The following is a 42,593-nucleotide window of genomic DNA, read 5'->3' as shown; positions in this document are numbered from 1 at the left end:
CAATCCGACACCGAACGCCGAACCGCCCTACCAGCCTGGCTCCACTTCTACAATCACCACCGAGCACACTCCGCCATCGGAGGCCAACCACCTATCACCCGGCTAACCAACCTCCCTGAACACCACATCTAGGGACACGCGGGACCGATGGCGGAGGTGCCCCCGCGCCGGGAGCACCTCCGCCGGCTCACCGGGTCAGCAGGTACCGCAGCCACACCTCGGGCGGCGACAACGCACGGTCGAGGAACATCAGGTCGTCCATCCGGCAGTCGCACGGGTTGGCCTCGCCGGTGTTCTGCGGGAAGCTGCCGCCGATCTTGATGCCGGCCGGGTCGCTCGCCGTGGTCAGGTCCGGCTCAGGCGCGCCGTCGACGGCCCACGGATCGCCGGGCACGGTGTAGAACCCGTCGAGCGGTCTGCCGTTCCGGTACAGGGCCAGCTCGCCGGTGTCGAAGTCGAACGTCGCCGCGAGGTGGACCCACCGGCCGCGCGGCAGGATCTCCCGCCAGTCGGCGTTCGCCGCGAACGTCTGCGAGCGGGCGCCGTCGACCCGGCGGCCGAGGGCGACCACGCGCGGTTCGCCGTCGACGTCGATGACCTCCAGCAGCGCGCGGACCGCGTGGCCGTCGGAGTCGCCGGACAGCACGCCGGCCAGGCCGACCGCGTTGTACCGGTCGTCCGGGTCGGGGGTGTTGGTGTTCGGCGCCGGCAGGTCGCCGGTGACCTTGAACCAGCCCATCACCGTGACCTCGCGGGCGGCGTTGAACGCGTGCAGCGAGCGCACCCCGGTCGCGGAGTACACGCCGGCCTTCCAGTCGTCGTCGGCGCCCGGCTCCTGCCGGGTCACCAGCACGTGCCCGCCCCGGTCGGGGACCCGCATCGCGGCGCCGCCGTTGACCAGCGCCAGATCCGTGCCGGAGACCCCGAGATCCCGTTCCAGGTTTCCCGCCACGGGGTGCTCGAAGTCGTAGTACGCCACGACGTCCGGGCCGTGCGGGGCCCACCGGGTGCCGGTGACCTTCCAGACCTTCCCGTTGGCCTTGGCCAGCAGGTACAGCTCGCCCTCGGCGTCGCGACCGAACCGCAGGTCGACCCGCTCGTCGCCGGCCAACTCCCGGAACGTCGTGCGTTCGCCGTCGGCGGTGTAGACGGCCAGCTGGTGGATGTCGGCCATCGGGTGACCGCGGCGCATCTCGCGGGACTCGGTGGCGAAGACGCGGCCGTCGACCAGGTCGGTGAACAGGTACTTGCCGCGCAGCCCCGGCACGTCCCGACCGCGGTAGACGAAGCCGCCGCTGATCGCGTGCCCGGAGTCGGAGCACAGCGGGTGGCCGGGCGGCGGGTTGTGGTCGAACGCGGCGACCGGGTACGTGTAGCCGTACCGTTCGTCGTCCTCGGGCAGCGGGTAGACGCCGCAGTCGGGGTCGCCGCGCCGGAACACGAACGGGCCCTCGCGCTCGCTCCAACCGAAGTTGTCGCCGGGGCGCACCTCGTACACCGACTCGATCCGGTGCTCACCGATGTGGCCGAGGTACATCCGCCGGGTGGCGGTGTCCCAGCTGAAGCGGTGCGGGTCGCGCATGCCGAGCGCGTAGATCTCGCCGAGCACACCCTCGTCGCCGGCGAACGGGTTGTCGCGCGGGATGCCGTAGGTGCCGCCGGGGCCGTTGCCGCCCAACGGATCGATGCGCAGGAGCTTGCCGTACGGAGTGGTGGTGTCCTGCGGGTCCGTGGTGGACGCGCCGAGGCCGCCGTCGCCCGCCGCGAGGTAGAGCACGCCGTACTCGCGGCTGCCCCGGCGGGCGGTCGGGTTGAAGTCGATCTGCTGGAAGCCGTGGATCTGGGTGCGGAAGCCCAGGCGCATCACCTGGCGGTGGGTGCCGCTGAACGTGTCCGCGTCCGGGTCGTCGGCGGTCCACTCGGTGATCACGCCGTGGAACGCGGCGTTCGGCTGCTCCGGGTAGGTGGTCGGCTCGTCGAGACCGGCGCCCCACTCGGTGTGCACGGTGTAGAGCTTGCCGTTGCGCTCGAAGTCCGGGTGGAAGGTGACGAAGCCGGAGCCGGACCCGAGACCGCGACCGGAGATGAACTCCGGGGCGAACTCCGCGCCGACGTCGAGGTAGAGGTTCGGCTCGCCGTCGTCGCCGACGAGGTACACCTTGCCGTTGAGGTCCGGGACGTACATCCGCTCGGAGCCGTCCGGGATCTCACCGAGGTGGTTGATCCGCGCGTGCCGCATCAGGCGCCCGTCGGTGGGCGGCGGCACCGGCTCGGTCTTGGGGAACTGGGCGAACTCCTCGACCACGATGCCGAGTGCGGACGGCGTCGGGTCCGGTAACGGGTCCTGGATGGGTTCGTCGGCCTGGGCTACCGCCGTCGGAGCGGTCAGCGTGGCGACGAGGACGGCGACAAGGGCAGGGCCGGCGAGAGCCGCCGGCCACTTTCGGGGGTTCGACATGTGCCCACCACCTCGTGGGGTCGGGACCGGTCGGGAAAGCGCTTTCCGGCAAGCGCTTTCCCGACCCTACCCACCGTGTCCGCGTGACCGCAAGAGGTCAGAAGTCCTCGTCCAGGTCGACGGTCCCGGACACCGCGACCTGGTAGGCCGACACCCGCCGTTCGAAGAAGTTCGTCAGCTCCTGGACGTCCTGCAACTCCATGAACGCGAACGGGTTCCGCGTTCCGTACCGCGCGGGCAGACCGAGCCGGACCAACCGCTGGTCGGCCACGTAACGCAGGTAGTCGTGCATGTCCTTCGCGTTCATCCCGGGCAGGCCAGGTCCGCAGACGTCCCTGGCGAACTGCAGCTCGCACTCGACGGCCTCGTCGAGCATGGTGCCGACCTGCTCGGTGAGCTCGTCGTCGAACAGGTCGGGTTCCTCGCGGCGGACGGTGTCCACGACGCTGAACGCGAACGCCATGTGCATCGACTCGTCCCGGAACACCCAGTTCGTGCCGGTCGCCAGGCCGTCGAGCAGGCCGCGGTCGCGCAGCCAGTAGACGTAGGCGAATGCGCCGTAGAAGAACAGGCCCTCGATGCACGCGGCGAAGCAGATCAGGTTGAGCAGGAACTTCCGTCGGTCGTCGCGGGTGCGCAGCTGGTCGAGCGAGTCGATCGAGTCGATCCAGCGGAAGCAGAACTCGCCCTTCTCCCGGATCGACGGGATGTGCTCGATCGCGGCGAACGCCTTGGCCCGCTCGTCCGGATCGGGCAGGTAGGTGTCCAGCAGCGTCAGGTAGAACTGGACGTGCACAGCCTCCTCGAACAGCTGGCGGGACAGGTAGAGCCTGGCCTCCGGTGCGTTGACGTGCTTGTACAGGTTGAGCACGAGGTTGTTCGCCACGATCGAGTCGCCGGTGGCGAAGAACGCGACCAGCCGGTGCACCAGGTGGTGCTCGTCCGGAGTGAGCTTGGCCAGGTCGGCCACGTCCGAGGCCAGGTCCACCTCCTCGACGGTCCAGGTGTTGCGGATCGCGGCGCGGTACTGCTCGTAGAAGTCGGGGTAGCGCATCGGGCGCAGGGTCAGGTCCATACCGGGGTCGAGCAACATCACTGGCACGCCTCGCAGGTCTCGGGGTTCTCCAGGTCGCAGGTCTGTCCTGCTTGGACGGTGGCGAGCGCGATCCGCGTCGCGGGACGGGATCGCAGGTAGTACGTCGTCTTGAGGCCGGCCCGCCAGGCGTAGGCGTACATCGACGACAGCTTGCCGATGGTCGGGCTGGCCATGAACAGGTTGAGGCTCTGGCTCTGGTCGACGTACGGCTGGCGAGCGGCGGCGAGGTCGATCAGCGCCTTCTGCGGCAGCTCCCACGCGGTCCGGTACAGGGCCCGCAGATCGGCCGGCAGCCAGGTGAGGTGCTGGACCGAGCCGTCGCCCTGCTTGATGGCGTCGCGGGTGGCCCGGTCCCAGCGGCCCAGCCGCTTGAGGTCGGCGACCAGGTACGGGTTGAGCTGGAGGAACTCGCCGGACAGGGTCTCGCGCTTGAAGGCGTTGGACACCACCGGTTCGATGCACTCCGCACAGCCGGCGATGGACGCGATCGTGGCCGTGGGGGCGATCGCGACCAGCAGCGAGTTGCGCAGGCCGTGCTCGGCGACGCCGGCGCGGACCGCGGCCCAGCGGTCCGGATGCCGTGGGGTGACCGGGAAGTGGTCGGGGTGCAGCTGCCCGCGCGCGGCCCGGGTGTCCGGGAACGCCGGGTGCGGGCCGTGTTCGCGGGCCAGCTCGACCGAGGTCTCGTAGGCGGCGAGCGCGATCTCCTCGGCGATCCTGGTGGACAGCGCCAGCGCCTCTGGCGAGTCGAACGGCAGGCGGAGCCGGAAGAACACGTCCGCGAGGCCCATCACGCCGAGCCCGACCGGGCGCCATCGCCGGTTGCTCCGCGCGGCGGGGTCGGTCGGGTAGTAGCCGCGGTCGATGGTGCGGTCGAGGAACCGCACCGCCGTGCGCACGGTCGAGGCGAGCCGCGGCCAGTCCAGGTCGGGCCCGTCGAGGTGGGCGGCGAGGTTGACCGAGCCGAGGTTGCAGACCGCGGTGACGTCGTCGCCGGTGACCTCCAGGATCTCGGTGCACAGGTTCGACAGGTGCACCACGTTCTCCGGCAACGCGGTCTGGTTGCACGCCCGGTTGGCCGCGTCCTTGAACGTCATCCAGCCGTTGCCGGTCTGCGCGAGCGTGCGCATCATCCGGCCGTAGAGCTGGCGCGCCGGCACGGTCCTGGTGGCGAGGCCCGCGTCCTCGGCGGCGCGGTAGGCGGCGTCGAACCGGTCGCCCCACAGGTCGGTCAGCTCGGGCACCGCCTTGGGGTCGAACAGCGACCAGGTGCCGTCGGCCTCGACGCGGCGCATCAGCTCGTCGGGGACCCACAGCGCCAGGTTGAGGTTGTGCGTGCGGCGGGCGTCGTCGCCGGTGGAGTCGCGCAGCTCCAGGAACTCCTCGACGTCGGCGTGCCACGGCTCCAGGTAGACGCAGGCCGCGCCCTTGCGCCGGCCGCCCTGGTTCACCGCGGCCACCGAGGCGTCGAGGGTGCGCAGCCACGGGACGATGCCGTTGGAGCTGCCGTTGGTACCGCGGATCAGCGAGCCCCGGGCGCGCACCCGGGTGAACGAGACTCCGATGCCGCCGGCGTACTTGGACAGCATCGCGATCTCGGTGTAGCGCTGGTAGATCGACTCCAGCTCGTCGCGCGGCGAGTCGAGCAGGAAGCACGAGGACAGCTGCGGGCGCCGGGTGCCGGCGTTGAACAGGGTCGGTGAGCTGGGCAGGTAGGCCAGGGCGGACAGCAGCCGGTACAGCTCGGCGGCGTCGGCGACGGTGTCGGACAGTCCACACGCGACCCGGAGCCAGAAGTGCTGCGGTGACTCCAGGACGCGCCTGGTCACCGGGTGGCGCAACAGGTAGCGGTCGTAGACGGTGCGCAGGCCGAAGTACTCGAACCGGTCGTCGCCGGCCGGGTCGACGACGGCGGCCAGTTCGGCGGCGTGCGCGGCGACGAACGCGGCGGTGTCGTCGGCGACCAGGCCTTCGGCGTGCGCGGCGGCGACCGAGGCCGGGAAGTCAGGCGGGGCCTCGGCGCGGATGCCGCCGGCGAGCAGGCGCGCCGCCAGCTTCGAGTACCGGGGCTCCTCGCCGATCAGCGCGGCGGCGGCGCGAACGGCGAGGTCACGCAGTTCGGCCGGGCCGGCGTCGGCGGTGCGGCCGCGGTCGACGGCGGCCAGCACCCTGGCCGGGTCCACGTCGGGCAGGTCGGCCGCGTGCGCGGCCACCTCGGCGGTCAGATCGTCCACTGCGGACAGTGGGGCGGTGACGGTCAACGGGCTCTCTCCTCGCGAGCTCAGTTCACGCCGACGGCCGGCGGACGCGCGAGGGCACCACAGACGGGCACCGCCCGGCCCACCCGCGAGGCCGTCGGACTCCGCGCACCAGGCGGCACACGGACCAGTGGCAGGTCTTCGGACTCGCGGGCACCACCAGAACCCTGGCGACCTACTGACCGTCGCTTCCCAGACAAAAAACGTCCAGTGCACCTGACGGCGGTCGTTCCCACTCACCGCTGCGGGGCAGTCCCGGAATCACACCGGGTTCCCTCTTGCCTCACCCCGAGCGGGGTGAACCACCAGCGCGACGAAGACTACATGTTGGGGTTCGGCGCTCCGCGCACCCCAACATGGGCGCGCGTGTCGGCAACGGTTTACTGTCGTCCCCGTGTTCGCGGCAGAACGACGGCAGCGCATCCTCGAACTGGTGCGCTCGAGCGGCGCCATCTCCCTGCGGGAACTCGCCCGCCAGGTGCAGACCTCGGAGGTGACCGTCCGCCGCGACCTGCGCGCGCTGGAGGCCCAGGGGCTGCTCGACCGCCGGCACGGCGGCGCGGTGCTACCCGGCTCGCTGTCACACGAGCCGTCGTACTCGGAGAAGGCGCTGGTCGCCGCCGACGCGAAGTCCGCGATCGCCAAGCTCGCGGCCGGGCTGGTCAGCGACGGCGACGCGATCGTGGTCGGCGCCGGCACCACCACCCAGGCGTTCGCCGCGCAGCTGACCAGGCAGGCCGAGCTGACCGTGGTGACGAACTCGCTGCTGGTCGCCGACGCGCTGGCCGGCGCGGGCGGGGTGGACGTGATCGTCACCGGCGGCTCGCTGCGCGGGTCGATCCGCGCGCTCGTCGGCGGCACCACCGAACACGCGCTGGCGACCGTGCAGGGCACCGCCGCGTTCATCTCCGGCAACGGGCTCACCGCGGCGCGCGGGCTGTCCACGCCGAACCTGTCCGTCGCCGGGGTCGACCGGGCGCTCGCCGCGGCCGCCGCCGAGGTCGTGGTGCTCGCCGACCACACGAAGATCGGTACCGACGCGCTTCTGCAGACCGTTGCCGCCGAGGACATCCGGCACCTGGTGACCGACGACCAGGCCGACCCGGCGGAGCTGGACGCCCTGCGTGAGCTGGGCGTTCAGGTGCACGTGGCCGACGTTCCCCCGAAGTCCACGCGCCGGTCCGGCTGACCGGCTTTTGTTCACGCTCTGATCGAAGCTGTGCGAAATTGCCGGAGTGTCTTGACAGATAACTTTCGGATGTGACTGAATTTGATCGGCGAGGTTGCCATCAGGGGTGCGACCTCCGTGATCGGCCAGGAGTAAAGCCAATGGTGGCCTTCCGTTCCCTTCGCCCCGTCCGCCTCGCCGGCGCCGCAGCGCTCTGCGCGACGCTCGCGCTGAGCGCGTGCACCAAATCCGAGGACACCGGCGGCGGCGGCGGTTCCACGCCGGGCACCGGTGGCGCCCAGGTGGCGCAGACCGGCGCCGCCGACGGACCGACGTGCGACCTCGAGCAGTACGGCGCCGAGGAGCTGGACCTGTCCAACGCGGTCGTCGGCTTCTCCCAGTCGGAGAAGGAGGCGAACCCGTTCCGGATCGCCGAGACCGAGTCGATCAAGGCGGAGGCGGCGGCGGTCGGCGTCAAGAACCTGCTGACCACGAACGCGAACTCCCAGCTGAACAAGCAGATCTCCGACATCCAGGACATGATCAACAAGGGTGCGCAGGCGCTGATCGTGGCCCCGCTGAACTCCGACGGCCTCGAGCCGGCGCTGGATGCCGCGCGGGCCAAGAACATCCCGGTGATCACCGTCGACCGCAAGCTGAACGCCGAGCCCTGCCAGGACTACGTGTCGTTCCTCGGGTCGGACTTCGTCGAGCAGGGCAAGCGCGCGGCCCAGGAGATGGCCGAGGCGCTGGGCAACAAGGGCAAGGTCGCGATCCTGCTCGGCACCTCCGGCAACAACGTGACCACCGACCGCACCAACGGTTTCGTCGACGAGATGGCGAAGATCGCGCCGGACGTCGAGATCATCGCGCAGCAGACCGGCGAGTTCGCCCGGGACAAGGGCCAGCAGGTGATGGAGCAGATCATCCAGGCCCAGCCGGACATCAACGGCGTCTACGCGGAGAACGACGAGATGGCGCTGGGCGCGCTGGTGGCGCTGCGCAGCGCCGGCAAGGTGCCCGGCCAGGACGTCCAGGTGGTCTCGGTCGACGGCACCCGGGGCGCCGTGCAGAAGGTCGTCGACGGCGAGATGTACGCGGTGGTCGAGTCCAACCCGCGGTTCGGTCCGCTGGCGTTCGAGACGCTGCAGACGTTCCTGTCCGGTGAGCCGGTGCAGCAGGACATCGTGATCAGCGACAAGCTCTACACCAAGGAGAACGCGGCGGACGAGGTCGGTAACGCCTACTGACGCCAGAAGGACGGCGGGCACTGATGGAAGCAGTACTGGCCGCCACCTCGATCGGCAAACGCTTTCCCGGCGTCGTCGCGCTGTCCGATGTGGACCTGACGCTGCGCGCCGGTGAGGTGCACGCGCTGGTCGGGGAGAACGGCGCCGGCAAGTCGACCCTGATCAAGGTGTTGACCGGGGTCTACACGCCGGATGACGGGACGTTGGAGTACCTGGGTGAGCGGAAGCGGTTCGCCCGCCCGCTGGACGCGCAGGCGGCCGGCATCAGCACGGTGTACCAGGAGGTCAACCTGGTGCCCCTGCAGTCGGTGGCGAGCAACGTGTTCCTCGGCCGCGAGCCGCGCAACCGGTTCGGGCTGCTGGACTTCCGGGCGATGAACGCGCAGGCGACCCAGCTGCTCGACTCCTACGGCATCCGCGTCGACGTCACCCGGCCACTGCGCACGCTCGGCATGGGCGTGCAGCAGATGGTCGCGGTGGCGCGCGCGGCGGCGACGGAGGCACGCGTGGTCATCCTCGACGAGCCGACCTCGTCGCTGGAACCGCGCGAGGTGGACACGCTGTTCGCGATCATCGAACGGCTGCGCGCGGACGGCGTCGCGGTGCTGTACGTCAGTCACCGGCTGGACGAGCTGTACCGGATCTGCGACCGCGTCACCGTGCTCCGCGACGGCCGGCTGGTACACAGTGGAGCGATGGCCGACCTGCCGAGGCTGAAGCTGGTGGCCATGATGCTCGGCCGGGACCTGGAGGAGGTCCAGCGCGAGGGCGCGACGAAGTTCGAGGGCGAGCACGCCGCCGGGCAGGCGCCGGTGCTGGCGGCCAGCGGCCTGAGCGCCAAGCACCGCCTGGACGACGTCGACGTCACGGTCCGGCCGGGCGAGATCGTCGGCCTCGGCGGGCTGCTCGGTGCCGGGCGCAGCGAGACCGTGATGGCCATCGCGGGCGCGCTGCCGCTGGACTCCGGCGAGGTCAACGTGGACGGCAAGCGTTTGCGCACCGGCTCGGTGGCCGCGGCGATGCGGGCCGGCGTGGTGATGCTGCCCGAGGACCGCAAGGCCGACGGCATCCTGCCGGACCTGTCGGTGCGGGAGAACATCGCGCTGGCCGCGCTCCCCCGGTTGTCGGCGGCCGGCCTGGTGTCCCGCCGCCGCCAGGACTCCATCGTGGACACGTTCATGAAGCGGCTGCGAATCAAGGCCGCGAGCCCGGACCAGCGGGTCGGCGAGCTGTCCGGCGGCAACCAGCAGAAGGTGCTGCTGGCCCGGTTGCTGTGCATGCAGCCGAAGGTGCTCCTGCTCGACGAGCCGACCCGGGGCATCGACGTCGGCGCGAAGGCAGAGGTGCAGGCGCTGATCGACGAACTGGCCAAGGACGGGCTCGGCGTCGTGCTGATCTCCTCGGAGTTCGACGAGGTGGTCGAGGGTTCGGACGCGATCGTGGTGCTGCGCGAGGGAAAGGTGGTCACCCGCCTTGAGGGCGACAACGTGAACGAGGCGGCGCTGCTGGCCGCCCTGGCCGAGGACAGCCGCGATGACTGAGGTGGTGGCGGCGCCGAGGGCGAACGCGGGTACCCGTGCGTGGTTGCGGGACAACGGGGTCTACGCGGCGATCGTGGTGCTGGTCGCGTACAACCTGATCTTCACCGAGAACTTCGCCACCATGGCGAACCTGAGCACGCAGCTCGTGCAGGTGGCGCCGGTGCTGATCGTCGCGCTGGGGATGGCGCTGGTGATCGGCACCGAGGGCGTGGACCTGTCGGTCGGCTCGGTGATGGCCATCGCGGCCGCGATCCTGCCGCTGTACCTGGGTTACGGCGTGCTGCCGGCGGTCCTGCTCGCGCTCGTCGCGGGCGGGCTCTGCGGCGCGCTGAACGGCACCCTGGTCGCCGTCGTCGGGATCCAGCCGATCGTGGCCACGCTGGCCCTGCTGGTCGGCGGGCGCGGCCTCGCGCTGGTGTTCGCCGACGGGCAGATGACCGTGATCCAGAACGACTCGCTGCTCGGCCTCGGCACCGGTGAGCTGCTCGGCCTCCCGGTCATCGTGTGGCTGGCCGCCGCGCTCGCCGCGCTGGTGTGGCTGCTCGTCCGGTACACGACGTTCGGCCGGCAGCTGGTGGCGATCGGCGGCAACCGGTCGGCGAGCGCGCTGGCCGGGCTGCCGGTGCGCCGGGTGCTGATGACGACCTACGTGATCAGCGGCGTGCTGGCCGCGGTCGCCGGCATCGTCGCCACCGCGCGGCTCACCGCGTCCGACCCGTCGGCGATCGGCAACCTGTACGAGCTGTCCGCGATCACCGCGGTCGTGGTCGGCGGCACGCCGCTGTCCGGCGGCCGGGTGCGCATCCTCGGCACGGTCGCCGGTGCGGTGCTCATGCAGATGATCACCGCGACCCTGATCAAGCACAACCTGCCGGACTCGACCGCGCAGATGGTCCAGGCGGCGATCATCGTGCTCGCCGTGTACCTGCAGCGATCCCGCGCCGGGGGTGGCCAGTGACCACGACCCAACAGCCGACGACACTGGACCCGGACGAGTCCGTCTCCAGCAACACGATGACCAGGGCCGAGCGCCTCGCGGGGCTCGTGCAGCGGCGCGGCTCGATCGTGGTGCTCGCGCTGGTCGTGCTGATCGCGTCGGTCTCGTTCGACGCCTTCCCCACGATCGACAACGCGCAGAACATCGCCATCCAGAGCTCGTTCCTCGCGATCGTCGCGCTCGGCATGACGTTCGTGATCATCTCCGGTGGCATCGACCTGTCCGTCGGCTCGGTGTACGCGCTCGGCGGGGTGCTCGCCGCCTATGGCATCCAGTTCGGCTCGCTGGTCGGACTTCTGCTGCCGCTGGTGGTCTGCGGGGCGATCGGGCTGCTCAACGGGGTCCTGGTGGCCTACGGGCGGCTGGCGCCGTTCATCGTCACGCTGGCCACCCTGCTCGGCGCGCGCGGGCTGCTGCTCGCGATCACCGACGAGGGCTCCACCACCCGCCTGATGGACCGGGAGGACTGGCTGACCCAGCTCGGCCAGGGCACGTTCCTCGGCCTCGGCATCCCGGTGTGGATCACGATCGGCCTGTTCGCGGTCGGCGTGGTCGTGCTGCAGCGCACCCGCTTCGGCCACTCGACGCTCGCGATCGGCGGCAGCCGGGAGGCGGCGGCGCTGATGGGCCTGCCGGTCGCCAGGAACACGATGCTGCTCTACGTGGGCAGCGGCATGCTCGCCGGCCTCGCCGGAGCGCTGGCCGCCGCGTACTCGGCCTCCGGCGTGACGATCGTCGGCGAGGGCCTCGAACTGGACGCGATCGCCGCGGTGGTCATCGGCGGCACCCTGCTCACCGGCGGCGCCGGCACGGTCGGCGGCACGCTGGCCGGGGTCCTGCTGCTGCGCGTCATCCAGAACGTGATCAACCAGGTCGGCACCCTCTCCTCGCACTACCAGTCGGTGGTCAGCGGCGCGTTCCTCGCCGTCGTGGTGGCCGTCCAGTCCTACCTGAGCCGCGCGCACCTGCGCGGCGGAAAGCGGTAGCTCTCCCCTCGAGTTCGCCCCGTTAGAGGAGGTTGACCCTGCCCATGAGGACGACCGTTCGAAGAAGGGTGCTCGGTGCCGTCGCGGCTAGTGTGACAGCTGTGGCCCTGATACCCGGAGTGTCCGTGACCGCGTCCGCCGACCCCGAATGGAAGCCGAAGACCCCGCCGCTGTCCACGCCGTGGACCGACCAGGTGGGGCCGGACAACGCGCTGCCCGAGTACCCGAGACCCCAGCTCACCCGCGACGAGTGGCGCAACCTCAACGGCGTCTGGGAGTTCGCCGGCGCCGACTCGCTCGACACCCCGCCCGTCGGCGAGACGCTCGACGAGCGGATCCTGGTGCCCTACCCGGTCGAGTCGGCGCTGTCCGGGATTCAGCGGACCGAGGACCGGATGTGGTACCGCCGCACGTTCGAGGTGCCGCGCGGCTGGGACGTCGGTGACGGCCGGCGCGACGACCGGCTGATGCTCCACTTCGGCGCGGTCGACTACGACTCCCAGGTGTGGGTCAACGGCAAGCTCATGGCCGTGCACCGGGGCGGGTTCGACAAGTTCAGTGTGGACGTCACCGACGCGCTGAACCGGCGCGGCCCGCAGGAGATCCTGGTCGGCGTCGAGGACCTGACCGACGCCACCTGGCAGGCGGTCGGCAAGCAGCGCCGGACCCCGGACCGCGGCATCTTCTACACCGGCTCGTCCGGCATCTGGCAGACGGTGTGGATGGAGCCGGTGGCGCCCAAGCACATCACCGAGCTGGAGATGGCGCCGGACCTGGCCGACGGCAGCCTCAAGCTCAACGTCGAGTCCGCCGGCGGGGAGGCGACCGTCGAGGCCATCGCCTACGACGGCCGGCGCGAGGTGGGCCGGGTGCGCGGCCCGGCGAACTCCGACCTGCGGCTGCCGGTGCCGGACGCCAAGCTGTGGTCCCCGGACGACCCGTTCCTCTACGACCTCAAGGTGCGGCTCTACGACCGGGGCCGGCACGCGGTCGACCAGGCGGAGTCGTACTTCGGCATGCGCGAGATCGGCATGAAGCCGGGCGCGGACGGCAAGCTGCGGATGACGCTGAACGGCGAGATCGTCTTCCACATGTCCACACTGGACCAGGGCTACTGGCCGGACGGCATCTACACCGCGCCGACCGACGAGGCGCTCGCGTTCGACCTGGAGCAGCACAAGCGGTTGGGCTTCAACACGGTCCGCAAGCACATCAAGGTGGAGCCGGACCGCTGGTTCTACCACGCCGACCGGCTCGGTCTGCTGGTGTGGCAGGACATGCCGTCGATGAAGGCCGACCCGAACAACCCGCCGGTGTACGCCCAGAAGCAGTGGGAGTCCGAGCTGCACCGCATGGTCGAGGAGCACGACCACTGGACCTCGGTCGTGGTGTGGGTGCCGTTCAACGAGGGCTGGGGCGAGTGGGACCGCGAGGCCACCGGCCGGATCGCGGACGAGATCAAGGCCCAGGACCCGAGCCGCCTGGTGAACGCCCACTCCGGCGTGAACTGCTGTGACTCCAAGGGCGACTCCGGCAAGGGCGACATGATCGACCACCACGCCTACGTCGGCCCGGCCCAGCCGGCGCCGGACGAGAACCGGGTGTCGGCGGACGGCGAGCACGGCGGCTTCGGCCTCGAGGTCGAGGGCCACATGTGGTTCGGCGAGGGCCACGCCTACGAGATGACCGACAGCAAGGAGGCGCTGACCCGCCGGTACGTGGAGAACCAGCGCGAGGTGCTGGCCTCCGCGCAGAGCTGCGGCATCTCCGGCGCGGTCTACACGCAGATCACCGACGTCGAGCACGAGGTCAACGGCTTCTTCACCTACGACCGCCAGGTGGAGAAGATGGACTTCGACCAGGTGCGGGCGATCAACGAGGAGATCATCGCCGAGGCCGACGGCTCCGGTACCGGCACCGAGCCGCCCGGACCCGGCACGCCGGGCGCGGACGGGATCCACTACTACCCGTTCAGCGAGGGCAGCGGCACGACCACCGCGGACGAGGTCGGCGACGCGGACGGCACGTTCGTCGGCAACCCGACCTGGACCGAGGGCCGCGAGGGCTCCGGCCTCCAGTTCGACGGGAGCTCGTCGGTCGACACCGGCGCGTCCCTGCTGGACACCACGGGGAACTACTCCGTGGCCGCCTGGGTCAAGCTGGACAGCCGAGGCGGGTTCGCCACCGCGGTCAGCCAGGACGGCTCCTCGGACAGCGGGTTCTTCCTGCAGTACTCCGGGGCGGACGACCGGTTCGCGTTCAGCTTCGTCGGGATCCGGGCGACCGCGCCGGAGCCGCCGGAGACCGGCCGCTGGTACCACCTGGTGGGCGTGCGGGACGTGGTGTCCGGGACGCTGAAGCTGTACGTGGACGGCCAGGAGGTCGCCTCCCGGACCGCCTGCACCGGCAGCGACGCGCAGGGCAACACGGTGATCGGCCGGGCGAAGTTCGGCGGCAACCCCGTCGACCACTGGCGCGGCGGGATCGACCAGGTGCACGTGTTCGACCGGGCGCTGCCCGCGGACGAGGTGGCCGCCCTGCACCAATCGGGTAGGTGAGCCGTGCGCCGCATCGCCATCGCGGTGACGGCGGCGCTGGTGACGACGGTCGTGCCGGTCGTGACGCCCTCGGGTGTCGCGGCCGGCACGGCCGTTTCGCCATACCCGCACGTCGGCCGCGGCACCGAGTTCCTGGACCACGACGAGCTGCTCGGCGGGCTGGCCGAGCCGGAGTGGTACGAGGCGAACATCCCGTTCCTGGACGTGCCGGACGAGACCGTCGAGGACGTCTACTACTACCGCTGGAGCACGTACAAGCGGCACCTGCGCTACGCCGACCAGGAGTCGGGGTACGTGATCACCGAGTTCCACAACCCGCCCGGCTACTCGGCCCCGCTCGGCGGGATCGTCGCGGCCGCCGGTCACCACATCGCGGAGGGCCGCTGGCTGCGCGACCGCCAGCCGGTCGACGACTACCTGCGGTACTGGCTCCAGGGCCCGGGCGCCGGCCCGAAGCCGATGGAGGACTACGTCAACTCCGACACCGACGACTGGGCGCACCAGTACGCGTTCTGGGCGGCGACCGCGGCCTACCAGCGCTACCTGGTGACCGGCGACCGGGCGTCGGTGGTGGACCTGCTGCCGGACCTGGTGCGCCAGTACGACAAGTGGGGCCACCAGTTCAACCCTCGGCTCGGCCTGTACTGGTCGGTGCCGGTGTGGGACGCGATGGAGTACACGGCGTCGTCCTACGAGACCGATCCGGCGGACCCGTACCACGGTGGGCACGGCTACCGGCCGACACTCAACGCCTACCAGTACGGCGATGCCCGGGCCATCGCGTCGATCGCCCGGTTAGCCGGCCGGTGGGGCCTGGCGCGGAAGTTCGACCGCCGCGCCGACGCCCTGCGCGACGCGGTGCACCGCTGGCTGTGGGACGACGAGCGGAAGTTCTTCTACCACAAGGCACGTGCTGACCTCGACCCGTCCGAGGGTCTGGTGTCGGCGCGCGAGCAGATCGGCTACGTGCCGTGGATGTTCGACCTGCCGAAGCCGGGGACCGAGGTGGCGTGGGAGCAGCTGACCGATCCGTCCGGGTTCGCGGCGCCGTACGGGCCGACGACGGTGGAACGCCGGTCGCCGTGGTTCATGCACGAGGCGCTGGACGGGTGCTGCCGGTGGAACGGGCCGAGCTGGCCGTACTCGACCTCGCAGACGCTGACCGCGATGGCGAACCTGCTCAACGACTACGACCAGTCCGTGGTGTCCACTTCGGACTACTACGAGCTGCTGCGGACGTACGCGCGGACGCAGTACAAGGACGGTTCACCGTACGTCGCGGAGGCGCACCACCCGGACGAGGACCGCTGGATCTACGACGGGCGCGGGCACAGCGAGCACTACAACCACTCGACGTTCACCGATCTGGTGATCAGCGGGCTGGTCGGCCTGCGGCCCGGCGTCGACCGGTTGACGGTGAACCCGCTGGTGCCGTCCGCCTGGGACCACTTCGCGCTGGAGAACGTGCCGTACCGGGGGCACAACGTGACCGTGCTGTGGGACCGGGACGGTTCGCGGTACGGACAGGGCGCGGGTCTGCGGGTGTACGTGGACGGTCGGTTGGCTTCGCAGCGGGCCACGCTCGGTGCGGTGTCGCTGCGGGTCGGCACGCGGCCGGTGTCGGAGCCGTACCGGGTGAACGACGCCGCGAACCCGCACGGTTCGGGCTATCCGCGCCCGTTCGCGTCGTTCACCGGGTCGATCGACAGTACGTGGGACGCGGTCGACGGCCGGATCTACTACGACGACGTCCCGCACAGCCGGTGGACGAACTACGGGTCGCCGAACTCGTCGGATCACCTCGGGGTCGACTTCGGCGTGCCGACGCCGGTGAGCGACGTGCGGCTGCACCTGTACGACGACGGCGGCGGGGTGCGAACACCGGCGTCGTTCCGCCTGGAGTACTGGACGGGTTCGGCGTGGCGTTCGCTGGCGACGCGGACGTCGCCGGTGGGGAACGCGCTGAACCAGGTGGCGTTCCCGACGGTGGTGACGAGCCGGATCCGGGTGGTGTTCACGAACCAGCCCGGGACGGGGGTCGGGGTGACCGAGCTGAGCGCGTGGTCGACCCCGGCGGGACGGGTCACGCTGGAGTCGTCCAGGACGACGTTCGTCAACGACACCGGGCGGCCGGTGCGGGACGTGCGGAACACGCTGGCGGTGCCGCCGGGCTGGACGGCGCGTCCGATGACTCCCGCCACGCGCCGGTGGGTGCCGCCGGGCGGGCGGTTCAGTACGAAGTGGATGGTCACGCCGCCGGCGGAGGTCCGGCCGGATCGGTATGCGCTGCGCGCGTTCACGACCTTCGCCGGCGGGCGGACGGCGAGCCCGTACGAGTGGCGGGAGGTGCCGCTGGACCTGGCCGGGTACCCGTCGGTGGACGTGTCCGGGTTCGGCGGGGAGTTCCGGCCGAACCAACCGGAAGCGGGTGAGCGGTTGCCGTCGATCACGGTCGACGGGTCGTATGCGGCGACGTCACCGGATCCGTTCTTCACGGTGGTGTCGGGCCCGGCGGCGCCGTCGTCGCCTGACGCGGTCAGCGTGGTGACCGTGGAGTCGTTCGCCGGAACGGGTGCGCCGGAGGACAGCGTGTTCGTCGGCTGGGTGCTGGACGGGAGGAACTACGTCACCGCCTGGTACAACCACACGCGGAAGCAGTCCGGGATCAACGTGCGGGTGGACGGCCGGTTCCTCGACACGTCCGGAGACGCGGCGGTCGAGCTGGGGCCGGGTGACCGGCTGGCGCTGACATTCGACGACGGCACGATCACGTCGCACGCGCTGGTGGACGGTTCGTGGCGGCGGTTGCGCAGCAACGAGGTTGGTGACGTGCTGACGCCCGAGCACCGCTACGGCTTCGGCCTGCGCGGCACGACCGGGACGATCACGCTCGCCGGTTTCGAGGGAAGGTCCCGCTAGCCCAACCGGTCGATCAGCAAAGCCCAACGGCCCGGTGCGAACGCCAGCACCGGGCCGCCGGCGTTCTTGCTGTCCCGCACTCCCACGATGCCGTCCCCGTGCGCGATCTCCAGGCAGTTGATCTCATCGCTGAAACTGCTCTTGCGCCAAGCTGTGTGGAACTCGATGGGCGCGGGCATGACGCTACCTCGCTCTCTCCAAGTCCTCAGCGATGGTGAGCAGCAACTCCTGCGACTCCTGCCCGGCCAACGCGACGTCGATCGACCTCTCCACGGCCAGTCTATGCTCCTCGACCTCCATGGGATCGTCCGGAAACATCGCCGACCCTCGGCTTTCGATGAAGACGACGGACGGCTCGCTGTCGAACTCCAACCACACGAAGGCGCCGCGCAGCGCCGGATGCGCAACGATCCCGGCCGGGATGATGCGCACGGAGATGTGGTCCTTCTCGGCCTTGGCTGCGATGTGTCGCAGCTGGCGGCTCATCACGCCCGGCCCGCCGATCGGCTGCCGCAGGGACAGCTCACACAGAACACAGACCAACTCGGGCGGCTCCCACCGATCCAGCAACTCCTGTCGGTGCAGGCGACGCGCGATGCGCCCGGTGATCTGTGACGTGTCCACGCCGAAGGCCATGAACAGCGCGAACATGTACTCCGGTGTCTGCAACAGCCCCGGCACGAGCAACGGCTCCAAGTCGACGATCCGGCTGGCGCGCTTCTCGAAGCCGAGGTAGGTGCGGGCCTGGTCGCTCAGGTTGGCATCGTGGCTCTCCCACCAACCCTGATCGCCGAAACCGAACGCCATCTGCATCGTGCGGTCACGATCCGGTCCGACGACTCCCATGATCGCCAGGAGCGCGGACACCTCGTCGGGTGTCGTGTCCGGCCGAAGACCGCGCTCCATGCGGCTCATGGTGTTGGAAGACCAGCCGAGCACCGCACCCGCCCGATCCAGGTTCAGACCGGCCTTCTCCCGATGCCGCCGCAACTCCATGCCCAGACCGCGCGCACTTACTCCCGCCTTCCGCGTCATGTCACGTTTCCCCAATTCTCTGTCATGCCTTGATACGAAGTTCACTGAATGTGTCGGTTGAGCCGACCGGAATTCACCCCACGGGACATTCACGTTCGACTCGAGTTGGTGCCAACCTAACCCACACACCCCGGTCCCACCTCTCCGAAGAAGGCCCGATGACTCACGCCCTGTCCCCAGCAGCTCGCCGCTGGTCGATACGCGGATGGATCCCGGACACCGACTGGAAATGCACGTCGACCCTGGACCTCGCCCCATCCACCGAACACGTACTGGTCCACCTCGCCGGAACCTCGCGAATGGAGGTAACCATCCACCGGTCCGGCGTCGAAAAGCTACTGACCGCGGCACGAGCCGGAAATGCCTGCGCCATCCCCGCCCACCACACCATTCACGGCGAACGCCTCCTGTGCCTACGCCCAGAAGAACGCCCCGGCGAGCCACTGTGGACCGACGCCACGGTCCCTTTCCGCGGCCGCATGGTCCTCTACCTGATCCTGCCCGACGAGAACACCATGATCCTCTTCGATCAGGAACAGCTGATGAGCCTGGCCGTGGTCCTGGCCGAGATCCTCGTCGAGGTGACCCCCGTTGCGCGCTAGGCAAATACTGCTGACGCTGCTCGGAACGGCAGCCCTGACCGCCTGCGGGCCACCCGAACCCAGTATCGAAATCATCGACCACATCCCCGTCGACGAGCTGACCACCACCGGGGGAAACGAGATCGCCGAGAACAACCTGGTGCTCACAGTGTCGTCGCAAGGATCCACATCGATGGCACACCAGGTCGCCGATCACGCCAGGAAAGCCCTCGGCGTGCCCGACAGGAAATCACCCAACGTACAGTGGCTCCGAATCTACGGCCATTACGTGATCGAAAGCGTCTACGCCGGAGCCTGTCATCTCGTGGTGGACGTGAGCGCGCCCAGTCCGATCGATATCTGGGTTCACCAGGAGGACCAGGACACGGGCAAGGCCGCGAACACCCTCTGCCCGGCCGCGCGGCGCGTCGCATTGGATCTGCTCCGGCATCGACCATTCGGGTGATGCTGCCGTCGGAGTGACTGAGCTTGTCCAACCCACCACCGACCGTGACCCTCCTGCGTTACGCTACCTGGTCGGGAGCGCGGCCACGTTGGCGCGCGAGGGAGGGACAGCCGTGCAGACAGACCCCGATGCCGAAGCCCCGGCCGAGCAACTCCGCCTGGTCGTACCACCGGACAAGCTCCTCCAGCTCAAACACGGCATCGAGGAAGAACGCGACCGCATGGCCACCTGGCTGTACGAGAACCGCCGAGCTCTGAGCGACATCCCGCCGCCGGCGAACGATCCGTGCAGCATCGACACCATGCGCTTGATGAGCCAGAACGGCCAACAGGCGGTCGACGCCGTGGACGCATACATCAACCGGCTCACCACCATGGCTGAGAAGCTGCACCGAACCGCCGAGTCCTACGGGCTGATCGAGGACGACATCGCGGGCACGTTCCAGCGAGGTCCCGTATGACCGGCGTCACTCGATTCGCCTGCGGCGTGGTGGTGCTCCTGTTCGCCGCCATCGCGGCCGGCTGTACCAGCACCTCGGCGGGCGCGCCCAAGCCCGCCGTGACAGCGGCCGAGTCGACCGGGGACGAGCCGACGCGCCCCCGGGAGATCAGGCTCGACGATGTCGACCCCTGCACGCTGCTCCCGGAGGCCGAATACGAGGACTACTACCTCGACGAACCCGGCAAACCCGAGGAGAGCGACAGGGGCGAGGACCAGTGCGTCTGGTACGGCGACGCCGGCTACATGGGCGTCTCGCTGGTGACGTACGACGGTGTCGACGCTCGGAAAGGTCGATACGGCCAGATGGAGCCCACCGATCCGGTCGAGGGCTTCCCCGCCTACACGATCACCCTCCCCGGCGACGAGGACAACGCGTGCTTCGTCCTGGTCGACACCGCGGACGGGCAGTACCTCGATGTCCAGGTGGGGTTGTACGACACGTCAAGGGACGTTCCGGCGCCGTGTGAGTACGCGCACCAGTTCGCCAGTTCGGTGATGAGCACGCTGCTGACGTCGTGATTGGGGGATCGTGATGGCTGAGATCGGCGTAGGAGCCTTTGGCTACCGCTGGGAGAGCTACTCGCACGAGGAGCTCTACGACATGATCAAGACCGGTGCCGTCGGCGCGTCGGTGGTCGCCGAGGCGGACCCGGCGCTGACGAACCTGATCACTCGGATGCACGAGTCCCGGGAAACCCTTCAGCAGGTGCTTCGGGAGGCCGGCTCGTCCTGGGAGGGACAGGCCGCCAACTCCATGGCCGACGGTGTCTCGCCCATCGTCCGGTGGGCCGACGAGGCGGCGGCCGCCGGCGAGCAGTCCAGTACGAGTCTGCACCAGATCGCCGACGGGTACTCCCGCGCGTCGAACTCGATGCCCGAGCCGGTGCCGGTGCCGTCGAAGATGAGTCAGGAGATGCCCACCGACTTCACCGGGCTGCTCGCCGGTCAGACCGACGAGGACGCCGCCGACCTCCAGGCCCAGCAGGCCCACATGCAGGCGGTCGAGCTGATGAACACCTACACCGCCAGCAACCAGAACTCGACCGACCTGTCCGGCACGTTCAGCGAGCCCCCGGACTTCGGGATCGGTGCCGACGATGGCGGCGGCTCGGCCGGTCGCGCCGGCACCTACATCGACAGTTCCAGCTTCGGCGGCACCGGCGGCACCGGTGGCCCGGGAGGATCGGGCGGGCCACGCGGTGGTGGAGGAACGTACAGCCCGTCCAACTACTCCGGCAGCGAGTCGCCCGTCGGTGGGTACGGCGGCACCCCGCCGCCGTCCGGCGACACCGAGCACCAGTCGGCCACCAACCCGTCCCACGTCGCTCCGCCGCCGGCGCCTACTCCGCCGCCGGTCACGGCCCCGCCGCCGTCCAACACGCCGTCGAATCCGTTCACGCCGGTCACGGGCGTGTTGACCGATCCGACGACCGGACGCCCCTACAGCACCGGCCGGGGTGGCGGGCGCGGTCCCGGCGCCGTGCCGGGCGTGCCCGGCGGCGGTTCCGGTGGGGGTGGCGGGCGCGGTCCCGGTGCCGTGCCGGGCGGTTCCGGTGGGGTTGCCGGACGCGGTGGCGCGGTCGGCGGTGTACCGGGCGGTTCGGGTGGCCCCGGTGGCGTCGCCGGGCGCGGTGGGGGTGTCGGCGTCGGGCCGTTGGCCGCCGAGCAGGCCGGGGCTCGGGGCGCGGCGGCCGCCGGCGCCCGGGGCGGTGCCCACCCCGGCGGGTTCGGGCCGATGGGTGCCGGCGCGCGCAACGAGGAGGACAAGGAGCGCACCTCGCCGGAGTACCTGCGCGACTACAACGACGAGTTCTGGGACGACACCCCGCCGGTCGCGCCGCCCGTCATCGGCGACGAAGACGACTGAGGCCGGCGGTGGGGGAAAGAATCACGCTCAGCTCGCTCGAGTACGACGTGCTGTGGGAACACCTGGAACTCGGCCCGTTCCGGCCCGTCATCGCCGTCCGCACGCCCGGGGCCACCCGCGCCGAGCGGGCTGAGCTGCGGGACAAGGCCTGGTCGTCGCTCGCTGGTCGGGGTCTCGGGCGGCGGCACGCCGTCGACGAGCGGCTCGCGCACCTGCTCGGCCGGCTCGCCCGGCCCGAACGGGAGCTCGACGTCCGGTTCCGGCTCCGGTCACCCGCCCGGCGCTCCGCCGCGCTGATCGGACGTGCCGGACGCGGCGCCACCGTCGCCGTGCTCGTCGAGGACACGCTGGAGCTCTGGAACGTCCGGCCCGACCAGGTCGTCGGCGAGGCGGTGCGGTTGCTGCCCGCGCACCCGGCCGGCACCGGCGGTTCGATCACGCTGCCGGCCGCCACCCTCGACCGCGCCGCCGCCAAGGCCGGTGCCGACGCCGACCGGTTCGCGCGGGCGCTGTCCAGGCAGGGGCTGGGCCGGTCCGAGGCACGCAAGCTCGCCGAGGTGCTCGGCGGGGTGGTCGGGCTCGGCCACTTCGGCGCCGCCAGCACCGCCGGCGGCGAGCGGCGGCGCGCGACACACGTCGTCAGCGTCTACGACAGCCACGCCGGCCGGTACCTGTTCACCAGGAAGAACGAGTGGGTCACGCTGCTCCCCGGCACCGAGCAGGCCGTCGCCCGCCAGCTCGACGAACTGCTCGACGAGGTCGACCGGGCATAGGGTGGGCGGCATGCTGCTGGTGGTCATGGGTGTAACCGGGTCGGGCAAGTCGACGGTGGGCGAGCTGGTCGCGGAGCGGCTCGGCGTGCCGTACGCGGACGCCGACGACTTCCACAGCGAGGCCAACAAGAAGAAGATGGGCGCAGGCCACGCGCTCACCGACGACGACCGGTGGCCGTGGCTGCGCGCCATCGGCGACTGGCTGGTCGAGCACCGCGACTCCGGCGCCGTCGCCACCTGCTCGGCCCTACGCCGCGTCTACCGCGACACCCTGCGCGAACGGGCGCCCGACGCGTTCTTCGTCCACCTCCACGGCGACCGCGAGACCGCCCGCGCCCGCGTCTCCGGCCGCCGAGGCCACTTCATGCCCGAGTCCCTGGTCGACTCCCAGTTCGACACCCTGGAGCCACTCGCCGACGACGAACGCGGCGTCGTACTCGACATGTCCAGGACGATCGACGAGCTGGTCGAGGACACCGTCCGGACGTCGAAACCCGCCCGATGACCGTCGGCTAGCGTTGTCCCCGATGAGGACGATGATCGACTTCCACGAGGCCCGCACGTTCGCGATCCCGATGACCGACCGTTTCCGCGGCCTGAACGTGCGGGAAGGCATGCTCATCGAGGGCCCGGCTGGCTGGGGCGAGTTCGGCCCCTTCGCCGAGTACGACGACCGCGAGTCGGCCCCGTGGCTGACCGCCGCCGTCGAGGCCTGCACCGTCGGCTGGCCCGACCCGGTCCGCGGCCGGATCCCGATCAACGTCACCGTCCCCGCGGTGGACCCCGACCGCGCCCAGGAGATCGTCCGCGCCTCCGGCTGCCGCACCGCCAAGGTCAAGGTGGCCGACGGCTCGCTCCCCGAGGACCTCGAGCGCCTCGCCGCCGTCCGCGACGCGCTCGGCCCGTCGGGCGGGGTCCGCTGTGACGCCAACGGTTTCTGGGACGTCGACACCGCCGTGTCGGTGATCCCCCAACTGGACCGCGCCGCCGGCGGCCTGGAGTACGTCGAACAACCGTGCCGCACGGTCGAGGAACTGGCGCGGGTCCGCCGCCGGGTCGACGTCCGGATCGCCGCCGACGAGTCCATCCGCCGAGCCGAGGACCCGATCCGGGTCGCCGTCGCCGAGGCAGCCGACGTGGCCGTGATCAAGTGCGCTCCCCTGGGCGGCGTCCGCCGGGCGCTTCGGGTGGCGGAAGCCTGCGGCCTGCCGTGCGTGGTGTCCTCGGCCCTGGAAACCAGCGTCGGGCTGGCAGCGGGCCTCGCCCTGGCCGGCGCCCTCCCGACCCTGGACTACGCCTGCGGCCTGGGCACCCTGTCCCTCCTGACCGACGACGTGGTCGCCCCTGCCCGCTCCCTACGCCCGGTCGACGGCTACCTCCCGGTCGCCCCCGTCCCCCCGACCCCGGACCCGGCCGTCCTGAACCGCCACCCGGTGGACCCCGCCCGCGCCGCCTGGTGGCACGACCGCCTCACCCGTCTGGTGGAGCGGGAGCGCGCGATGCGCTGAAGGCGGCCCTCATGGCATCGCCTGGGTGCGGGTGGGGAGGCCGGACTGGGCGCCCCAGCGGGTGGTGGAGATGCCGGCGACGCGGACCGCCCACGCGGTGGCGTCCTCGAGGGAGTCGCCGCGGGCCAGGCCGTCGGCGAGGGCGCCGCAGAAGGCGTCGCCGGCGCCGGTGGCGTCCACGGCGTCCACCGGGAGTGCGGGGACGTGGGTGGTGCGGCCGTCCCGGACGACCAGGGCGCCGTCGGCGCCCAGGGTGACCACGACCGCGCCCGGGCCGGAGAGGGCCGCGGCCTGGGCGGCGGCCTCGTCCGGAGTGGACGGTTCGGGGTTGCCGGTGAGGTAGGCCAGTTCCGTGCGGTTCGGCACCAGGACGTCCACTTCGGACAGCAGCTCCGGCGGAAGGGAGCGGGCCGGCGCCGGGTTCAGCACGACCGTGCCGCGCGCCGCCCGGACCGCGGCGGTGACCACCTCGGGAGCGATCTCCAACTGCACCACCGTGACCGCGGCGTCGGCGAGCAGGGAACCGGCCGCCTCGACGTCCGGCACCCCGAGGCGGGCGTTCGCGCCGGGGCTGACCGCGATCGTGTTCTCACCACCGTCGGCGACCGTGATCAGGGCGATGCCACTGGGCGTGCCGGGGACTTCGCGGAGCCAGGACAGGTCCACGCCCGCGTCGCCGAGGGCGGTACGGATCGTGTCGGCCAGTTCGTCGTCGCCGACGCAGCCGACGAAGGCGACCTCGCTGTCCAGGCGCGCGGCGGCCACCGACTGGTTGGCGCCCTTGCCCCCGGGCGTGCGCAGGTGGTCGCCACCGAGCACGGTCTCCCCCGCGGCCGGCAGCGCGGCCACGGGGATGACGAAGTCGACGTTGCAGCTGCCCACTACCGCGATCATCGCGCGCTTGACCTGGCCCACAGGTTGATCCCGCTCTCCTCCGCGTGCCGGTCGATCTCGGCCAGCTCGTCGTCGGTGAACGCCAGGCTGTCCAACGCGGCCAGGTTGTCGTCGAGCTGCCGCACGCTGGACGCGCCGATCAGCGTCGAGGTCATCCGGGGATCGCGCAGCGTCCACGCGAGCGCCAGCTGGGCGAGGGTCTGGCCCCGGCCCTTGGCGATCTCGTTCAGCGCCCGCACCCGCGCGATGTTCTCCTCCGACAGCATCGACCGGGACAGCGAACCCTCGCGGCTCGCCCGCGAACCCTCGGGGACACCGTCCAGGTAGCGGTCGGTCAGCAGGCCCTGCGCCAGCGGGGAGAAACCGATGCAGCCGACCCCGAGGTCACCGAGCGTGTCCAGCAGCTCCGGCTCGATCCACCGGTTCAGCATCGAGTACGACGGCTGGTGGATCAGCAGGCGCACCCCCATACCGGCGAGCAGCGCGTGCGCCTCGCGGGTCCTGGCCGGCGAGTACGACGAGATGCCGACGTAGAGGGCCTTGCCCTGCTGGACGGCGGACGCCAGCGCGCCCATCGTCTCCTCCAGCGGGGTGTCCGGGTCGAACCGGTGCGAGTAGAAGATGTCGACGTAGTCCAGGCCCATCCGGTCGAGGCTCTGGTCGAGGCTCGCCAGCAGGTACTTGCGCGATCCGCCGCCCTGCCCGTACGGGCCGGGCCACATGTCGTAGCCGGCCTTGGTGGAGATCACCAGCTCGTCGCGGTACGGGCGGAAGTCCGACGCCATGATCCGCCCGAAGTTCGACTCCGCGGAGCCGTAGGGCGGGCCGTAGTTGTTGGCCAGGTCGAAGTGGGTCACGCCGCGGTCGAACGCGCGGCGCAGGATCCGCCGGCAGTGCTCCAGCGGGACCTCGGTGCCGAAGTTCTGCCACAGGCCGAGCGAGATCGCCGGAAGCTGGAGGCCGCTGTCGCCGGTGCGGCGGTACGACATCGCCTCGTAGCGGTCCTCGGCGGCGCCGTAGGACATGCTCACCCCTCCTGCAGGTCGGCCAGGGCGGCCTTGACCTTGGTCAGCTCGGCCTCGAGCTCGGCGAGGCGCGTCTGGTGCTGCTGGCGGGCGGCGTCGAGCACGGACTCGATGGCCTTGGAGATGTCCTCGTGCAGTTCGGCGGCGGCGCGGGAGACGGCGGCGGCCGGCACGGACAGGCCCTGCACGACCCGGCTGCCCGACTGGGTCAGCTCGGCCTGCCACTCGCCGTCCAGCGTGCCGGTGACCGTGAGGGTCAGTTCGACGGTGCGGGTCTTGCGGGCGCCGCTGCCGGGCTTGCGACCGCGCTTCTTCGGCGGCTCGGCCGGGGCCTCCACCGGCTGGGCCGCCGTCTCGGGGGCGGTCTCCGGGGTGGGCTCGCTCGTTGGGGTCGTCACCCTCACTGCTCCTTCGTCGACACATGCTGCGGGCGGCAACATTAGAACACGCGTTCGCCACGCGCATCCGTTCCGGTCGAGGGGAACGGTAGCGGAACGGGCCGCGTCCACTACTGTGCCGCCCGGGGGAAGGAGTTGTCACAGTGAGTCGAACCGTCCTGGCCTGTCTCGTCGCTCTGGTGTTGACCGGATGCTCAACCGGTGTTGCCGGCAGCCCGGCCGGCGAGCAACGCGCGTCGGGCCCGCTCACCGCCGAGAACGCCTTCGGTGACCTGCGCAGGATCGACCCGTGCAGCCTCACCGGTCCGTTCGCGTTCGAGGAGCACGGCGAGGCCCGGATGCCGGCCAAGGTGACCATGGACGAGTGCCTGGTGACCGTGGACGTGGACGGCGACGAGGTCGTGGTGGAGCTCGGCCTGCTCCAGCACGTCGACGCCCTGCCGTCCGGCCGCGAGGAGGTGGCCGCGCTCGACGGCAACGCCTCGATCGTCCGGGTGCCGACCCAGGTGACCAGCAACTGCGTGATGGCGCTCGTGTTCGCCGACGACGTCGCGGTGTCCACCACCGCCGAGCCGGAGCTGGTCGACACGGTGCCGAAGGAGACCCTGTGCGCGCTGGCCAGGGCCGGTGCCGAGGGCATCGCCGAGGCGGCCAGGACGAACCTGGTGCGGCACTGGGAGCCGCCGACCAACTCGCTGGCGCGGGTGTCGGCGTGTGGCCTGCTGCCACCCGATCAGGTGGCGAACCTGCTGGGCATCGAACCGGAACGGGTGAACCTGTACCCGTCCGAGCACCAGTGCCGCTGGGGCGTTCCCGGCGGCTCGACCCCGACGGCCAAGCTGGACTTCGAGGTCGGCGCGGACCCGGGCAAGGTGGGGGTGGCCCACCGGACGCCCGCCGAGGACATCGCCGGGCGCGGCACCTGGCTGGTTCCGACGGACACCAGCAACATCACGGTGTGCACGGTGGTCACCGAGCACATCCCGTTCGCGCTGCAGGAGGGCGAGCGGGAGTACGCGGTGATCCGGGTCGCCGCCCCGACGACGACCGGCGCGGACGCCTGCGGCATCGGCCGCGAGCTGGCGACGGTGGCCTGGACGAAGCTTCCGGCCGCAGGGTGACCGGCTAGCGGCTTGCCCGAAGTACGGCTCTGGCCAGTTCGGCGGGCGTGCCCGTGGTGCTGTCGACGACCATGTCGTAGGTGGTGCCGTGATCGTGAACCAGGTCGTAGTGACCTCGTGCGAGCCCGCGCGGGTTGCGCCGGTCGCGTTCCCGTCGTTCCGCGACCGGCAGTGGGCACGTGACGCATACCAGCAGCACGTCCAGGCCAGACAACGCGTCCAGCCAGGCCGGCAGCAGATCCGGGGTCAGCAGCAACTCGTCGATGACCAGGTCATCACCCCGGTGGGCGAACGCGGCGGCCGCGACCTGAGCTGACCGCAGCATCCGACGTCCAACTTCGCCGTAACGGATGACCACCGACGGGTGCCCGTCCGCGTCGCCGGTCCGGTCGTACCAGAAGCCGTCACGGCTGAGCGGACCGTCGCGTCCTCCGCCCCAGTTCGGCGGCACCAGACTGAACAGCGTGTCGACGCCCCAGTAGACGAACGGGGTGTCTTTCGTCCTGGACGGCCCTGGCCAGGGTGGTTTTGCCCGCGCTCGACGTCCCGTTGAGGAAGATCACCCGGCTGGGGCGATCACCGCTCCGCATTCGGTCACGGTAGCCGAAAACTCAGGCGGCGCTCTTGTCGAGGAAGTGCCTGCGGCAGCCCGGGCAGCAGAACGCGTAGGTGACGCCGTCCCGTTCGGCGGTCACGGCGTCCGGGCCGTCGAGGGGCACCGTCGCTCCGCAGACCGGGTCGAGGGCCATCCCGGGCGGCACCTCGGAGGTGCCCGAGTTGGCCTGGCTGATCAGGTCGCCCATCGAGGACTCGCCGACCACGCGCCCGAACGCGCCGTAGCCGCCGTCGGGGACGCCGAGGACGTGCACCTCGGCGTGCGGCTCGCGGCGCAGCCGGTCCGGGTCGGGGTCGGACTCGGCCAGCACGCGGGTGACCTGCTCGACGATGCTCTCGCTCAGCGACTTGCGCCACGGCCCCGGCACGTGCACCCGGACGACGTAGCGGGGCGGTTCGTCGGCGCCGAGGCGCCTGCCGCCGGCGACCCAGACGTCGACCTCGTGCACCACGACGTGCGTGATGCTCTCCAGGAAGTCGAGCACGCCGGGGTCCGCGCCCTCCTCGCCGTGCAGGCCGCGGAGGGTGAGCCGTTCGGCGAGCCGGGCGCGCTCATCCTCGCGGAGCGCTCCTTTCGGCACGAAAACCTCGGTGAACATCATGCGTCCATCGTAGGTGTACAACGTACGCTGTCAAGGCGGTCAGTCCCGGCGACCCGTCATCGCGAGGCTCGCACCGAGCCCGATCATCATCAGCCCGCCCGCGCCGCCGACCAGTTCCAGCCGGCGGGGCGACCGGGCGAACCAGGTCCGCGCGGTGGCCGCCGCGTAGGCCCACACACTGTCCAGGACCAGCGCCACCAGCGGGAACAACGCGCCGAGCAGGAGCATCTGCAGCGGTACGTTGCCGGCCTCCGGCGCGGTGAACTGGGGCAGCGCGACCACGAAGAACACGATCGACTTCGGGTTCAGCAGCCCCACCACGAACCCGTCCCGCAGCGACCGGCCGGCCGGGTGCGCCGGCGTCTCCCCCAGCGCCGCACTCATCCGCCGCCGGTGCCGCAGCGCCCGCACCCCGAGGTACACCAGGTACCCGGCGCCGGCGAGCTTGATCACCGTGAACACGGCGGCCGACCGCTCCACCACGACCCCGACGCCGAACGCCACCGCGACCACCTGGACGTACACCCCGGCCGCGTTCCCGACGACGGTCAGCAACGCCTCCCGCCGCCCGACGGTCAGCGCCCGACCGATCGTGAACAGCACGCTCGGCCCCGGCACCGCGACCAGCACCAGGGTGAGCACCGCGAACGCCAGTACCTGGCTCATCGGCATCATGCCGGCGGAGCCTAGGCCGCCACGCCGGCCAGTTCCTCCGATTTCACCGGGCGCACCAGCACCCCGAGCACCACCACGACGACCGACGCCACCGCGGTGAACGCGATCGCCCGCTCCACCAGCCCGAGCGGCACGAACCGCCACCACGGCCCGCCGCCCATGGACATCCGCACCACGCCGACCAGGATCAGCCCGAAGAAGCCGAGCGACGCCACGCCGAGGCCCCGCGCCGCGAACCGCCACCCTGGCGCGCCGGGGAACACGGCCCGCGCCACCGACAGCACCGCCAGCGGCAGCGACACGAACGCCACCACGCTCGCGTACCGGTGGATCGTCCCGCTCAGCGACGGCCCGATCGACCAGTCGGTCTTGGTGAAGTAAACGATCACCAGCAGGCTCACGATCCACAGTGCCCCGAAGAACATCCCCGCCGACAACGGCCGCACCATCCCGTGCCGTGCCAGCGCGTAGAACGCGAGCCCCGAGCCGAGCGCGACCAGCAGCACCGACGCGTCGAAGACCCACTTGCTCGGCCCAAGCGCGTACTCGCTGAGCGTGCGGCGGACCGCACTGATCTCACTGGTCGGCGGCACCACGTGCAGGGCGAGCATCAGCACGACGCCGAGCAGCAGCGTGGCGAGGCTCGCCGCGGCGAGTCTGGGGAGGGACACCCGTTCGACACTAATCGCGGAACGTATGAGCGGAGTAAGAAGACAATTCAGACATCGCGTGACGCCATCAGCGCCTCGAAACCGTCCAGCAGCCGCGCGATGCCGAACACGAAGTCGTAGTCGGGCAGCTCTTCCTCCTCCTCGAACACCCGTGCCGCGATGACCTCGTGCAGTGCCGGGAACTCCTCGGGGGTGGTGACGGCCGCGAGCACGTCGCCGTACCGGTCCATCGGAACCAGCGTCCCGTTGCTCGACATGGCCTCGTTGACCTGCATGCTCACCGACGCCCACGATCGGACGTAGCTGGTGAGGGTGAGCATCACCGACATCTTCTCGCCCGGGCTCAGCGGCGTGCCGGCCAGGCAGCGCAGGCCCTGTTCGAGGAACGCGATGTTCCTCGGCGTGACCGGCGGTCCGGGGATCGGCACCTGGAGGATCCACGGGTTGCGGCGATAGGCGTCGAGCTCGGCCCACGCCCACCGTTCCAGTTCGGTGCGCCATCCGCCGTCGCCCACCTCGAACGTGCCGGCCTCGCCGAGACCCTCGTCGACGATGAGCTGCATCAGCTCGTCCTTGGACGCCACGTACCGGTACAGCGCCATCGCCGACGTGCCGAGTTCCTTGGCCACCCGGCTCATCGACAGTGCCCCGACGCCCTCGGCCTTCGCCACGGTCACCCCCGCCCGGACGATCTGCTCCAGGCTCAGCCCGCGCTTCGGCCCCTTCGTCGGGCGGTCCCGGACCCCCCAGGCCACCTCGAAGCTGGCCGGCAGGCCGGTGCCGCGGTCCTCGTCCATGACCCTGAGTCCACCCCTGATCCGGCATCAGGGAAATACCCCGATGTACTGTTTACGCCCTAAGCAGTAATGTTTACCGCATACGCAGTAAGTTCCGGTTCACCACAAACGGGGGTACCCCTATGCCTGACGAACCCGCGATCGAGGCTACCGGCCTCGAGAAGTCCTACGGCGACGTGTCCGTGCTCGGCGGCGTCGACCTCACCGTCGCCCGCGGCAGCGTGTTCTCGCTGCTCGGCCCGAACGGCGCCGGCAAGACCACGACCGTCCGCATCCTGTCCACGCTGCTGCCGGCCGACGCCGGCACCGCGCGGGTCGCCGGCTACGACGTCCGCCGCGAGCGGTCCCAGGTCCGCCGCAGCATCAGCCTGACCGGCCAGGACACCGCGATCGACGAGCTGCAGACCGGCGCGGAGAACCTGCGGATGATGGCCCGGCTGTGCCGGCTGCCCCGCAGGCGCGCGGCCGCCCGCGCCGACGAGCTGCTGGAGCGGTTCGACCTGGTCGAGGCCGGTTCGCGGCGGGTCGGCACGTACTCCGGGGGCATGCGCAGGCGCCTGGACCTGGCCGCGAGCCTGATCGCCCGGCCGGAGGTGATCTTCCTGGACGAGCCGACCACGGGCCTCGACCCGCGCAGCCGGCAGCAGGTGTGGGAGGTGGTCACCGGCCTGACCCGCGACGGCGTGACGATCTTCCTCACCACCCAGTACCTGGAGGAGGCCGACAAGCTCGCCGACCGGATCGCCGTGGTCGACGGCGGCCGGATCGTCGCCGAGGGCACGGCGGCGCAGCTCAAGGCGCAGGTCGCCGGGCACCGCCTGGACCTGGTCGCGGTCGACGCGCTGGCGTTCGACGAGCTGGCCCGCCGGCTCGGTCGCCGGGTCGCCGGGTCCGAGCCGGAGCGGCTGACCCTGTCGGTCGCCACCGACGGGCAGGCGGGCCACGTGCGTGCCCTGTTGGACGAGGTCGACCCGACCCGCCGGGCGGTGCACCGGTTCACCGTGCACGGCGCCACCCTCGACGACGTGTTCCTCACCCTGACCGGCCACACCACCGAGACCACGAAGGAGACCGCCGGTGTCTGACCTCGCCCTGCGTCCCGCCTCGCTGCCGGGCGACAGCCTGGTCATGCTCGGCCGGTCGGTCCGGCTGTCCATCCGGAACATGGACGCGCTGTTCACCGCGCTGCTGCTGCCGATCATGCTGATGCTGCTGTTCGTGTACCTGTTCGGCGGCGCGATCCAGACCGGCACCGAGTACGTCACCTACGTGGTGCCGGGCGTGATCGTGCTGTGCGCCGGGTTCGGGTCCTCGCTCACCGCGGTGGCGGTCACCCAGGACATGAACGGCGGGATCATGGACCGCTTCCGCTCGATGGACATCAGCGCCGGCGCGGTGCTCGGCGGACACGTGGTCGCGTCGATCGCGCGGAACCTGCTGTCCACCGTGCTGGTGCTGGCGGTCGGGTTCCTCATCGGGTTCCGGCCGGAGGCGGGAGCGCTGGACTTCCTGGCCGCGTTCGGAGTGCTGTTCCTGTACGTGCTCGCGTTCTCCTGGGTGGCCGCCGCGGTCGGCGTGCTCACCCGGTCGGCGGAGGCGGCGAACGGGTTCACGTTCTTCGTCATGTTCCTGCCGTACCCGTCGAGCGCCTTCGTCCCGGTGGAGACGATGCCGACCTGGATCCACGGCTTCGCCGAGAACCAGCCGATGACCCCGATCATCGAGTCGATGCGTGCCCTGCTGCTCGGCACCCCGATGGGCAACAGCGCCTGGCTCGCCGCGGCCTGGTGCGCCGGCATCCTGGTCGCCGCCGTCGCCACCGCGACCTTCCTGTTCCGCCGCCGGATCTCCTAGCCGGACAGCCGGAGCAGGGTCGGCTCGCCGTCCACGTGCACCAGGAGCGAACCGTAGACCCAGCCGAGGCGCATCGCGTCGGGAGCGAGGACGAGGTCCGCGGTGTGCAGCTCCTTCGGTTCCCCGCCCGGTTCGGCCACCACGGTGACCGTGCCGGGCGGTTCCACGTAGGCGAGGGCGTGCCCGCCCGGCGACCAGGCCGGGTACGCCACCGCCCCGTCGGCCACCGGCACCGGATCGCCGCCGCCGGTCGGCACCGCGGTGGCCAGGCCCCGGTCGGGCGCCTCCCGCTGGGAGTACGGGGTGATCGAGTCCACCAGCAGCCACTCGCCGTCCGGCGAGAACGACAGGGACATCCGGTCCTCGTCCTCGGCGCCGGGCAGCACCCGCTCGGGATCGCCGCCGTCCAGGCCGGCGAGCCACACCTCGGGTTCGTCCATCCCGCACGTCCACGCCACCCGGTCCGCGGACCACGCGAGCGCGACGAGGTCATGCGGGCCGCAGTCGATCTCGCGGACCGTGGACACCTCACCGCCGTCCGCGCCGACCGACACCAGCTCCACCGACTCACGCTCCGGAACGCCCCGGGCGAAGCGCACCGCCGAGCCGTCCGGGGACCACGACGGCAGCAGGTCGATCCGCGCGGCCCGGTCCGGGTCGCCGATCTTGTAGTCGTCCACCCCGTCGTCGGTCAGGTTGGTCAGCTCCCCGCCGACCACGTCGAACACCCAGACGTCCGGCTCGTCGAACCTGCGCCAGTAGTCGTTGGTGAACACGATCTTCGTGCTGTCCGGCGACCACCACGCCCTCGGCAGGTCCACCGAGACACCGTCCCGCTCCACACACCGCTCACCGGTGCCGTCGACAGCGGTGACGCAGGGCTCGGTCATCCGGAGCACCCGCGTGCCGTCCGGGGACAACCTGCTCGGCCCCTCGGACCGCACCGGTTCGGTGCCGGTCACCTTCAGGGACGCCACGTCGGGTCCGGCGCCCGCGAACACCTGCCTGCCCCAGTCCGACGACGAGGAACAGCCGGCCAGCAGCACACCGGCGAACACGAGAACCGCGCTCCGCCTAATCGAACGTCACCTCCAAGGTCCCGTCGCCGCGCACGTCGGCCCGGACCTCGACCCCGCGGGTCGTCCCGACCGTCCGGTAGGCGATCACTCGACCGTTGTACCTCACCTCGGCCGGCCGGGTCCCGGCGGGAAGGACGGCGCCGACGGTGAGGTCGGCCCGCACGCGGTGCAGGTCGGTGGACACCGCGAGGCCGGCACCGGTGCGGCGGACCGACACGTCGACGGTGCCCCGGCCGACGCGGATGTGCCGGCCGGCGATCCGCTCCCGGTCCTCCGCCAGGTGCGGGACCACCGACAGCCGCCCGTTGCCGAGGTCGGGCGCGACGCCGAGGTGCTGGTGCACCACCGGCCACAGCACGCCGTACGCGCCCCACGCCTGCAACGACATCGAGCGGTCGTGGAACGGCCGGTCGATGTTCGCCACGAAGTCCGGCGACGGCGCCACCTCGGGCATCGCGCCCGGGGTCTCCCACACCGACGGGTCGAGCTGGATCCGGGCGTTGCCCCTGGTGTAGTGCCGCTGCTGCGCCAGGCGGCCGAAGTTGCCCTCGGCCACGGCCATCACCGCGGTGTTCAGCGAGTACGTCGAGCGCTCGCCGGGCACGGTCGACACCACGGTGTCGCACGACGGGCCCGGGTTGCCCTCCGGCGCGGAGGTCGGGCCCGAGCCGGTGTGGTACAGGCCGAACTCGCCCGTGTAGCAGTCCTGCTCCCGCCGCGCCAACGCCGTCGCGCCGTGCGCGGTCGAGGCCAGCGGGGCGCCGTCGGGCAGCTCGATCTCCATCGGCGCCACACCGGTCCAGTGCCGCTGGAACACCGGGCGGTTGTCGTTGGCCGGGTCTTCCGGGTCGTCGATGGACTCCGCGTAGGCGTCCGCGTCGCCACCGGCCCACCAGGTGTCCTCGAACCGCGCCAACAGACCGGCGGCGCGGTCGGACGCCCAGTTCGCCGTGGCGGTGTCGCCCTTGCTGGCGGCCAGGTCCGCGAGGTCGAGCAGGCCGCGCACGAAGTACGCGGCGCTGTCCAGCTTCTCCTCGCCCATGCCCGGCCGCTCGACGTTGCCGAGCCCCTCCGGCCAGCCGTCGCCGTCGGCGTCGAGGTGCTCGTCGACGTAGCGCAGGTTCCGGACCGCGAAGTCGTACAGGTCGTCGCGGAAGCGGTCGTCGCCGGTCCACCGCCACACCAGGGCGACAGCGCTCGGGAACTTCACCGTCTCGTCGGTGTTGCCCTGGTCGTCGTTCGCTCCGAAGTAGACGTCACCTGTGGACACCACTTCGTGCACCACCTTGCCGCTGCCGTCGTTGACGACCTCGGACACGTCGCGCAGCGCCCGCAGGTGCGCCTTGATCGGCTCGAACTGGCCGGCCGCCACGGCGGCGAACGCGGTGTACTCCCCGTCCGTGCCGAACAGCCACGGGTAGTCGGGGAACCCGGCGCCGAACCAGGTCGCCGACTCCAGCGTGCCGGCGGCCGGCGGATAGGCGCCGCCCTCGTCGGTGTCGCGCAGCTCCAGGTCGTGCGCGCGCTGCACCGAGTCGGCGAGGTTCTGCTTGCTCCACGCGACACTGCGCTGGAGCAGCCGGTCGCCCGGCAGGTCGACGACGGTGTTGCGCGCGACCCGGAGCCGGTCGGCGACCTTGGCGGCCAGCGCCTCGGCGGGGTGCCGGGACGCCCTGGCGTACTCCGCGCGTGCCTCGGCAAGCCCCTGGTCGGAGCCGGCGACGGTGAACCACACGGTGGTGGCCCGCCCCGGGCGCACCGGGATCGCGAAGTCCAGCCGGCCGCCGGTGCCGCGGCCGAACACCGAGTCGTCGCAGCGCGGCGGGGCGTCGCCGTCGGCCGGGCAGACCACGGCCGGGTCCTGCGGTCCCCGGTGGTCGTCGCCGAGCGCGTGCCCGACCGGGCGCGCGGAGGAGCCGACCACCGCGGCGTAGTCGTGCGCGCCGGTTCCGGGCGAGGTGCCGCGCTCGCGGAACGTGAGCCGGCCGTCGGCGTAGGAACCGGTGTCCGGCAGGTTGACCTCGGCGGCGCCGGGCGTGGTCCACCCCCACGGGTAGGCCGGCATCAGCTCGGAGTGCGCGTCCATGGCCAGCCGGACGGTGCGGCGGGTGTCCGCGCGCAGGGTCAGGCCGATGACCGTGGCCCGCGCGTCGTCCGGGGCGAAGTCGACCCGGTCGACCCGCACGCCGCCGGCCTCGCCGTAGTCGAACCGGTGGTAGCCCCAGCCGGCGGTGTACCGGTCGGCCGGGCGGTCGGCGCCGAGCCACCGGCCGTCGACGGCGAACCAGATCCCGTCGAGCAGCTTCACCGGCGGCGTCCACAGCCCGCCCATCTCGCCGCGGACGTGCCAGCCGGTGGCCGGGTAGAGCCCGTTCGCGTCGCCCATGGCGATCGTGCGCTCGCCGGTGACCAGCGCTCGCCGGTCACCCAGCCGGCTGGTCTCCGACAGCTCCGCCGCCCGTACCCGGTCCGGCCCGGCCGGCTCGGCGACCACCGGCGCGGTGAGCGTGCTCGTGGCGGCGGCGAGCACCGCCACGAGCACAGCAACCAGCACAGCGGCCCGGCGCACTACTTGACCCCGCCCGCGGTGAGCCCGGCGATGATCCGGCGCTGGAAGATCAGCACCACGATCACCAGCGGCACGGTCACGATCACCCCGGCGGCCATCTTCGTGCCGAACGGGCTGTCGAAGCCGGTGATGCCGGTGAACCGGGAGATCGCCACGGTGGCGGTCTGCATCTTCTCGTCGTTCACCATGGACAGGGCGATGATGAACTCGTTCCACGCCGCGATGAACGTGATGATCGCGGTGGTGAACATGCCCGGCGCGGCCAGCGGCAGGATCACCCGCCGGAAGGCCTGGCCCCTGGTCAGCCCGTCCACCATCGCGGCCTCCTCCAGCTCCTTGGGCATCTGCCGGAAGAAGGTGGCGAGCGTCCACACCGCCAGCGGCAGCGCGAACGAGAGGCTGGGCAGGACCATCGCCTGGTAGGTGTTGATCCAGCCGATCTCGGTGAACAGCTTCAGCAGCGGCACGATCAGCGAGATGCCGGGGAACATCGAGGTGGCGATGATGATCCCGGCCGCCGCGTTCTTGAACCGGAAGTTCAACCTGGCCAGCGTGTACGCGGCGAACGTGCCGACGATCAGCGTCAGCACGGTGGTGGTGCCGGCCACGACGAGGCTGTTCAGCAGCGACCGCCCGAACCCGACGTCCGGCCCGAACACGGCCTCGAAGTTCTCCAGCGACCACGTGCTGGGCAGCCAGCTGTTCTCGCCCTGCTCGTTGGGCCTGCGGAACGCCGAGACGACCATCCAGTAGAACGGCGCCAGGCAGTAGACGACGATGATCACGATGCCGAGCTGCAGCAGCCACCGCCGCCCGCGCGGGGTTCCCGTCCTGCTCATGCCGGCACCGCCTCCTTCCGGCGCTTCGTCTCCTTGCTCCGCACCCTCGCCTCACCGATCAGGTCCGCGCCGAGCAGCTTGACGAACGTGTACGCGATGATCGCTACGTAGAGGAACAACACCGTCGCGTAGGCGGCGGCTGGCCCGTATCTGACCTGGTTCGCCTCCTCGAAGGCCAGCATGGACAGCGTCTCCACCGACTCCTTGCGCGATCCGATCAGCACGTAGGGCAGGTCGAAGATCCGCAGCACGTCCATCACCCGGAACAGCACCGCCACCAGCAGCGCTGGCCGCACCAGCGGCAGCGTGATGCGCCAGAACTGGCGCCAGCCGGTGGCGCCGTCGACCTTGGCCGCCTCGTAGACGTCGTTCGGGATGACCTGCAGGCCGGCGAGCACCAGCAGGCCGACGAACGGCGCGGTCTTCCAGGTGTCGGCGATCAGCACCGCGAGCTTCGCCTGGAAGCCCTCGGTGGTCCACAGGATCTGGGTGTTGAGGATCTCGTTGGCGATCCCGTCCGCCTGGAAGATCCACTGCCAGAGGATGGCGGACATCGCGGTCGGCACCGCCCAGGGCACCAGGATGCTGGCCCGGACGAAGCCGCGGCCGCGCAGGGCGTGGTGCATCACCAGCGCCATCGCGATGCCGATCACCGTGGCGATGCCGACACCGACCACGGTGAAGAAGGTGGTGTTGAAGAAGGCGTTCCAGAACCGGCCGGCGGCGTCGCCGGTGAACATCTCCGTGTAGTTGTCGATGCCGACGAAGCGGTCACCCTCGACGACGAAGCCGCTCTCGTCGAGTCCGTCCTCTCTTCGGTACATCGACTCGCGCAGCGCGGAGATCAGCGGGTACAGGATGATCAGGGCCAGCACGATGAACGTGGGCGAGAGCAGCGCGGCGGCGAGCCTGCCGTGCCGCTGCGGACTGCTGGTCGCGTTGCCGCCGACTGCGGGCGGAAGTGTGGGCGCGGTCACGAGAACTCCGTTGTCCCAGGGGCGGACCAGGCCGGACGCACGCGCCCGGCCCGGTCGTGCTCGCCCCTTACTCCGCCGTCAGCTCTTCGAGCTCGGTCTGCAGGGTCGCGAGCGCGTCGTCGGTGGTCGTCTCACCGGTGATGGCGCCGTACGCGGCCTCCTGGATGGCGGCCGTCACGTCGCCGTAGCGCACGACCCTCGGCCGCGGCTCGGCGTTCTCGATCGACGCGAGCAGCGTCGGCAGGTACGGGAACTGGTCGACCAGCTCCTGCTCCTCGTACAGGGCCTGGCGCGTCGGCGCCTGCGAGGTGGCGAGCAGGTTGGAGCGCTGGGCCTCCTCGGAGGCGAAGAACTTGATGAAGTCCAGCGCGGTGGCCTTGTTCGGCGCGAACGAGGAGATCGCGAAGTTGTGCCCGCCCAGGGTGGACACGCCGGGGCCGTCCTTGCCGGGCAGCGGGGCCACGCCGAACTTGCCGGCCACCTTGGAGGAGCCGTCGGTGGCGCCGGCCAGCGCGTACACGTACGGCCAGTTGCGGAGGAAGACCAGCTGGCCGTCCTGGAACGCGCGGCGGCTCTCCTCCTCCTTGTAGGTGATGGCGGCCTGCGGGATCTGGCCGTTCTTGTGCGCGTCGACCAGGAAGTTCAGGCCGTCCTTGGCCTCCTGGGAGTCGACCGTCGGCTTGCCGCTCTCGTCGACGACGTGCCCGCCCGCGGACTGCACGGCCTCGGAGAAGTTGACCGTGAGGCCTTCGTACTTGTCGAACTGGCCCGAGTAGCAGCCCATGTTCTTGCCCTCGGGGAGCTTCTGCACCGCCTCGCACGCGGCGAGCATGTCGGCCCAGGTCTCCGGGGGCTCGACGCCCGCCTTCTCCAGCAGGTCCTGGCGGTAGTACAGCAGGCCGCCGTCGGAGTACACCGGCATGGCGTACATCCGGTCGCGGTACATCCCGGTCTCGACGGCCGGCTCGAGGAACTGGTCGAGCTCGAACTCCTCCTGGGGCAGCTCGACGATCCACCGGTTCGCCGCGAACTCGGCGGTCCAGATGACGTCGAGGTTGAGCACGGTGTAGGCGTCGGACTCGACCTGCGCGTTCTGGATCATCTGGTTGCGCTGGTCGTCGGCGGACTCCGGCAGCTCGGTGATCGTCACCTTCTCGTCCGGGTGGTCGGCGTTCCACTCGTCGACGAGCTTCTGCATGTTGCCCGAGGTGTCCTTGCCGGTCGCGAACGTGATCGGACCGCGACCCTCCAGAGCGGGCGCCGCACCACCGCCGCCTCCACCGCCGCCACCGTCACCGCCGTCGTCGCCACCGCACCCGGCGAGGGCGACCGCCGCGACGGCAAGGAGGGCAACGGTGCGCACCCTTGCTCCAGCACTCATCTCTGCTACTCCTGTCAATCCGTAACTGACCGCACCGCACCCGACACCTTTCGCGGACCCCCGTGGAAAGCAGGTGCTCAGTCAAGGTTTCCGCAAAAACGCGCGCGAAGATATCGCGACGCGAGCCGCACACGGGCGAACGCCGGCCAGCTGGCGGGTCCACCGTTGAGTCATCCTCGACTCCTCCAACCCGGTCCATTTCGGACCGGACATGTCGTTGCGGCTGCACAAAAACCGGTGGCACGAGGCCGCTTGATCGGTTAATGGCGGATTAGCCTGGACCAGCTCCAGCTTTGAAGTCAAGCCCCGTCCCGGGTCGTCGGCCAGAAGAGGAGCCGCGGGGGGACCGAACAGCCCACGGACACCGCCGAACGGCTCACCGGCACCGGTTCCGGGTGGACCCGCGACGGCCGTTTTCCCACCTGAACCGGTACGGGTCGCAGTTCGGCAACAATGCCGCGGCCGGTGGCAGGAAGCTGCCTCACGGCACCTCAAACCGGGCCACGGCGTGCTCGTTGAGGCTGCCGAGGTGCACGGTCCCGTCGACCTCGCGGACGCCGGTGACCATGTGGAAGTCAGGGCGGGTGCCGTGGAAGTCGTGCACCGTGCGGCCGGTGGTGCCGTCGACCGCCCGCACCCACACCACCCGCTTCTCCCGGAGCTGCAGCCGGTCCGGCAGTGCCCAGACGGCCTTGCGCACGGCCGGGTGCAGGCGGCTCACCAGGTCGAAGGCGGCGAGCCGCGCGCTGACCATGGCGATCCAGACCAGCCCGTCGGAGCCGGTGGCGATGTTGTCCGGGAAGCCGGGCAGCCCGTCGACCAGCGGCTCGGCCCGGCCCTGCCGCTCCCCGGTCAGCGGCACCCGGTCCAGCCGGTAGGCGCCGGTCTGGGCGACGACCACGGCGGACTCGTCGGGGACGAGCGCGACGCCGTTGGCGAAGTGGAGGCCGTCGAGGACCAGGTCGACGGTGCCGTCCGGGTCGCGGCGCAGCAGCCGGCCGGTGCCGCGGTGCTCCAGCAGGTCGGCCTTCCAGTGCACGAGGTCGAACCGGCTGGTGGAGTCGGTGAAGTACACGGTGCCGTCGGCGGCCACCGCGGCGTTGTTGCACACCCGCAGGCCGGGCCCGCGCTCGACCAGCACCTCGACGCCGCCGCCCGCCCGGTCGACCAGCAGCAGCCCGCGTTCGGCGTCGCAGACCAGCAGCCGCCCGTCCGGGTACAGCTCCACGCCCAGCGGCCGGCCGCCGGTGTCGGCGATCGTGTCCAGGCGCCTGCCGTCCGGGGTGAGCCGCAGGATCCGGCCGTCCTCCACGCCGGTGAACAGGTGCCCCCGTTCGACGGCGACGTCCTCCGGCCCGCGCCCGTTGACCGGCACGACGGTCAGCTCGGGCAGGGTGTCCCGCGCCGGCCGCGCCGCCCGCTCGCCCCTCGGCGGACGCCACACGACCGGATCGATGCTGGGACGACGCATGCTCCCTGCCTACCCTGCGGCGCGGGCCCGGGCAACAGCTCAGCGGTAGGTGAGCAGTTCGCGGCCGGCTCCCTCGAAGTGGGCGTGCTCGTTGTAGGAGAGCAGGCTGACCCCGGAGCGGCCGCTGACCAGCTTGGTGATGCTCGCGTTGGCCATCGTGCGGTTCATGGCCAGGAAGCCCTCCGGCGGCAGGTGCAGCAGCCGGGCACAGATCGCGCTGATCAGGCCGGCCGAGGTGAACACCAGCGCGGTCCCGCCGCGGGGCAGGGCGGCAAGTGCGTCGTTGACCGCGGCGAACGCCCCGCCGCTGAACTCCGCCCAGGTGCCGCTGGTGCCGACCCGCTCGTCGCCGGCGAGCCAGCGGGACAGCGCCTCGTCGAGCTGGGCCTGGAACCGGCGGGCCGAGCCGGCCAGGTCGGCCGGGTCGCCCTGGCCCTCGGGGACGAGCCCGAGGTGGTCGTACTCGTTCCACCTGGGGTCCTGGCCGACCTCGAGGTCTATCCCGGCGGCCGGCAGGCAGGCGGCCGCGGTCGCGAGCTGGCGGCGCAGCGTCCCCGACCACACCGCGTGCACCCGGACCTCGCGGCGGCGCAGCTCGTCGCCGAGCGCCTTGGCCTGCAGCTCGCCGACCTCGGACAGCACGTCGTAGTCGGCCGCGCCGAAGCTGGCCTGGCCGTGCCGGAGGAGGTAGATGGCGGCCATCAGCCGATCCCGGCGCGGCAGCGGTCGGCCAGGTACGCCGCGAACCGGCCGAAGTGCGCGAACGCCGGGTTGCTGGTCTGGCCGGCGCGGTACCGGTAGTAGATCTGCTGCATGATCACCAGCAGCCGGAACCGGCCGAACACCTCGTAGAACGCCCAGTTCGCCGCGGACAGCCCCATCTCGGCGCAGTAGTGGTCGACCAGCTCGGCCCTGGTCGGCATCCCGGGCAGGTGGGTCGGCTGGCGGCGCAGCAGCTGCGCGGTCTCATCGTCGTCGGCCTGGATCCAGTACGCCATGCTGCCGGCGAGGTCCATCAGCGGGTCGCCGAGGGTGGCCATCTCCCAGTCGAGCACGCCGACCACGTCCAGTGTGGACGTACCGTCGAGCACCACGTTGTCGAAGCGGAAGTCGTTGTGGATCACGCAGATCCGCACGTCGTCCGGGCGGTTCGCGGCGAGCCAGGCCATCACGTCGGCGCAGTCGGGCGCGTCGTCGGTCCTGGCCCTGGTGTAGCGCTCGTTCCAGCCGAGGACCTGCCGTTCGACGTAACCGGCGCCCTTGCCGAGGTCGGCCAGGCCGATCGGCTCCGGGTCGAGCCGGTGCAGCTCGATCAGCCGGTCGAACGTGCGGAACGCCAGCGACCGCGCGTCCCGCGGCGACAGCGTCATCCCGGCGGGCAGGTCGCCGCGCAGGATGACGCCCTCGATCCGCTCCATCACGTAGAAGTCCGAGCCGAGCACCGCCGGGTCGTCGCACAGCGCGAGCACGTTCGGCACGTACGGGTACACCGGCCGCAGCGCACGCTGCACCCGGTACTCCCGGCGCATGTCGTGCGCCGACTTCGCCTTCCGCCCGGCCGGAGGGCGCCGCAGGACCAGCTCCCGGTCGGCGTACCGCAGCAGGTACGTGAGGTTCGACGCGCCGCCGGGGTACTGGCGAACCTCCAGCAGCTCGCCCAGAC

At 71.1% G+C, this 42,593-nt stretch carries 38 protein-coding genes, 2 pseudogenes and 1 riboswitch (1 of these 41 cut by a window edge); of the genes and pseudogenes, 19 read left to right on the top strand and 21 right to left on the bottom strand.

The window, feature by feature from the left end; all coding sequences use genetic code 11:
• A pseudogene (locus JT362_RS32710) lies at positions 1 to 132 on the top strand (integrase core domain-containing protein); the annotation flags it as partial.
• Between the two features lie 55 nt (positions 133 to 187).
• Here JT362_RS32710 and JT362_RS32705 read toward each other — a convergent pair.
• The 3 genes from JT362_RS32705 to JT362_RS32695 all read right to left on the bottom strand — a co-directional run bounded on the left by JT362_RS32705 (position 188) and on the right by JT362_RS32695 (position 5,815).
• Complete coding sequence (locus JT362_RS32705; protein WP_260195747.1) at positions 188 to 2,458, bottom strand: PQQ-dependent sugar dehydrogenase; 2,271 nt, start codon at positions 2,456 to 2,458, stop codon at positions 188 to 190.
• A gap of 97 nt (positions 2,459 to 2,555) precedes the next feature.
• Positions 2,556 to 3,551, bottom strand: coding sequence for a ribonucleotide-diphosphate reductase subunit beta (locus JT362_RS32700; RefSeq protein WP_260195754.1), 996 nt, complete (start codon positions 3,549 to 3,551; stop codon positions 2,556 to 2,558).
• Positions 3,551 to 5,815, bottom strand: coding sequence for a ribonucleoside-diphosphate reductase subunit alpha (locus JT362_RS32695; RefSeq protein ID WP_311202785.1), 2,265 nt, complete (start codon positions 5,813 to 5,815; stop codon positions 3,551 to 3,553). The genes JT362_RS32700 and JT362_RS32695 overlap by 1 nt, the downstream gene beginning before the upstream one ends.
• Positions 5,816 to 5,927: 112 nt before the next feature.
• Positions 5,928 to 6,134: riboswitch (cobalamin riboswitch) on the bottom strand.
• A 72-nt stretch (positions 6,135 to 6,206) separates the two neighbouring features.
• Between JT362_RS32695 and JT362_RS32690 the strand changes: the two genes are divergently transcribed.
• The 7 genes from JT362_RS32690 to JT362_RS32660 all read left to right on the top strand — a co-directional run bounded on the left by JT362_RS32690 (position 6,207) and on the right by JT362_RS32660 (position 17,231).
• Positions 6,207 to 7,001, top strand: a complete 795-nt coding sequence (locus JT362_RS32690) for a DeoR/GlpR family DNA-binding transcription regulator (protein ID WP_260195746.1) — start codon at positions 6,207 to 6,209, stop codon at positions 6,999 to 7,001.
• A 140-nt stretch (positions 7,002 to 7,141) separates the two neighbouring features.
• Entirely contained in the window at positions 7,142 to 8,230 is a 1,089-nt protein-coding gene (locus JT362_RS32685; RefSeq protein ID WP_260195745.1) for an ABC transporter substrate-binding protein, read from the top strand.
• A 23-nt stretch (positions 8,231 to 8,253) separates the two neighbouring features.
• On the top strand, positions 8,254 to 9,771 hold the full coding sequence (locus JT362_RS32680; RefSeq protein WP_260195744.1) for a sugar ABC transporter ATP-binding protein: 1,518 nt from the start codon (positions 8,254 to 8,256) through the stop codon (positions 9,769 to 9,771).
• Positions 9,764 to 10,729 carry an ABC transporter permease gene (locus JT362_RS32675; RefSeq protein ID WP_260195743.1) on the top strand — a complete coding sequence of 322 codons (966 nt, stop codon included), beginning with the start codon at positions 9,764 to 9,766 and terminating at the stop codon, positions 10,727 to 10,729. The genes JT362_RS32680 and JT362_RS32675 overlap by 8 nt, the downstream gene beginning before the upstream one ends.
• Positions 10,730 to 10,785: 56 nt before the next feature.
• Positions 10,786 to 11,754, top strand: a complete 969-nt coding sequence (locus tag JT362_RS32670) for an ABC transporter permease (protein ID WP_260195752.1) — start codon at positions 10,786 to 10,788, stop codon at positions 11,752 to 11,754.
• Between the two features lie 44 nt (positions 11,755 to 11,798).
• Positions 11,799 to 14,312 carry a LamG-like jellyroll fold domain-containing protein gene (locus JT362_RS32665; RefSeq protein ID WP_260195742.1) on the top strand — a complete coding sequence of 838 codons (2,514 nt, stop codon included), beginning with the start codon at positions 11,799 to 11,801 and terminating at the stop codon, positions 14,310 to 14,312.
• Between the two features lie 3 nt (positions 14,313 to 14,315).
• Positions 14,316 to 17,231: an MGH1-like glycoside hydrolase domain-containing protein gene (locus tag JT362_RS32660; RefSeq protein ID WP_260195741.1), complete on the top strand. Its 2,916-nt coding sequence runs from the start codon at positions 14,316 to 14,318 to the stop codon at positions 17,229 to 17,231.
• Here the strand turns inward: JT362_RS32660 and JT362_RS32655 are convergent.
• Positions 17,228 to 17,410, bottom strand: a complete 183-nt coding sequence (locus JT362_RS32655; protein WP_260195740.1) for a DUF397 domain-containing protein — start codon at positions 17,408 to 17,410, stop codon at positions 17,228 to 17,230. The two genes, JT362_RS32660 and JT362_RS32655, sit on opposite strands and share 4 nt — an antisense overlap.
• 4 nt (positions 17,411 to 17,414) lie before the next feature.
• Complete coding sequence (locus tag JT362_RS32650) at positions 17,415 to 18,266, bottom strand: helix-turn-helix domain-containing protein (protein WP_260195739.1); 852 nt, start codon at positions 18,264 to 18,266, stop codon at positions 17,415 to 17,417.
• A gap of 158 nt (positions 18,267 to 18,424) precedes the next feature.
• Here JT362_RS32650 and JT362_RS32645 point away from each other — a divergent pair, with 158 nt between their 5' ends.
• From JT362_RS32645 to JT362_RS32610, 8 genes are all read left to right on the top strand, one after another.
• Positions 18,425 to 18,868, top strand: coding sequence for a hypothetical protein (locus JT362_RS32645; RefSeq protein WP_260195738.1), 444 nt, complete (start codon positions 18,425 to 18,427; stop codon positions 18,866 to 18,868).
• The gene (locus tag JT362_RS32640; protein ID WP_260195737.1) at positions 18,858 to 19,313 is read left to right on the top strand and encodes a hypothetical protein; all 456 of its coding nucleotides are present in this window, start codon (positions 18,858 to 18,860) and stop codon (positions 19,311 to 19,313) included. Before JT362_RS32645 ends, JT362_RS32640 begins: the two co-directional genes overlap by 11 nt.
• A gap of 112 nt (positions 19,314 to 19,425) precedes the next feature.
• Entirely contained in the window at positions 19,426 to 19,773 is a 348-nt protein-coding gene (locus JT362_RS32635; protein ID WP_260195736.1) for a PE domain-containing protein, read from the top strand.
• Complete coding sequence (locus tag JT362_RS32630) at positions 19,770 to 20,333, top strand: DUF3558 domain-containing protein (RefSeq protein WP_260195735.1); 564 nt, start codon at positions 19,770 to 19,772, stop codon at positions 20,331 to 20,333. The genes JT362_RS32635 and JT362_RS32630 overlap by 4 nt, the downstream gene beginning before the upstream one ends.
• Positions 20,334 to 20,346: 13 nt before the next feature.
• Complete coding sequence (locus JT362_RS32625; protein ID WP_260195734.1) at positions 20,347 to 21,681, top strand: PPE domain-containing protein; 1,335 nt, start codon at positions 20,347 to 20,349, stop codon at positions 21,679 to 21,681.
• 8 nt (positions 21,682 to 21,689) lie between these two features.
• On the top strand, positions 21,690 to 22,454 hold the full coding sequence (locus JT362_RS32620) for an ESX secretion-associated protein EspG (protein WP_260195733.1): 765 nt from the start codon (positions 21,690 to 21,692) through the stop codon (positions 22,452 to 22,454).
• 10 nt (positions 22,455 to 22,464) lie between these two features.
• The gene (locus tag JT362_RS32615; protein WP_260195732.1) at positions 22,465 to 22,959 is read left to right on the top strand and encodes a gluconokinase; all 495 of its coding nucleotides are present in this window, start codon (positions 22,465 to 22,467) and stop codon (positions 22,957 to 22,959) included.
• A 22-nt stretch (positions 22,960 to 22,981) separates the two neighbouring features.
• Positions 22,982 to 23,962 (top strand): o-succinylbenzoate synthase, encoded by a 981-nt coding sequence (locus JT362_RS32610; protein ID WP_260195731.1) that lies wholly within the window; start codon positions 22,982 to 22,984, stop codon positions 23,960 to 23,962.
• 9 nt (positions 23,963 to 23,971) lie between these two features.
• On the opposite strand, the gene JT362_RS32605 is transcribed toward JT362_RS32610, so the two are convergent.
• From JT362_RS32605 to JT362_RS32595, 3 genes are read right to left on the bottom strand one after another with little or no spacing between them, the layout of a single operon-like run.
• On the bottom strand, positions 23,972 to 24,877 hold the full coding sequence (locus tag JT362_RS32605) for a ribokinase (protein WP_260195730.1): 906 nt from the start codon (positions 24,875 to 24,877) through the stop codon (positions 23,972 to 23,974).
• A complete protein-coding gene (mgrA, locus tag JT362_RS32600) occupies positions 24,853 to 25,881 on the bottom strand; it encodes an L-glyceraldehyde 3-phosphate reductase (protein WP_260195729.1) in 1,029 nt (342 codons plus the stop codon). Before mgrA ends, JT362_RS32605 begins: the two co-directional genes overlap by 25 nt.
• Positions 25,882 to 25,883: 2 nt before the next feature.
• Positions 25,884 to 26,279 (bottom strand): DUF6319 family protein, encoded by a 396-nt coding sequence (locus tag JT362_RS32595; RefSeq protein WP_375546591.1) that lies wholly within the window; start codon positions 26,277 to 26,279, stop codon positions 25,884 to 25,886.
• 143 nt (positions 26,280 to 26,422) lie between these two features.
• Between JT362_RS32595 and JT362_RS32590 the strand changes: the two genes are divergently transcribed.
• Positions 26,423 to 27,400 (top strand): DUF3558 domain-containing protein, encoded by a 978-nt coding sequence (locus JT362_RS32590; RefSeq protein WP_260195728.1) that lies wholly within the window; start codon positions 26,423 to 26,425, stop codon positions 27,398 to 27,400.
• Between the two features lie 4 nt (positions 27,401 to 27,404).
• On the opposite strand, the pseudogene JT362_RS32585 reads toward JT362_RS32590, so the two are convergent.
• The 5 genes and pseudogenes from JT362_RS32585 to JT362_RS32565 all read right to left on the bottom strand — a co-directional run bounded on the left by JT362_RS32585 (position 27,405) and on the right by JT362_RS32565 (position 30,760).
• Positions 27,405 to 27,990, bottom strand: a pseudogene (locus tag JT362_RS32585) (phosphotransferase-like protein).
• A gap of 21 nt (positions 27,991 to 28,011) precedes the next feature.
• Positions 28,012 to 28,617: a hypothetical protein gene (locus JT362_RS32580; RefSeq protein WP_260195727.1), complete on the bottom strand. Its 606-nt coding sequence runs from the start codon at positions 28,615 to 28,617 to the stop codon at positions 28,012 to 28,014.
• Positions 28,618 to 28,656: 39 nt separating this feature from the next.
• Positions 28,657 to 29,292: a LysE family translocator gene (locus JT362_RS32575; RefSeq protein WP_260195726.1), complete on the bottom strand. Its 636-nt coding sequence runs from the start codon at positions 29,290 to 29,292 to the stop codon at positions 28,657 to 28,659.
• Positions 29,293 to 29,303: 11 nt separating this feature from the next.
• A complete protein-coding gene (locus JT362_RS32570; RefSeq protein WP_260195725.1) occupies positions 29,304 to 29,963 on the bottom strand; it encodes a DUF998 domain-containing protein in 660 nt (219 codons plus the stop codon).
• Between the two features lie 47 nt (positions 29,964 to 30,010).
• Positions 30,011 to 30,760, bottom strand: coding sequence for a TetR/AcrR family transcriptional regulator (locus tag JT362_RS32565; protein WP_260195724.1), 750 nt, complete (start codon positions 30,758 to 30,760; stop codon positions 30,011 to 30,013).
• Positions 30,761 to 30,882: 122 nt separating this feature from the next.
• On the opposite strand from JT362_RS32565, the gene JT362_RS32560 reads away from it, so the two are divergent.
• Both JT362_RS32560 and JT362_RS32555 read left to right on the top strand, forming a co-directional pair.
• Positions 30,883 to 31,845, top strand: coding sequence for an ATP-binding cassette domain-containing protein (locus JT362_RS32560; protein WP_260195723.1), 963 nt, complete (start codon positions 30,883 to 30,885; stop codon positions 31,843 to 31,845).
• A complete protein-coding gene (locus JT362_RS32555; protein ID WP_260195722.1) occupies positions 31,838 to 32,614 on the top strand; it encodes an ABC transporter permease in 777 nt (258 codons plus the stop codon). The genes JT362_RS32560 and JT362_RS32555 overlap by 8 nt, the downstream gene beginning before the upstream one ends.
• Here the strand turns inward: JT362_RS32555 and JT362_RS32550 are convergent.
• The 8 genes from JT362_RS32550 to JT362_RS32515 form a co-directional block, all read right to left on the bottom strand.
• Complete coding sequence (locus JT362_RS32550; RefSeq protein WP_260195721.1) at positions 32,611 to 33,672, bottom strand: TolB family protein; 1,062 nt, start codon at positions 33,670 to 33,672, stop codon at positions 32,611 to 32,613. The two genes, JT362_RS32555 and JT362_RS32550, sit on opposite strands and share 4 nt — an antisense overlap.
• Before the next feature lie 16 nt (positions 33,673 to 33,688).
• Positions 33,689 to 36,262 (bottom strand): glucosidase family protein, encoded by a 2,574-nt coding sequence (locus JT362_RS32545; RefSeq protein WP_260195720.1) that lies wholly within the window; start codon positions 36,260 to 36,262, stop codon positions 33,689 to 33,691.
• The gene (locus JT362_RS32540) at positions 36,262 to 37,101 is read right to left on the bottom strand and encodes a carbohydrate ABC transporter permease (protein WP_260195719.1); all 840 of its coding nucleotides are present in this window, start codon (positions 37,099 to 37,101) and stop codon (positions 36,262 to 36,264) included. The genes JT362_RS32545 and JT362_RS32540 overlap by 1 nt, the downstream gene beginning before the upstream one ends.
• The gene (locus JT362_RS32535) at positions 37,098 to 38,078 is read right to left on the bottom strand and encodes a carbohydrate ABC transporter permease (protein WP_260195718.1); all 981 of its coding nucleotides are present in this window, start codon (positions 38,076 to 38,078) and stop codon (positions 37,098 to 37,100) included. The genes JT362_RS32540 and JT362_RS32535 overlap by 4 nt, the downstream gene beginning before the upstream one ends.
• A 67-nt stretch (positions 38,079 to 38,145) precedes the next feature.
• The gene (locus JT362_RS32530; protein ID WP_260195717.1) at positions 38,146 to 39,441 is read right to left on the bottom strand and encodes an ABC transporter substrate-binding protein; all 1,296 of its coding nucleotides are present in this window, start codon (positions 39,439 to 39,441) and stop codon (positions 38,146 to 38,148) included.
• 499 nt (positions 39,442 to 39,940) lie between these two features.
• On the bottom strand, positions 39,941 to 40,930 hold the full coding sequence (locus JT362_RS32525; RefSeq protein WP_260195716.1) for an SMP-30/gluconolactonase/LRE family protein: 990 nt from the start codon (positions 40,928 to 40,930) through the stop codon (positions 39,941 to 39,943).
• 39 nt (positions 40,931 to 40,969) lie between these two features.
• The gene (locus tag JT362_RS32520) at positions 40,970 to 41,632 is read right to left on the bottom strand and encodes a histidine phosphatase family protein (protein ID WP_260195715.1); all 663 of its coding nucleotides are present in this window, start codon (positions 41,630 to 41,632) and stop codon (positions 40,970 to 40,972) included.
• Positions 41,632 to 42,593 carry the 3' portion of a phosphotransferase family protein gene (locus tag JT362_RS32515; RefSeq protein WP_260195714.1) on the bottom strand. It continues 91 nt past the right edge of the window, so only the last 962 of its 1,053 coding nucleotides appear in the window; its start codon lies off the right edge, out of view; its stop codon occupies positions 41,632 to 41,634. The genes JT362_RS32520 and JT362_RS32515 overlap by 1 nt, the downstream gene beginning before the upstream one ends.

Source organism: Actinophytocola gossypii, assembly GCF_025165815.1.
GTDB lineage: Bacteria > Actinomycetota > Actinomycetes > Mycobacteriales > Pseudonocardiaceae > Actinophytocola > Actinophytocola gossypii.
The sequence above is the reverse complement of the archived record's forward strand: the minus strand, read 5'-3'. Positions and strand labels throughout refer to the sequence as shown.

Bases quoted from the DNA above. Each gene is read 5' to 3' on its own strand.
- JT362_RS32705 (WP_260195747.1), bottom strand. From the start codon at position 2,458: ATGTCGAACCCCCGAAAGTGGCCGGCGGCTCTCGCCGGCCCTGCCCTT.
- JT362_RS32700 (WP_260195754.1), bottom strand. From the start codon at position 3,551: ATGTTGCTCGACCCCGGTATGGACCTGACCCTGCGCCCGATGCGCTAC.
- JT362_RS32685 (WP_260195745.1), top strand. From the start codon at position 7,142: ATGGTGGCCTTCCGTTCCCTTCGCCCCGTCCGCCTCGCCGGCGCCGCA.
- JT362_RS32680 (WP_260195744.1), top strand. From the start codon at position 8,254: ATGGAAGCAGTACTGGCCGCCACCTCGATCGGCAAACGCTTTCCCGGC.
- JT362_RS32675 (WP_260195743.1), top strand. From the start codon at position 9,764: ATGACTGAGGTGGTGGCGGCGCCGAGGGCGAACGCGGGTACCCGTGCG.
- JT362_RS32670 (WP_260195752.1), top strand. From the start codon at position 10,786: ATGACCAGGGCCGAGCGCCTCGCGGGGCTCGTGCAGCGGCGCGGCTCG.
- JT362_RS32665 (WP_260195742.1), top strand. From the start codon at position 11,799: ATGAGGACGACCGTTCGAAGAAGGGTGCTCGGTGCCGTCGCGGCTAGT.
- JT362_RS32655 (WP_260195740.1), bottom strand. From the start codon at position 17,410: ATGCCCGCGCCCATCGAGTTCCACACAGCTTGGCGCAAGAGCAGTTTC.
- JT362_RS32650 (WP_260195739.1), bottom strand. From the start codon at position 18,266: ATGACGCGGAAGGCGGGAGTAAGTGCGCGCGGTCTGGGCATGGAGTTG.
- JT362_RS32645 (WP_260195738.1), top strand. From the start codon at position 18,425: ATGACTCACGCCCTGTCCCCAGCAGCTCGCCGCTGGTCGATACGCGGA.
- JT362_RS32630 (WP_260195735.1), top strand. From the start codon at position 19,770: ATGACCGGCGTCACTCGATTCGCCTGCGGCGTGGTGGTGCTCCTGTTC.
- JT362_RS32625 (WP_260195734.1), top strand. From the start codon at position 20,347: ATGGCTGAGATCGGCGTAGGAGCCTTTGGCTACCGCTGGGAGAGCTAC.
- JT362_RS32615 (WP_260195732.1), top strand. From the start codon at position 22,465: ATGCTGCTGGTGGTCATGGGTGTAACCGGGTCGGGCAAGTCGACGGTG.
- JT362_RS32610 (WP_260195731.1), top strand. From the start codon at position 22,982: ATGAGGACGATGATCGACTTCCACGAGGCCCGCACGTTCGCGATCCCG.
- mgrA (WP_260195729.1), bottom strand. From the start codon at position 25,881: ATGTCCTACGGCGCCGCCGAGGACCGCTACGAGGCGATGTCGTACCGC.
- JT362_RS32580 (WP_260195727.1), bottom strand. From the start codon at position 28,617: ATGATGTTCACCGAGGTTTTCGTGCCGAAAGGAGCGCTCCGCGAGGAT.
- JT362_RS32575 (WP_260195726.1), bottom strand. From the start codon at position 29,292: ATGATGCCGATGAGCCAGGTACTGGCGTTCGCGGTGCTCACCCTGGTG.
- JT362_RS32565 (WP_260195724.1), bottom strand. From the start codon at position 30,760: ATGGACGAGGACCGCGGCACCGGCCTGCCGGCCAGCTTCGAGGTGGCC.
- JT362_RS32560 (WP_260195723.1), top strand. From the start codon at position 30,883: ATGCCTGACGAACCCGCGATCGAGGCTACCGGCCTCGAGAAGTCCTAC.
- JT362_RS32540 (WP_260195719.1), bottom strand. From the start codon at position 37,101: ATGAGCAGGACGGGAACCCCGCGCGGGCGGCGGTGGCTGCTGCAGCTC.
- JT362_RS32525 (WP_260195716.1), bottom strand. From the start codon at position 40,930: ATGCGTCGTCCCAGCATCGATCCGGTCGTGTGGCGTCCGCCGAGGGGC.
- JT362_RS32520 (WP_260195715.1), bottom strand. From the start codon at position 41,632: ATGGCCGCCATCTACCTCCTCCGGCACGGCCAGGCCAGCTTCGGCGCG.